Annotated in this window: 57 protein-coding genes (1 of these 57 running past the window's edge); 38 read left to right on the forward strand and 19 right to left on the reverse strand. The window is 60.9% G+C overall.

Annotated features, from left to right (window positions below; translation table 11 throughout):
• Positions 1-4 precede the first annotated feature (4 nt).
• The 5 genes from LB569_RS09005 to LB569_RS09025 are packed head-to-tail and all read right to left on the reverse strand — an operon-like array spanning position 5 to position 4,892.
• The gene (locus LB569_RS09005) at positions 5-802 is read right to left on the reverse strand and encodes a branched-chain amino acid ABC transporter permease (RefSeq protein ID WP_224691905.1); all 798 of its coding nucleotides are present in this window, start codon (positions 800-802) and stop codon (positions 5-7) included.
• Positions 799-1,848: a branched-chain amino acid ABC transporter permease gene (locus tag LB569_RS09010; RefSeq protein WP_224691906.1), complete on the reverse strand. Its 1,050-nt coding sequence runs from the start codon at positions 1,846-1,848 to the stop codon at positions 799-801. Before LB569_RS09010 ends, LB569_RS09005 begins: the two co-directional genes overlap by 4 nt.
• Positions 1,845-3,185: a metal-dependent hydrolase family protein gene (locus tag LB569_RS09015; RefSeq protein ID WP_224691907.1), complete on the reverse strand. Its 1,341-nt coding sequence runs from the start codon at positions 3,183-3,185 to the stop codon at positions 1,845-1,847. Before LB569_RS09015 ends, LB569_RS09010 begins: the two co-directional genes overlap by 4 nt.
• Positions 3,186-3,237: 52 nt before the next feature.
• A complete protein-coding gene (locus tag LB569_RS09020) occupies positions 3,238-4,017 on the reverse strand; it encodes an alpha/beta fold hydrolase (protein ID WP_224691908.1) in 780 nt (259 codons plus the stop codon).
• The gene (locus LB569_RS09025; protein WP_224691909.1) at positions 4,014-4,892 is read right to left on the reverse strand and encodes a fumarylacetoacetate hydrolase family protein; all 879 of its coding nucleotides are present in this window, start codon (positions 4,890-4,892) and stop codon (positions 4,014-4,016) included. The genes LB569_RS09020 and LB569_RS09025 overlap by 4 nt, the downstream gene beginning before the upstream one ends.
• Before the next feature lie 206 nt (positions 4,893-5,098).
• Here LB569_RS09025 and LB569_RS09030 point away from each other — a divergent pair, with 206 nt between their 5' ends.
• From LB569_RS09030 to LB569_RS09090, 13 genes are all read left to right on the forward strand, one after another.
• On the forward strand, positions 5,099-5,770 hold the full coding sequence (locus LB569_RS09030) for a FadR/GntR family transcriptional regulator (RefSeq protein ID WP_224691910.1): 672 nt from the start codon (positions 5,099-5,101) through the stop codon (positions 5,768-5,770).
• Between the two features lie 517 nt (positions 5,771-6,287).
• On the forward strand, positions 6,288-7,370 hold the full coding sequence (locus LB569_RS09035; RefSeq protein ID WP_224691911.1) for an ABC transporter ATP-binding protein: 1,083 nt from the start codon (positions 6,288-6,290) through the stop codon (positions 7,368-7,370).
• Positions 7,345-8,448 carry an ABC transporter substrate-binding protein gene (locus tag LB569_RS09040; RefSeq protein WP_224691912.1) on the forward strand — a complete coding sequence of 368 codons (1,104 nt, stop codon included), beginning with the start codon at positions 7,345-7,347 and terminating at the stop codon, positions 8,446-8,448. Before LB569_RS09035 ends, LB569_RS09040 begins: the two co-directional genes overlap by 26 nt.
• 52 nt (positions 8,449-8,500) lie before the next feature.
• Entirely contained in the window at positions 8,501-9,772 is a 1,272-nt protein-coding gene (locus LB569_RS09045; protein ID WP_224691913.1) for an ABC transporter permease, read from the forward strand.
• Between the two features lie 2 nt (positions 9,773-9,774).
• A complete protein-coding gene (locus LB569_RS09050) occupies positions 9,775-10,575 on the forward strand; it encodes an ABC transporter permease (protein ID WP_224691914.1) in 801 nt (266 codons plus the stop codon).
• Between the two features lie 4 nt (positions 10,576-10,579).
• On the forward strand, positions 10,580-11,938 hold the full coding sequence (locus LB569_RS09055) for an NAD(P)/FAD-dependent oxidoreductase (protein WP_224691915.1): 1,359 nt from the start codon (positions 10,580-10,582) through the stop codon (positions 11,936-11,938).
• A 12-nt stretch (positions 11,939-11,950) separates the two neighbouring features.
• Positions 11,951-12,757, forward strand: coding sequence for an IclR family transcriptional regulator (locus LB569_RS09060; RefSeq protein WP_224691916.1), 807 nt, complete (start codon positions 11,951-11,953; stop codon positions 12,755-12,757).
• A 259-nt stretch (positions 12,758-13,016) separates the two neighbouring features.
• Positions 13,017-14,507 (forward strand): aldehyde dehydrogenase, encoded by a 1,491-nt coding sequence (locus tag LB569_RS09065; RefSeq protein WP_224691917.1) that lies wholly within the window; start codon positions 13,017-13,019, stop codon positions 14,505-14,507.
• 77 nt (positions 14,508-14,584) lie between these two features.
• Positions 14,585-16,630, forward strand: a complete 2,046-nt coding sequence (locus LB569_RS09070; protein ID WP_224691918.1) for an FAD-dependent oxidoreductase — start codon at positions 14,585-14,587, stop codon at positions 16,628-16,630.
• 21 nt (positions 16,631-16,651) lie between these two features.
• A complete protein-coding gene (locus tag LB569_RS09075) occupies positions 16,652-17,959 on the forward strand; it encodes an aspartate aminotransferase family protein (RefSeq protein ID WP_224691919.1) in 1,308 nt (435 codons plus the stop codon).
• Between the two features lie 40 nt (positions 17,960-17,999).
• A complete protein-coding gene (locus LB569_RS09080; protein ID WP_224691920.1) occupies positions 18,000-18,386 on the forward strand; it encodes a RidA family protein in 387 nt (128 codons plus the stop codon).
• Between the two features lie 12 nt (positions 18,387-18,398).
• Positions 18,399-19,274: a 3-keto-5-aminohexanoate cleavage protein gene (locus LB569_RS09085; RefSeq protein WP_224691921.1), complete on the forward strand. Its 876-nt coding sequence runs from the start codon at positions 18,399-18,401 to the stop codon at positions 19,272-19,274.
• Positions 19,275-19,316: 42 nt separating this feature from the next.
• Positions 19,317-21,071 (forward strand): serine hydrolase, encoded by a 1,755-nt coding sequence (locus tag LB569_RS09090; protein WP_224691922.1) that lies wholly within the window; start codon positions 19,317-19,319, stop codon positions 21,069-21,071.
• Positions 21,072-21,337: 266 nt separating this feature from the next.
• On the opposite strand, the gene LB569_RS09095 is transcribed toward LB569_RS09090, so the two are convergent.
• Genes LB569_RS09095 through LB569_RS09150 form a run of 12 tightly spaced genes read right to left on the reverse strand, consistent with a single transcriptional unit; the run spans position 21,338 to position 33,570 of the window.
• Positions 21,338-22,093, reverse strand: coding sequence for an HAD-IA family hydrolase (locus LB569_RS09095; RefSeq protein ID WP_224691923.1), 756 nt, complete (start codon positions 22,091-22,093; stop codon positions 21,338-21,340).
• 14 nt (positions 22,094-22,107) lie between these two features.
• Positions 22,108-22,794: a phosphoglycolate phosphatase gene (gph, locus tag LB569_RS09100; RefSeq protein ID WP_224691924.1), complete on the reverse strand. Its 687-nt coding sequence runs from the start codon at positions 22,792-22,794 to the stop codon at positions 22,108-22,110.
• A gap of 10 nt (positions 22,795-22,804) precedes the next feature.
• Complete coding sequence (rpe, locus tag LB569_RS09105) at positions 22,805-23,476, reverse strand: ribulose-phosphate 3-epimerase (RefSeq protein ID WP_224691925.1); 672 nt, start codon at positions 23,474-23,476, stop codon at positions 22,805-22,807.
• Positions 23,473-24,396, reverse strand: coding sequence for a CbbX protein (gene cbbX, locus LB569_RS09110; RefSeq protein WP_224691926.1), 924 nt, complete (start codon positions 24,394-24,396; stop codon positions 23,473-23,475). The genes rpe and cbbX overlap by 4 nt, the downstream gene beginning before the upstream one ends.
• Before the next feature lie 18 nt (positions 24,397-24,414).
• A complete protein-coding gene (locus tag LB569_RS09115; protein WP_224691927.1) occupies positions 24,415-24,804 on the reverse strand; it encodes a ribulose bisphosphate carboxylase small subunit in 390 nt (129 codons plus the stop codon).
• A 12-nt stretch (positions 24,805-24,816) separates the two neighbouring features.
• On the reverse strand, positions 24,817-26,280 hold the full coding sequence (locus LB569_RS09120) for a form I ribulose bisphosphate carboxylase large subunit (RefSeq protein ID WP_224691928.1): 1,464 nt from the start codon (positions 26,278-26,280) through the stop codon (positions 24,817-24,819).
• A gap of 28 nt (positions 26,281-26,308) precedes the next feature.
• Positions 26,309-27,388, reverse strand: coding sequence for a class II fructose-bisphosphate aldolase (gene fba, locus LB569_RS09125; RefSeq protein ID WP_224691929.1), 1,080 nt, complete (start codon positions 27,386-27,388; stop codon positions 26,309-26,311).
• Position 27,389: 1 nt separating this feature from the next.
• A complete protein-coding gene (locus LB569_RS09130) occupies positions 27,390-28,607 on the reverse strand; it encodes a phosphoglycerate kinase (protein WP_224691930.1) in 1,218 nt (405 codons plus the stop codon).
• On the reverse strand, positions 28,604-29,611 hold the full coding sequence (gap, locus tag LB569_RS09135; protein ID WP_224691931.1) for a type I glyceraldehyde-3-phosphate dehydrogenase: 1,008 nt from the start codon (positions 29,609-29,611) through the stop codon (positions 28,604-28,606). The genes LB569_RS09130 and gap overlap by 4 nt, the downstream gene beginning before the upstream one ends.
• A 4-nt stretch (positions 29,612-29,615) precedes the next feature.
• Positions 29,616-31,628, reverse strand: coding sequence for a transketolase (gene tkt, locus LB569_RS09140; protein WP_224691932.1), 2,013 nt, complete (start codon positions 31,626-31,628; stop codon positions 29,616-29,618).
• Between the two features lie 10 nt (positions 31,629-31,638).
• Complete coding sequence (locus LB569_RS09145; RefSeq protein ID WP_224691933.1) at positions 31,639-32,511, reverse strand: phosphoribulokinase; 873 nt, start codon at positions 32,509-32,511, stop codon at positions 31,639-31,641.
• Positions 32,512-32,526: 15 nt separating this feature from the next.
• Positions 32,527-33,570 carry a class 1 fructose-bisphosphatase gene (locus LB569_RS09150; RefSeq protein WP_224691934.1) on the reverse strand — a complete coding sequence of 348 codons (1,044 nt, stop codon included), beginning with the start codon at positions 33,568-33,570 and terminating at the stop codon, positions 32,527-32,529.
• A 117-nt stretch (positions 33,571-33,687) separates the two neighbouring features.
• Between LB569_RS09150 and LB569_RS09155 the strand changes: the two genes are divergently transcribed.
• The 22 genes from LB569_RS09155 to LB569_RS09260 all read left to right on the forward strand — a co-directional run bounded on the left by LB569_RS09155 (position 33,688) and on the right by LB569_RS09260 (position 52,830).
• On the forward strand, positions 33,688-34,623 hold the full coding sequence (locus tag LB569_RS09155) for a LysR family transcriptional regulator (protein ID WP_224691935.1): 936 nt from the start codon (positions 33,688-33,690) through the stop codon (positions 34,621-34,623).
• Positions 34,624-34,733: 110 nt separating this feature from the next.
• A complete protein-coding gene (locus tag LB569_RS09160) occupies positions 34,734-36,179 on the forward strand; it encodes a sigma-54 dependent transcriptional regulator (RefSeq protein ID WP_224691936.1) in 1,446 nt (481 codons plus the stop codon).
• Positions 36,180-36,323: 144 nt separating this feature from the next.
• A complete protein-coding gene (locus LB569_RS09165) occupies positions 36,324-36,566 on the forward strand; it encodes a hypothetical protein (RefSeq protein ID WP_224691937.1) in 243 nt (80 codons plus the stop codon).
• Positions 36,567-36,795: 229 nt separating this feature from the next.
• Positions 36,796-37,758 carry a hydrogenase gene (locus tag LB569_RS09170; RefSeq protein ID WP_013896581.1) on the forward strand — a complete coding sequence of 321 codons (963 nt, stop codon included), beginning with the start codon at positions 36,796-36,798 and terminating at the stop codon, positions 37,756-37,758.
• A gap of 46 nt (positions 37,759-37,804) precedes the next feature.
• Positions 37,805-39,403, forward strand: a complete 1,599-nt coding sequence (locus LB569_RS09175) for a nickel-dependent hydrogenase large subunit (RefSeq protein ID WP_224691938.1) — start codon at positions 37,805-37,807, stop codon at positions 39,401-39,403.
• A gap of 93 nt (positions 39,404-39,496) precedes the next feature.
• Positions 39,497-39,811: a hypothetical protein gene (locus LB569_RS09180; RefSeq protein WP_224691939.1), complete on the forward strand. Its 315-nt coding sequence runs from the start codon at positions 39,497-39,499 to the stop codon at positions 39,809-39,811.
• A 41-nt stretch (positions 39,812-39,852) separates the two neighbouring features.
• Positions 39,853-40,173 carry a hypothetical protein gene (locus LB569_RS09185; RefSeq protein ID WP_224691940.1) on the forward strand — a complete coding sequence of 107 codons (321 nt, stop codon included), beginning with the start codon at positions 39,853-39,855 and terminating at the stop codon, positions 40,171-40,173.
• A 10-nt stretch (positions 40,174-40,183) separates the two neighbouring features.
• A complete protein-coding gene (locus LB569_RS09190; protein ID WP_224691941.1) occupies positions 40,184-40,660 on the forward strand; it encodes a hydrogenase maturation protease in 477 nt (158 codons plus the stop codon).
• Positions 40,657-40,971, forward strand: coding sequence for a hypothetical protein (locus tag LB569_RS09195; protein ID WP_224691942.1), 315 nt, complete (start codon positions 40,657-40,659; stop codon positions 40,969-40,971). Before LB569_RS09190 ends, LB569_RS09195 begins: the two co-directional genes overlap by 4 nt.
• Before the next feature lie 104 nt (positions 40,972-41,075).
• Positions 41,076-42,098 carry a hypothetical protein gene (locus LB569_RS09200; protein ID WP_224691943.1) on the forward strand — a complete coding sequence of 341 codons (1,023 nt, stop codon included), beginning with the start codon at positions 41,076-41,078 and terminating at the stop codon, positions 42,096-42,098.
• A gap of 23 nt (positions 42,099-42,121) precedes the next feature.
• A complete protein-coding gene (locus LB569_RS09205; protein WP_224691944.1) occupies positions 42,122-42,334 on the forward strand; it encodes a hypothetical protein in 213 nt (70 codons plus the stop codon).
• Positions 42,335-42,344: 10 nt separating this feature from the next.
• The gene (locus LB569_RS09210) at positions 42,345-42,569 is read left to right on the forward strand and encodes a hypothetical protein (protein ID WP_013896573.1); all 225 of its coding nucleotides are present in this window, start codon (positions 42,345-42,347) and stop codon (positions 42,567-42,569) included.
• Positions 42,526-43,443 carry a NifU family protein gene (locus LB569_RS09215; RefSeq protein WP_318013107.1) on the forward strand — a complete coding sequence of 306 codons (918 nt, stop codon included), beginning with the start codon at positions 42,526-42,528 and terminating at the stop codon, positions 43,441-43,443. Before LB569_RS09210 ends, LB569_RS09215 begins: the two co-directional genes overlap by 44 nt.
• A complete protein-coding gene (locus tag LB569_RS09220) occupies positions 43,440-44,630 on the forward strand; it encodes an NHL repeat-containing protein (protein WP_224691945.1) in 1,191 nt (396 codons plus the stop codon). Before LB569_RS09215 ends, LB569_RS09220 begins: the two co-directional genes overlap by 4 nt.
• Positions 44,627-47,050, forward strand: a complete 2,424-nt coding sequence (hypF, locus tag LB569_RS09225; RefSeq protein ID WP_224691946.1) for a carbamoyltransferase HypF — start codon at positions 44,627-44,629, stop codon at positions 47,048-47,050. Before LB569_RS09220 ends, hypF begins: the two co-directional genes overlap by 4 nt.
• A 2-nt stretch (positions 47,051-47,052) precedes the next feature.
• Positions 47,053-47,334, forward strand: coding sequence for a HypC/HybG/HupF family hydrogenase formation chaperone (locus LB569_RS09230; RefSeq protein ID WP_095774167.1), 282 nt, complete (start codon positions 47,053-47,055; stop codon positions 47,332-47,334).
• A 13-nt stretch (positions 47,335-47,347) separates the two neighbouring features.
• Entirely contained in the window at positions 47,348-48,037 is a 690-nt protein-coding gene (locus LB569_RS09235) for an SIS domain-containing protein (RefSeq protein ID WP_224691947.1), read from the forward strand.
• Positions 48,034-49,191, forward strand: coding sequence for a hydrogenase formation protein HypD (hypD, locus tag LB569_RS09240; protein ID WP_224691948.1), 1,158 nt, complete (start codon positions 48,034-48,036; stop codon positions 49,189-49,191). Before LB569_RS09235 ends, hypD begins: the two co-directional genes overlap by 4 nt.
• A complete protein-coding gene (gene hypE, locus LB569_RS09245) occupies positions 49,188-50,255 on the forward strand; it encodes a hydrogenase expression/formation protein HypE (protein WP_224691949.1) in 1,068 nt (355 codons plus the stop codon). The genes hypD and hypE overlap by 4 nt, the downstream gene beginning before the upstream one ends.
• Positions 50,256-50,264: 9 nt before the next feature.
• On the forward strand, positions 50,265-50,603 hold the full coding sequence (locus LB569_RS09250; protein WP_224691950.1) for a hydrogenase maturation nickel metallochaperone HypA: 339 nt from the start codon (positions 50,265-50,267) through the stop codon (positions 50,601-50,603).
• Positions 50,603-51,658 (forward strand): hydrogenase nickel incorporation protein HypB, encoded by a 1,056-nt coding sequence (hypB, locus tag LB569_RS09255; protein WP_224691951.1) that lies wholly within the window; start codon positions 50,603-50,605, stop codon positions 51,656-51,658. Before LB569_RS09250 ends, hypB begins: the two co-directional genes overlap by 1 nt.
• Before the next feature lie 98 nt (positions 51,659-51,756).
• A complete protein-coding gene (locus tag LB569_RS09260) occupies positions 51,757-52,830 on the forward strand; it encodes a HoxN/HupN/NixA family nickel/cobalt transporter (RefSeq protein WP_411970208.1) in 1,074 nt (357 codons plus the stop codon).
• Between the two features lie 109 nt (positions 52,831-52,939).
• Here LB569_RS09260 and LB569_RS09265 read toward each other — a convergent pair whose 3' ends face one another.
• Positions 52,940-54,424: an alkaline phosphatase family protein gene (locus tag LB569_RS09265; protein ID WP_224691953.1), complete on the reverse strand. Its 1,485-nt coding sequence runs from the start codon at positions 54,422-54,424 to the stop codon at positions 52,940-52,942.
• Positions 54,414-55,232 (reverse strand): DeoR/GlpR family DNA-binding transcription regulator, encoded by an 819-nt coding sequence (locus LB569_RS09270; RefSeq protein WP_224691954.1) that lies wholly within the window; start codon positions 55,230-55,232, stop codon positions 54,414-54,416. Before LB569_RS09270 ends, LB569_RS09265 begins: the two co-directional genes overlap by 11 nt.
• Positions 55,233-55,521: 289 nt before the next feature.
• On the opposite strand from LB569_RS09270, the gene LB569_RS09275 reads away from it, so the two are divergent.
• The 3 genes in view from LB569_RS09275 to LB569_RS09285 are tightly spaced (at most 1 nt apart) and all read left to right on the forward strand, a layout consistent with a single transcriptional unit that may run on beyond the window.
• The gene (locus LB569_RS09275) at positions 55,522-56,619 is read left to right on the forward strand and encodes an ABC transporter substrate-binding protein (protein ID WP_411970197.1); all 1,098 of its coding nucleotides are present in this window, start codon (positions 55,522-55,524) and stop codon (positions 56,617-56,619) included.
• Between the two features lies 1 nt (position 56,620).
• Positions 56,621-57,544 carry an ABC transporter permease gene (locus LB569_RS09280; protein WP_224691955.1) on the forward strand — a complete coding sequence of 308 codons (924 nt, stop codon included), beginning with the start codon at positions 56,621-56,623 and terminating at the stop codon, positions 57,542-57,544.
• Positions 57,541-57,671: the 5' portion of an ABC transporter permease gene (locus tag LB569_RS09285; protein WP_224691956.1), read on the forward strand. Its footprint extends 679 nt past the window's final position; 131 of the gene's 810 nt are visible here — the first part of the coding sequence; the start codon lies at positions 57,541-57,543; the stop codon falls past the right edge of the window. Before LB569_RS09280 ends, LB569_RS09285 begins: the two co-directional genes overlap by 4 nt.

A 57,671-nucleotide genomic window follows, 5' to 3' on the forward strand; every position in this document is an offset into this window, starting at 1 on the left:
ATGATCAGCACGTCGATCGCGGCATCGACGCCGATGGTGCCGGGCGAGACGCGGCCGTTGAACCAGACCAGCAGCACGCCGGCCAGTCCGGCGATAACGCCGGCAGCAGCCAGGCGAAGACCTTGTGCGCGGTGACGTGATAGCCAAGCGCGCGCATGCGGCGCGGGTTGTCGCGGATCGCCTGCAAGGTCATGCCGAAGGTCGAGCGCGAGCCGTAGAGCACGGCTGCGTAGGACAACACCGCCAGGCCGAGGCAGAGATAGTAGAAAGGCTTCGCGTCGCGCCAACTGAGGCCCCAGAATGCCGGCGCGCGAATGCCGGCATAGCCGGAATGGCCGTTGAAGATGGCGTAGTTCTGCTGGGCGAAATAATAGGTCGCGGTGGCGATCGCCAGCGTGATCATGATTGTGTAGATGCCCTCGGTGCGCACCGAGATCCAGCCGATCAGCGCCGACGCCAATGCCGCCGCAAGAACCGCGAAGGGCACCGCCAGCCACCACGGCCAGCCGAAGCCAAGTACGTTGGAATTGTTGTTGCCGAGGATGGCGATGGCATAGGCTGATATGCCGGCGACCGTGATCTGCGCCAGGCTGACCATGCCGCCATAGCCGGCGAGCAGCATCAGCGACAGCCCGAGCATGCCGAAGACCAGGGAATACCCCCCGATCTGGGTCAGAAAGAAATCCGACGCCACCAGCGGATAGAGCACCAGTGCTACGGTCAGGATGATGTGACCGGCACCCAGCCTCTCCAGCCAGTTCTGCTGCGGCGTCACGCTGCTGGTGGCGATGGCGAGGCTCATCGCGCCTTCCCCATGATGCCTTGCGGCCTGACCGCCAGCGTTACCACCATGATGACGAAGGTGAGCACGATGCCGTAGGTCGGGAAGTAGACGAGGCCGATCTGTTCGGCCAGCCCAATCAGCAGCGCGCCGATGGCAGCTCCCGTGATCGAGCCCATGCCGCCGACGATGACCACGACCAGCGAGGCCAGGAGATAACGGACATCCTCGCCGGGCGCGACCGAAAGCGCTGAACCGCCGACGACACCGGCAAAGCCGGCAAGGCCGGCGCCAACCGCAAAGACGATGGCGAAGACCGCATGCACGTTGACGCCGGACGCCTGCAGCATGGCGCGGTCGTCGACGCCGGCGCGGATCATCATGCCGACGCGCGTCCGGTGCAGCATCAGCCAGAGGCCGACACCGATGACGATGGCCGCCGCCAGCACGACGACGCGGTAGAGCGGATAGGTGAGGAACACCGAGACGCCATTGGAGCGCACCGCGGTGATGATCGGCAAGGTCAAGGCGCCGTCGAGCCATTCCGGCGTGGCGATCTGATAGGTGCCGCCGGCCCACACCGCCAGCATCAGGTCGGCGGCGACGATCGAGATGCCGATCGAGACCAGGGTCTGGCGTAGGTCGTCGCCTTCGAGGCGGCGGAACACGAAAACCTGCATGACGACGCCGACGATGGCCAGTGCGGCAAAACCAGCGGCGACGCCGAGCAGCCAGTAGCCTGTGCGGTTGGTGACCTCGTAGCCGATATAGGCGCCGAGCAGATAAAGCGAGCCGTGCGCCAGATTGACGTTGCGCATCAGGCCGAAGATCAGGGTGAAGCCGCTGGCGACGAGGAAATACAGGCCGGCCAGCGTGATTCCGTTGAGGACGGCGCTGACGAAGGCCTTCTTCGAGATCAGGATCGCGTTCAGCCAATCCGGCCAGACGGCGAAGACCAGCCACGCCATGACAGCGGCGGCAAGCAGGCCGACGAGGCCCCAGGCCTGCCCGCGTGTCGTGCCGCCACCCGAGAGCGATGACGAGGATGGCTGGTCGAGCAGGCTCATGCAGTCAGCCGCCGACGCTGCTCGTTCATGCGCGGCGCCTTGTGGAACTTGCCGTCCTTCATGATGGCGAGGATGCGGTTCTTGTCCTGCAGGATGCGCACGTCGGAGATCGGATCGCCGTCGATCAGCAGGAGGTCGGCGAGGTAACCCTCCTTGATCATGCCGAGTTCGTCGCCCATGTTCATGATCTGGCCGCCATATTTGGTGCCGGCCTGGATGGCCTCCATCGGCGAGAAGCCGAGCATCTCGACGAAGGTCTGAATGTCCTTGGCGTTGGTGCCTTGCGGCGTCCACGCAAAGCCGTAGTCGCCACCGATGCAGACGCGGATGCCGCGCCTATGCATCTTCTTCATCGTCTCGATGCACATTTCCAGCTCGCGCTCATATTCGAGCGAAAGCGGTGAGCCGGGCTTGATGCCCCACTGCTCGGCATGGCGCGCGGTGTTGATCAGCCAGGCGATGCCGGGCGCGACGAAATGGTTGTCCTTGACCGCCTCGAGCATGTCGAGTGCTTCTTCGTCGGCGAAGGACGCGTGGTAGATGTTCTGGATGCCGTGGCGAACGCACTGCTTGACTGAGCCGGACGAGCGCGCATGCGCCGACAGCACCTTGTTGCGGCAGCGCGCCTCGGAGGCGGCCATGGCGACCTCCTCTTCCGACATCGGCGTTTCCTCGGCGCCCATGCCGGTGATGCTCTCGCCGGACAAATTGAGCTTGATGGAATCGACGCCGTACTTGATCAGCTGGCGCACGGTGCGGCGGATTTCCTCGGGGCCGGAGACGACGATGCCGAGATTGAGGCCTTCATGGGGGATATGGGAGGGCGAGGAATCGCCAAGCCCTCCGACCGTGGTGATTTCCGGCCCCGCCGCAAGATAGCGCGGCCCTGGGAAGCGGCCCTGGTTGATGAATTTTTTCGCAACGACGTCGAGACGCGGCTTGGCGGCGGCAGCACCGCGGCCGGCGGTGAAGCCGGCGTCGAGCACCAGCTTGGCCATCTCCATGGTGACCAGCATATGTTCTTCGATTTCCATCATCTGGATGGGGTCGATGCCGGGGGCGTTGTTCCAGGACAGATGCAGATGTGCGTCGATCATGCCCGGCATCAGCGTCGCGCCCATGCCGTCGATCACCGTTGCGCCCCCTGTTGCGCCACCGCTGTAGGAGGAGGACGAAGCCGAGCCGAAGCGCGACGAGCCCTTGGTGATCTGCTTGATGCGGTTGCCCTGCACCAGCACCTCACCGGTGTACGGATATTCACCCGTGGCGTCGAGCACGCGCACATTGGTGAACAGCGTGCTGCCCGAGCCGTTTGCGTTCCAGTTGTCGTCTGCCATCACAAGCCTCCCAACTTGCCGAGCGCGTAGTTCTACGCCCGATCAGAAATCCTTACCTATCAACCCGTCTCAAAAAGTCGGCGAGCTTCGAGCTGCTTTCGCGCGGGCTTTCGACCGTGGCCCAATGCCCGCACCGATCAAGCGACGAGAATATGGCTCCCTTGATCCTGTCGGCAAGCGCCTGGCCGACACCCGCCGGATTGACCGTGTCGGCATCGCCGGTGACGAGCAGTGTCGGCGCCGAGATCCGCCGCGCGTCGACTGCGGTCGCCTTGGCCAGCGCCTCGCAGGTGCGGGCATAGGATTCAGGGTCCTGGCGCGTGATCGATTCCCGCACGAAGGCGACAGCGGCCGGCGAAGTCTCCCTGGTGTGCGCCGAGATCGCGTTGGCGACGATCTGGTCGGCGATATCGGCAATGCCGCCCGAGCGCGCCAGCCGTGCCCGGTTGGCGAGGCCTTGCCTCGTCGCCTCGGCCGGTTCCGCCAGCGCGCCAAAGAGCGTCAGCGAGGTGACCAGCGCGGGCTGCGTTGCGGCGATCTGCTGACACACGATGGTGCCCATCGAATGACCGACGAAATGCGCGGATGCGACCCCCATGCCGGCCATGGCGCGGATGACTGCCTCACTCATCCCCTCGATGGTGAGCTGCTCGATCGGGCACGGCGAGCGGCCGGAGCCCGGCAGGTCGAGCCGGATGACGCGATAGCCGGAAAGTGCTGCCATCTGCGGCTGGAACATGTTCGACGTGCCGCCGAGACCATGGATCATCACCACGGCCGTGCCTTCGCCGACAACCTCCGCGACGACTTGGCCAACCGTCACTGTCGTCATTGCACGTGCTCCGCAAAGCGGTTTTCCAGCGTGCCGATGCCGTCGATCTCGATGCGCACGACGTCACCGGCCTTGAGATATTTGGGCGGATCAAAGCCGATGCCGACGCCGACCGGCGTGCCAGTTGCGATAATGTCTCCGGGTTTCAGCGTGATGCCTTGCGACAGCGTCGCGATGATGGTCGGGATGTCGAAGATGAGCAGCGAAATCCGGGAATCCTGGCGCAGGTCTTCATTGACGAAGCAGCGGATGCCGGCGGTGGCCAGGTCGAGTTCATCCCTGGTCACCGCCCATGGCCCCATCGGACAGAACGTGTCCTGCGACTTGCCGATTAGCCACTGGCTGTATTTGCCTTGCAGGTCACGCGCGGTGACGTCGTTGACGATCGTGTAGCCCCAGACATGGTCGAGTGCGTTTTCCCTGGAGATACCGCGCCCGCCCTTGCCGATGATGACGGCGAGTTCCGCCTCGTAGTCAATGGCCGTCGAGACGGAGGAATCGATCAGCACATTGGCATGGTTGGCGACCACCGATTCCGGCACTTTTGAAAAGATGATCGGATGTTTCGGGATCGCTCCGGCGCCAGCACTGGAATCGAAACCGCTGCGGGCGAACTCATGCGCATGCTCGTGATAGTTCTTGCCGACGCAGAAGATGTTGCGGCGCGGTTGCGGGATCGGCGCTTCGATCTCGACCTGCGCCAGCGGGATCGGCGACAGGGTGCGCGGCACGCCGGCGCCATTGCGCTCGATCAAGGCCAGGATGCCGTTCTTCGCCTGATCGACGGTGAAATCGAAGGGTGCCACGGTCCGGGCATCAAGATCGACAAGACCCACGCGACGTTCGCCGGCGATCGAAAAAGTCGCGACCCGCATTCGATTCCTCCCTGAACCTTTTATGAACCAATACTGGCCCTTTCACTACACGCTAGCGCTGATTGGTCCATGCGGCAAGAGGGTTTCGTCCGTCAACCCGACGAAATGCCGTGATGTTGAGCCTGAATCGCAACTGGGCACTGGACCAGACGGCAATCGGTTGATAATATTGGTTCAACATTGGATCAGATAAAAGACCTTACCGAATGCCGAAACTCGTCGCCAACGATATTGCCACTATGCTCAAGAAGCGGATTTCCTCCGGCGAGTGGCTTGAGGACGGCCGTATGCCGCCCGAGCGTGACCTCGCGGTCGAATTCGGCGTCGCGCGCAATACCGTGCGCCGCGCCGTCGGCTTCCTGGAGGGTGACGGAACAGTCGTGCGGCATGTCGGGCGGGGCACCTTTCTGACGGCGACCAACCCGGCGTCGATCGCATCGATGGTCGCGCGGATGGAGGGCACCAGCCCCGCCGACATGATGGAAATCAGGCAGTTGCTCGAGCCGGCAGCGGCTGCCTTTGCCGCGACCAACGCCAGCGCGACCGAGCTCAACGCGGTGCGCGAAGCGCACCAGACTGCCTGGGACGCCAGGGACATGCCGGATTTCGAACACTGGGACGCCGAATTTCATCACCGGGTGTTCGCGTGCTGCCGCAATGACTTCCTGAAAGAAATCCACAATCTCATGCGCGCCATTCGCAACCAGTCACCCTGGTTCGAAATGAAGAAGCGTTCGTTCTCGGAAGAACGGCGCCAAGCCTACTGCGACGAGCACCAAGTGATTCTGGATTGCCTGATTCACCGCGATCCGGAAGGGGCGAAAAACGCGATGCAAGCGCATCTGAGAACCGTCGAACGCAATCTTCTGGGAAGGTAGAGTAACAAGCCGAGGTTCGCCGCGATCAAGTTGATTGCGGTCCCCTATACATAGCTTCTCTCCAGGTAGACGCCGACGGGTATCGGTCCCCGCCTGCCAGGCTCACGCTGCCGGCAAAGTCACTTCGCGGGGCAAGCTGTTTCATTCAAAGCGATCTTGGGTGCGGGCTGCAGGTAGGTCCCTCCTGCATAGAATTTGAACAGCAGCCTGATCGTCCGCGGACGGCCGACGGTCAACGAGCTTCCAAGACAATCGCCCACGCAGAATCTGACCCCGTTTTTTTCGGGCTGCAAAGAGCGCGAATTTCCGTCGAGAAAGTGGCTTACAGGCCGGCCCCTGCGCGAGGACTCATCCTGCGTCGAAAATGCTGCGATGCACAATGCGACTGCAATAGCTTCAAGAGATCAGAATTTGAGCAAAGGGATTGACGTCGATAAGAACGGATGCTTCTGTTCTCGATATTCAATAATGGTTCTCAATAATCGAGAACAAGGGAATGGGAGAAGGGCCTTCAGCCATGGTTCACCACCCGATGCATGTCGGCATGACCGGCATATCCAAAACCTATGATGGCCACAGCTTCGTGGTTCGCGATCTCGACCTTGAGATCGCGAAGGGCGAATTCCTGACGCTTCTGGGTCCTTCTGGATCGGGCAAGACGACGACGCTGATGATGCTCGCCGGCTTCGAATATCCGTCAGGCGGTGAAATCACGCTCGACGGGCGACCGATCCAGGACAAGCCGCCCGAAAAGCGGAACATCGGCATGGTGTTCCAGAACTATGCCCTCTTCCCGCATATGACGGTCGCTGAGAATGTTGGTTATTCGTTGCGGGTGCGCGGCTCCTCCAGGCAGCAGATCGCCACGCGCGTCGGCGAAGCGCTGGCGATGGTCCAACTTTCGGACCTGGCGCAACGCAAGCCCACGGCCTTGTCGGGCGGTCAGCAACAAAGGGTCGCGCTTGCTCGAGCGCTCGTCTTCGAACCCAGCCTGGTGCTGATGGATGAGCCGCTCGGCGCCTTGGACAAGAAGCTGCGCGAAGATTTGCAGCTCGAAATCCGCCGGATCGCCGATCGGCTTGACCTGACGGTGGTCTATGTGACGCACGATCAGCACGAAGCGCTGACGATGTCCGACAGGATCGCCATTTTCAACGACGGCCGCATCCAGCAGATCGGTTCGGCGCAAGATATCTACGGCCATCCCGCTAGCCGCTTCGTGGCGGAGTTCGTCGGCGACAACAACTGCCTTGACGCGAAAGTCGTCTCGATCGAAGGCGACCTGGCGCGCGCAAGGCTCGCCGGCGGCCAGGAAATTTGGGCGCGCAGCAGCGTTCACACGAAGGTTGATCAGCAAGCCACGATCGCCATCAGGCCGGAGAGCGTCCGCATCACCGGGCAGAACCGCGCCGCTACGCTCAGCGGGCAGGTCAGCGACATCATCTACTGCGGCGACCAGTTCCGGATCCACGTCGAACTGCCGGGCGGGGAACGGTTGATTGCGAAGAGCTCATCATCGTTGGGAATCCAGATGGAGATGGGCAGTCCTGTCCTTCTCGACTGGGAGCCCCGCGATGCCTGGGCGCTTGACGGCAGATAACACAACCGAAATCCAGAGAGGACATCACATGCCACGAGCACGTTCATTCAAACAATCGTTCCTTGTCGGGCTTGCCCTGACCGCGGTCAGTTTTCCAGCCCTGGCAGACGGTCTGACCGTCGTTTCCTGGGGTGGAGCTCTGCAGGAAGCACAGACGAAGGCATTTCTCGATCCTTATGCAAAAGCCAACAACATCACCGTCACCCAGGACACCTGGAGCGGCGAACTGGCCAAGCTGCGTGCCATGGTCGATAGCGGCAATGTTGCCTGGGACGTCATCGACGTCGATCCGCAAACAGGGGCGACCGCCTGCGACCAGGGATTGCTTGAGAAGATTGGTGCTGACGCGGCTTTCAAGTCCGCGGGTCTCGTCGATGGCGCCCTTACCGATTGCGCGGTGGGAACGAGCGTCTACGCCACGATCCTGGCGTTTCAGAAGCAGGCGTTCCCGCAGGCCCCTGCCAAATTGACCGACATTTTCGACACCAAGACCTTCCCAGGCAAACGCGGCTTGCGCAAGAGTCCGGTGGACACGCTCGAACTCGCCCTGCTCGCGGACGGTGTTGCGGCGTCGGACGTCTATGCCACGCTGGCAACGCCCGCAGGCGTTGATAGAGCCTTCAAGAAGCTCGACACGATCAAGAAGGACATCGTCTGGTGGGAGGCCGGCGCCCAACCGCCGCAGTTGCTCAAATCCGGCGAGGTGAAGATGGCGCTGGCCTGGAACGGCCGCATAGCTGACGCCAACGCCAAGGAAAATGCCGATCTTGGGATCGCCTGGACCAATCAGATCCGTGGCTTTGACATGTGGGTTATCCCATCCGGGTCGAAGAACCTTGCAGCCGCCAAGCAGTTCGTGGCCTTCAGCGTCAAGCCGGATGTCAACGCCACCTTGAGCAACTACATCGCATACGGTCCAACCGTAAAGGCTGCCGGCGCCCTGGTCGCCAAGGACGTGCTGCCGAACTTGCCGTCTGCCCCGCAAAACAGCGAGGGCGCCTTGGCGCAGGATGGCGCATTTTGGGCCAAAAACGGTGACGCGCTGAACGCCCGCTTCTCCAGCTGGATTTCCCAGTAAGCCAAGTGACGGGAGTTCTGGCGTGACACTACCGTACGGTGACGTGGGCCTGATGATGACGCAGAATGAAACCCCTGCTGCAAAGGCCGCGTCACCCTCGGTGCGTGTCGTTCGTCCGTCGATCAGGAGCGACAACCACCGCAGGGCAGCTCGGGCTGCGCTTCCGGCCGCGCCGCTCCTGATTTTTCTGTTTCTGTTTCTGGTGATCCCGATAGGTTCGATCGTTCATACGGCGATATCTGATGGGGAAATCACCAGAGCCTTGCCGCTGACAACGCAGGCGCTTCAGGCCTGGGACGGAGATGATGTGCCGCTCAGCGCCGTCTACATGACCCTTGGTCAGGAGCTAGAGGCCGCGGGCCATGCTGGGTCAGTCCGCCCGCTCGGCCGTCGGATAGGTTATGAATTGTCGCGTGGGGCAAACATCGTCCTGGGTGCCCAGCGGCTCCTGTCGGAGGATTTCGACCGCGCCGACCCGCAGGCCTGGAAGGCCCAATTGATCAAGGCGGACCCGGCCTGGGGACAGAGCGGTGTGTGGAGCATCATCAAGCACTATAACGGTCGCTACAGCGCCTTCTATTTGCGCTGGGCGACAGGCTTTCCCGTAAAGATCGAAGCCGATGGTCGCTTGTCTCAGGAAACCAGTTATGATTTCCGGTCGATCTATCTAAGGACGATCCTGATCAGCCTTGTTGTGACGGGGCTCACGATCTTGATCGGATACCCAGTCGCCTACGTCATAGCCAATGCCAGTGGGCGCACAGCCGCAGTCCTCCTGTTCTTCATTCTCCTGCCGTTCTGGACCTCGCTGCTCGTGCGAACAATGTCGTGGATCGTCTTCCTTCAGACCAACGGCGTTCTCAACAACACGCTGGCTGGAACGGGAATAATATCAGAGCCGCTGCCCCTCCTTTACACCCGCATGGCGACCATTATCGCGATGATCCAGATTCAGTTGCCGTTCACGGTCTTGCCCATGATCAGCGTGATGCGGGCGATCCCGACGAACCAGGTCAAGGCCGCTCGGAACCTTGGGGCAGGGCCACTCCGGGCCCATGCAACGATTTTTCTGCCGCAGGCGGTTCCAGGCATTGCCGCCGGCGGACTTCTCACCTTCGTTTTGTGCCTTGGCTTTTATTTGACGCCCGCATTGGTGGGTGGACCGTCCGATCAGATGGTGAGCTTCTTCATTGCCAGGTTTACCAATGAGGATCTGAATTGGGGGCTTGCTTCGGCCCTCAGCGTCATACTCATCTTGGGGGCCGGCCTCGTTGCTCTGCCCCTTGCGCGACATGTCGCGCGTCACTCGTCGGATCGGATATGAATATGGGCCGCCGCGTCTACACTGAGTTTCCCGCCTACATTCGTATACCGCTTTACGGATTTGTTGGTATCGCACTTCTCTTGCTGATGCTGCCGCTGGCAGTCGCTCTGCCAATTTCGCTCAATGCCGATCCCTGGTTTACCTACCCATTCCGGGCGTTGTCTCTACGCTGGTTCGTGGAGCTTTTCTCCTCACCTTTGTGGACCGGAGCAATGGTCAACAGTCTGGTGATTGCAATTTCGACCACCGTGGTCGCCACAACTTTGGGTACGCTCACGGCGATCGGGCTCGTCAATCCGCGGTTCCCTTTGCGCACCGCCGTGATGGCGCTTGCAATTTCACCGATGATCGTCCCCGTCGTCGTGCTGGGCCTCGGACTGTTCATCTTCTTTTCGCCGCTCGGCCTCAACTATTCCTACGCCGGTGTCGTTATTGCACACACCATTTTGGCTTCGCCCTTTGTTGTCATCACCGTGACGGCGACGCTGACGCGCTTCGACTTCAACCTGATGCGGGCCGCGGCAGGTCTCGGCGCCGGCCGCGTGACGGCATTTCGAACCGTCATGCTTCCAATTATCGCGCCAGGCGTGGCGGCGGGAGCGATCTTCGCTTTCGCCTCGTCATTCGACGAAGTGGTGATGGTGCTTTTCATTGCCGGACCCCAGCAGCGCACGCTGCCAAAGCAAATGTTCACTGGCCTGCGTGAACAGCTCGATCCAACGATCCTGGCCGCCGCCACGGTGATGATCATACTGACGACTTGCCTGATGGCTATCGCCTACAACGCCAACAAAAATAGGTAAATTGATGCTGCATGTCATGTCGCAGGACCCCAGGACGGCTGCTGCGGCGCAAGCCGGATTGTTCGCCGACGATTATCTAGAAGAGCCCTATTGGTGGTCGGCGGCGCCGTTGCCCGACGTCGACGAGAACACTGGACAGATCAGCCTTGATGGCCGGGCTGATGTGGTCATCGTTGGCGGTGGCATCACGGGCCTGGTCGCAGCGCTGCATCTGGCCCGCGCGGGTTGTGACGTCGCGGTTCTCGATGCGCAGAGGATCGGCGAAGGCGCTGCACGCCGCAATGCCGGTTTCGTTGGCCGCACGCTCAAGCGGTCCGTCGAATGGCTGGCGGCAAAGTCTGGGCGCGACCACGCGGTGCGGGTCTATCGCGAGCTTGATGCGGCTTTGCGCGGTGTTGCGGCCTTCGTCGAGCGTGAGCGCATCAAGTGCCATTACCAGACCTGCGGCCGGTTCATTGCCGCCAATTCGAAAGCCCATTTTCAAGCTTTGATTGGCGAACTCGAACAGACGCGGCAAGCCGTCGGGTTCGACTATTCGGTTGTCGAGAAGCAGGACGTCCGCACGGAAATCGCCTCCGACAGATACCATGGCGGGGCGGTCATCCCCGATCTCGGTTCGATTCACCCCGGGCTTTATCACGCTGGCCTTGTCTCCAAGGTGCTTGAGGCCGGGGTCAGGCTGCATCCTCTCACCAATGTCGTGGGCATCGAGCACGGTGCGAGCGGGAAGATCGTTCATACGTCGAGAGGAAACGTCGTTGCCCCTCATGTCATTGTCGCCACCAATGGCTATACGAGCCGCGATCTGAAGTGGCTTGCACGGCGTGTCATCCCTTTCCGTGGTTTTGTTGTCGCGACCGAGCTGTTGCCCCCCGAAACGATCGACAAGGTGATGCCGCGCCGCCGCACCTATCTCGACACCAGGATGAACATCGATTTCATTCGCCCGGCACCTGATTCAAGCCGCATTCTGTTTGGCGGCATGACTGGCACGGCGAGCCCGACGGCGACGCCGCTTGCAGGCACGCTCCGAGATCGCCTTGTGAGAATCCTCCCTGATCTTGAGGGTGTGCGCCTCAGTCGCGCCTGGACCGGGCACTGCGCGGGTACTTTCGATTTCATGCCCCATATCGGCGTCAAGGACGGCGTACAATTCGCTCTCGGGTACAACTTTGCAGGCATTCCCCTTGGAACACATTTCGGGGAGAAGCTTGCGGCCCGGATTCTTCAACGGGGAGACATGTCTTCGGCCTTCGATGTCGAAAAATTTCCCACGGTGCCATTCTTTAACGGATCGCCGTGGTTCGTGCCCTTGGCTATGCGCTATTTCGACTGGCATGATGATCGAATCGCAAGGGGCTAGAGCGCATACATCATGGCAAAAACTCCGACGGGCAAACCGGCCACTGAAAAGCCGCTTGAGCGCTATGTGCGTATTCTTGAGATCGTCGCCGGCTTCCCCGGCGGTGTCTCGGGAACCTCCGTCGGCGAGATGCTCGATCTGCCGAAAGCCTCGGCCTACAGGCTGATGAAGAGCTTGGCTGATGTTGAACTGATCGAGCAGAGCGGGCCAAGCGCGGCCAATTTCAAGCTTGGGCGACGGTTGGAAAGACTGCTCTTTTCAGGTGCGAGCGACGACTGGTTCAAGGTCGTTGCGCGTCCGACCTTGCAAGAACTTTCAGAAAAAACCGGCCAGGCCTGCTTCATCGCGCGACTGTCGGGCGACAGCGTGCGCAGCCTCGACATGGTCGCGCCCGGCGATCTGGTCAGGGCCTACATCGTCCCGGGGCACGAAATCCCTGCGCACGCCGGCGCCTCGGCCAAGGCAATCCTCGCCTTTCAGGATCCGAACTTCATAGCTTCGGTGCTCGACAAGCCGCTCAAGCGGTTCACGGCTGCCACCAAAGTCGACTTCGCCGCCCTCGTGGAAGAACTGCAACTCGTGCGCAAAACCGGCGTGGCCTATTGTATCGGAGAAGACGTCGACGGATTTGCCGCGATCGCCGCACCGATCAGGATCGATGGGCAGCGCACGCAGCATAGCCTGTGCGTGACGGGCACGATTCAGGGAATTATCGATACCAACCGAGAAACCAACGTCGCGGTGGTCAAGCGGCTGGCGGAGAAACTTTCCAAGCTCCTGGAGAAACAATTCCGGCAAACGTTGCAAAGAACGGCCTGAATCCAGAAAAGTATCGTTCGGTCGGCAGCGTTCGGTAGTAACCGAAGCGCTTGTTTGCACGTTTTACTATAAAATGTGTTTTGCGCGCATTGTTTGCGGGTTATTTCGCAAGGAATATCTCGCGAACGTCGCCGGATGGTGTTCGTCTTCAGGAAAATAATTGCGGAACATTTCGATCTTGTGTTGACAGTCACCAGGCAACAGGTCTAGTTTCTCATTAATTGATTATAGGTATCGATTATCGAGAAAGGCAGATTCCATGAGTGCGATCGACTGGCGGCAGGCCGCGTCAAATCTCAATCTCCGCAAACAGGCATTCATTGGCGGAAAATTCGTCGACGCGGTGTCGGGTGGGGTGTTCGACGCGATCAATCCCGCCAATGGAACAACGCTTGCCCAGATAGCCTCGTGCGACGCTGCGGATGTCGACCTGGCGGTGCGCTCCGCGCGCGGCGCGTTCGAATCTGGCTCCTGGTCGCGGCGCTCGCCCAGCGAACGCAAGAAAGTGCTGCAGCGCTTCGCGGAGCTGATGCATCAGCACGGTGATGAGCTCGCCTTGCTCGAGACGTTGAACATGGGCAAGCCGATCTCGGACGCGCGCTCAATCGACGTTCCGGCTTCGGCCAATACGATCGCCTGGTACGCCGAGGCGATCGACAAGATCTACGACGAGATTGCTCCGACCGGAAGCGGTGCTCTGGGCATGATTACGCGTGAGCCTGTCGGCGTCGTGGCGGCGGTCGTCCCCTGGAACTTTCCTTTGCTGATGGCATGCTGGAAACTTGGGCCAGCGCTCGCAGCAGGCAACTCGGTCATTCTCAAGCCTGCCGAGCAGTCGCCGCTCTCGGCGATCAGGCTTGCCGAACTCGCGGCGGAAGCCGGTATTCCCGATGGCGTGTTCAACGTGGTCACCGGCCTTGGCGAAACCGCGGGCAAGGCGCTTGGCCTGCACATGGATGTCGATGCGGTGACCTTCACTGGTTCGACCGAGGTCGGCAAGCTCTTCATGAGCTATTCCGCCCAGTCGAACATGAAACGCGTGGCACTCGAATGCGGGGGCAAAACCCCGCATATCGTCATGGCCGATTGCGGCAACCTCGACGAAGCCGCGACAGCGGCGGCCTACGGCATCTTCTTCAACCAGGGTGAGGTCTGCAACGCCGGTTCACGTCTTCTCGTGGACGCCAAGATCAAGGACGTCTTTCTCGAGAAGGTGATTGCTGTCGGGAAAACGCTGATCGTTGGCGATCCCCTCGATACAGCCACGAAGCTGGGCGCCATGGTCAGCCAGGTACAAATGGATCGTGTGCTCGACTATATCGATATAGGCGCCAGGGAAGGGGCCGAGCTCAAGGCCGGCGGCAAACGTGTCCTTAGCGAGACCGGCGGCTACTACATCGAGCCGACCGTTTTCGACAATGTCAGCAACAAGATGCGGATTGCGCAAGAGGAGATCTTCGGCCCCGTCCTTGCCACCATCTCCTTTTGCGGGGCGGAGGAGGCCGTCGCGCTCGCCAACGACACCATCTATGGCCTGGCCGCAGCTGTATGGACCGACAACATCGACGTCGCGCTGTCCACCGCTCGCCGGCTGAGAGCGGGCTCGGTCTGGATCAACAACTTTGATGAGAGCAACATTACAATGCCCTTTGGCGGCTACAAGCAGTCGGGCTTCGGACGGGACAAATCGCTGCATGCGATCGACAAATACACCGAGCTGAAGGCAACCTGGATCAAGATCCGCGCCTAGCGGTCGTACTGGCTTCATCCCCTGACCAAGCACGCCCTTCGTCCTTCTTTGAGGCGAAGACACAGAAAGAGCCATGCATGCGCGATCCACGCTTCGATATCCTGTTCGAGCCGGTGCGGATCGGACCTGTTGTCGCTCGCAATCGGTTCTACCAGGCACCTCACTGCAACGGCATGGGCAATTTGCGACCGCAAGCCCATGCCGCCATGCGCGGTATCAAGGCCGAGGGCGGATGGGCGGTGGTCAACACCGAGCATTGTTCGGTTCATCCCTCAGGCGACCTCATGCCGGAGGTTCTGCAGATGCTGTGGGATGACGGCGACATTCCACCGCTCGCTTTGATGGTCGATGCGGTCCACGAGCACGGCTCGCTCGCCGGCGTGCAACTCGCCTATCCCGCCTACTACAACGCCAATCGCATGACCCGCGACGTGCCGCTCGGCCCGATGGACCGACCCGTCAGCGGACACCATCCGGTCCAGGTTCGCGCCATGGACAAGTCCGACATCAAGGCACTGCTGGGATGGTGGAAGGCCGCGGCGCAGCGGGCGCGCAAGGCCGGCTTCGACATTCTCAATGTCGACGGCAATTTCTCCACCATCGCCTTCCAATTCATTTCGCCCCGCAACCAGCGCACCGACGAATATGGCGGCTCGCTGAAAAACCGGGTTCGCCTTCTCAAGGAATTGATCGAGGCAACGCGAGAGGGTGGCGGCGATGCCTGCGCGGTGAGCGTACGTCTGATCATCGATGAAGTGTTTGGCCCCGAAGGACTTCGCGCCGCAGACGAAGGGATAGAGGCCATAGGCTTGCTCGCCGAACTGCCGGACCTGTGGGATCTCGTGGTTGGAACCTGGGCCGACGATGCGCCGACCTCGCGCTTCGCATCGGAGAATGACCACGAGCCGTTCATGACCGGGATCAAGGGCGTCACCACCAAGCCGGTCGTCGGGGTCGGGCGCTTCACCTCGCCCGACACGATGGCAAGCCTGATCCGCCGCGGCGTGCTTGACATGATTGGCGCCGCGCGCCCCTCGATCGCCGATCCCTTCTTGCCGAAGAAGATCGAGGAGGGACGCTACGAAGATATCCGCGAGTGCATTGGCTGCAACATCTGCGTGTCCAGCCATTTTGCCATGACGAACCTGCGCTGCACCCAGAACCCGACCATGGGCGAAGAATGGCGTCGCGGCTGGCATCCCGAACGAATTTCCACCAAATCAAGCGATGCAACCGTGCTCGTGGTTGGCGGTGGGCCAGCGGGTCTCGAATGCGCCCGGGCGCTCGGTCAGCGCGGCTACCAGGTAACCTTGGCCGAGCGTCAAAGCCGTCTCGGTGGCCGCGTGACCCTTGAGGGCGAGCTGCCGGGCCTGCGTGAGTGGCTGAGGGTCCGCGACTGGCGTGTCACTCAGCTCGACAAACTCGCGAATGTCGGGATCTATCTCGAAAGCGATCTTGGATTGGCCGAAATTCTCGAGTTTGACGCCGATGAAGTCGTGCTGGCGACTGGATCGCAATGGCGCGCCGATGGCGTGGGGCGCGCGGCGTTCAAGCCGCTTACTCTGTCGGCCAGCGTGCCCGTGTTCACACCCGACGACATTATGGGCGGCAATATCCCTTCGGGCCGCATTATCGTCTACGACGACGACCACTATTACATGGGCGCCGTGATCGCTGAAAAGCTGGCGCTGATGGGCAATAATGTGACGTTGGTCACGCCAGCGGCCGACATCTCCTCCTTCACGATCAACACGCTTGAAAACATTCGAACAGCAAAGCGGCTCTATGAGCGTGGCGTTGGAATGGTCTCGCACATGGCGCTCACCGGTACGCGTGAAGGCCAGGCCCTCTTCGTCGATGCGCGAACAGGCGCAACGAGCCAGCGAGAGACCGACGCCCTTGTCCTCGTCACGGCGCGGCTACCGCGCAACGAACTGTTTGAAGCGCTGAGCGCCCGTCTTGACAGGGGTGACGCAGGCCGACTGCGCCGCGTCTCGCGCATCGGGGATTGCGAAGCGCCGGCCGCCATCTATGCCGCCGTCTATTCGGGCCACCGTTTTGCTCAAGAATTTGACAACAGCCAGTCGAGCTTGCGTCGCGAGCGGATCAATCTTGCCACGTAGAACCAAGTGATGAGCGACCTCATGTCAGCACCAGCGACGCCAAATTCCGAAAAGCTCTATGCCCGTGCCCGCGAGGTCATGCCTGGCGGGAACACGCGCACGACCGTCTATCGCAAGCCGCATCAAATCTATGCCTGGCGCGGCGATGGCTGCCGGATCACCGATGTCGATTGCCATGTCCGGATCGACGCCTTGGGGAACTTCACCTCTCTGATCCATGGCTATGGCAACCGCCAGATCCTCGAGGCGGCCACACGTCAGCTCGAAGCCGGCACATGTTTCGGCATGCCCACCGAGAGTGAGATCCGGCTGTCGGAAATCCTGTGCGACCGTCTGCCCTCCGTCGAGCAGCTTCGTTACACCAATTCCGGCACTGAAGCGGTGATGAACGCCATCAAGGCGGCGCGCGCCTATACCGGCCGACCGAAGATTGCAAAATGCGAGGGCGCCTACCACGGGACCTACGATCCGGCCGAGACAAGCCAGGACGCCAGCCCCGCCACCTGGGGTGATATCGACAGGCCGGGATCCGTGCCGACCGCCAAGGGGACACCCCAGGGCGTGCTTGACGATGTCGTCGTCATTCCCTTCAACAACACGCCTGTAGCCGAGGCAATCCTTCGCGCCAGCGGCAACAGCCTGGCGGCTGTGCTCGTCGATGTCATGCCCAATCGCGCAGGGCTGGTGCCGGCAAAGCCCGAATATCTGGCGATGCTGCGGCGGGTTACGCGCGAGCTTGGGGCGCTGCTGATCCTCGACGAGGTCATCACCTTTCGCCTTGGCTACAATGGTGCGCAGGGCCGTTTCGACATCGATCCGGATTTCACCACGCTGGGCAAGATTATCGGTGGCGGCTTCGCGATCGGCGCCATCGGCGGCCGCGCGGAGGTGATGTCGGTGTTCGATCCGAGCAAGGGTCCGCCCGCGGTGCCGCATGGCGGCACATTCAGCGCCAATCCCATGTCCATGTCGGCAGGGATAGCCGCTCTGGAGGAATTGACCCCAGCCGCATTCCAGAAGCTCGAGGCGCTCGGTGATCGCTTCGACCAGGGTATTCGTGCCTGCTTCGCCCGACACCGGATCAAGGGGCAGGTTACCGGGCTGGGTTCGCTGCGGCGTGTCCACCTGACGGACGCACCGCTGAGCGACTACCGCTCCACATTCGCCGCAGATGGTGCCGCTCGGGTTTCGGCCCTCGCCAAGGCCTTGTTCGATGAAGGCGTGATCATTGCAGGCAATGGGTTGATGGCGTTCTCCACTGCCATGGAAGATGCCGATATCGACGAAATCGTGCGGGCCTTCGACCGAGCATTGCTGCCTTTCTCGTGATGATGCCGCCAGTATCCAGTTCACAACCAAGGAGCGGAATTTGAAAAGGGCCAAGGTCGACGTGAACAACAAGTGGGGGGCCGCGATCGGCTACTCCCGGGCCGTGCGCGCCGGAAACATCATTGTCGTATCGGGCACTTCCGCCTCTGGACCCGACGGCGTACTTCACCCCGGCGACGCGGAACAACAAACCATCGTGGTTCTGGAGCGTATCGGTGCGGCGCTGCGCGAACTCGACGCCTCCATCGACGATGTCGTCGAGACACGCATTTTCCTGCGCAACATGAGCGACTGGGAAGCCGTCGGCAAAGCCCACGGCTCCGTCTTCGGCGACATTCGACCGGCAACGACGATGGTGCAGGCGGGAGCACTCATCGACGATGGCCTTCTCGTCGAGATTGCCGCCACGGCCATCCTTGCAAGCTGAAAGAGTAGCCTGATGTCGAAGGACACCATCATTACTTGCGCCGTGACCGGTAGTCTGACAAGGCCGCAAGACAACGCAAATCTGCCGGTCACGCCGGAACAAATCGCCGCCTCGGCGCTTGAGGCCGCCGATGCGGGTGCGTCCATCCTGCATCTTCACGTTCGCCATCCCGACGGTCGGCCGTCGATGGAACTCGATCACTACCGCGAGCTCGTTCGTCTGATCCGCGCCAAGAATACGGAGGTGATCCTGAATATCACCACCGGACCTGGTGGCCGGTTCCAGCCCGGCGAGGAGGACCCCAAGATTGCCGGCCCGCGGACCAATTTCGTGACCGCCGAACGTCGCGTCGAGCATATCCGCGACCTGCGGCCTGACATCTGCACCTTGGATCTCAACACGATGACGTTCGGCAGCGAGGTCGTCATCAACACGCCCCCCAATGTCAAGAAGATGGCGCAGATCATCTATGACTGTGGGGTCCGGCCCGAGTTCGAGCTGTTCGACAGCGGAGACATCAATCTCCTCAACGACTTTCTCGCAACCGGCGTGTTTCGCGGTCCCCCGCTCGCAAGCCTTGTGCTTGGTGTGAAATACGGCTTCGCGACGACGCCGGAGACCATGATGTTCGCCCGCAACATGCTGCCCCGGGAAGCGATCTGGACAGGCTTTGGCATCGGCCGCGCCGCTTACCCGATGTTGATGCAATCCTACCTGCTCGGGGGCCATGTACGGATCGGCATGGAGGACACGATCCGCATGTCGAAGACTGAGCCTGTGAAGAGCAATGCCGAACTGGTCGAGAAAGCGAAATGGCTTCTGGAAAAGCTCGGCGCCACGATCGCCAGCCCAGCTTCAGCGCGATCTCAGCTCGCATTGAAGGCGTAGAAATGCTGAAAACGATGCCAATAGTGAATTGGAGAATCTGAAATGAGAGCGAAATTTTTTGTGGCACTTGGGATCGCCTCGTTGGCCATTACCGGCGCTGCCAGTGATCTAAAGGCGTCACCAATTTCGGCTCAAGACGTGAAGTCCAGCGCAACGCTGCAGCTGCGCTCCAACGACGACTTTGTTTCCTCAAAGGATGCTTCGGACGCCACCAAGCCGTTCAGCGGCCATCTGACTTTTGCCGGGGCAAGTATGGTGAGCAGCGACAAGCTTGCGCCGGTAAACGGCAAGGACCTGCATGCATTTCCTGCTTTCGAAATCAGCTTCACGACGGTCGGAAGCACCCTCGTACCCTCTTCACAAGAAATCCTGGGTGGCTTCGAACCCACAGGCGCCGGGACCTATTGGCAGATACTTGTGCAGCCCGGAAAAGTTTGGTCGGAACCGCATGATCCGCCGGGCTGGACGCGCGCATCGTTCCCATTTGCACTTATGAACCCCGTGGAAGGCGGCGAGAGCCATAACGGCGTCGCTCTATTTATGTACAAGGATGCGGATATCACGCCCTTGCATATTCAAATAACCACCGGAACCACGCCCTTCCAGGCAGGCGCGGTTTTCAAGGCAACAGCGACATCTGTTTCGACGGTCAAACCGATTTCGACACAGGACGTTCATGCCATTGAACAGGCTTTCAGGGTGCGAGAAGCCGGCCGTCTGCCGGTAAAATCATGGGACAACCTGCCGGTCAGCCTAACCACAGCTCAAAGCGCTGAGTTCGGCGGCCGTATGCGTGACGACTGGAAAGTTGTGACCGCAGTCTTTGTTGACGGCACCATTTATATGAAGAGGTGCCAAACGTCGGAAGGTGCGCTTCCCTACTGCGACAGACAACGTTTCGGCGTATGGTCTGCGACGAAATCCGCGGTTGCGCGCATGGCCATGCTTCGGATGGCAGCCAAATACGGGGACCAAATCTTCACGATGAAGATTGGCGATCTCGTGCCTGAAGCGAAACGCTTTCCCGCTTGGGACAACGTGACCCTAGGCAGCGCCCTTAATATGGCGACCGGTGTGGGAAACGGGGCAGGGAAGCCTGAAGCGAACATCGGTGACGAGCCTTATGATGACTCCTACATGGCATTTTACAACGACGGCGATTTCGCATCGAAACTGGGCAAGGCGCTCGCACGTCCAAGATCCTATGGCTGGGGTATCGACAAGTTTGTTCGCTATAGAGACGAGGATTACTTCGTCCTTGTCGCAGCCCTGGACAGCATGCTTAAGCAGAAGGAAGGCGCCGACAAGGATATCGTGTCGATGCTACGACGGGAGGTGTATGAAAACATCGGGATCTACGACCTGCCTGTAGCAACCACGTTTGGCGTAAAAAGGCAGCCGCTTGCGTTCGAGGGGCTGTATGCGACCGTTGACGATCTCGTCAAGATCGCCGGGCTCTTTCAAAACAATGGCGCAGTTTCAGGGGACCAAGTTCTTAGCCAACAGAAGACCCAAGAGGGTTTGACGAACCATCACAAGTGGGGCCTGGACACAGGGCGACCAAACGGTCTGGGCCAAAGATACTTTAGTTCTTTTTGGATTGATGACTTCGCCTTTGATGGATGCAGCGGAAATTTTGCACGGTTCATGGGCTATGGCGGACAGGTGGTCGCAATGCTCCCAAACAACCTGATCGCCGTGCGACTTTCATCGGCGCCGACGGACGACGAGAGCGTGAGCGATTTTTCCGGCCTGGCTCAGGCCTCCAATGGAATCAAGAAAGTCTGCAGCAACTGACAGAGTGGCGAACATGTGAGGTTGCTCAACGTTCGTCCGATCTTGGATGTGCTCCTCTGCACCGGCTATCCATAAGGGTGGGTGCCGGTGCCCGGCAGGAGCCGATGACCGCGGGTCACACAGCGAGGACGAGCGGACTGGTGATCGGTCTGGCACCGGTCGCACTCGCCCGAGGGCATGAAACCCGCAACAAGGGTGCGACTTGCGCGGTCGCCAACATAACTTGGGTGGCCGGGTGGCGGCCTGCTCGACAACGTTGGCGATGTTCAAGCGTCCGTTCGCCGCCCGCCGGACCTCCCGGCACGCCGCAGTAAGCGACTCACCTCGAGCGGCTGGTTCAACATCGAGGTATAAGGGTTGAACTCAGCCGATGACCATGGCGTTGCCAGATTGCGTAGGATGAGATCGGCGCCGCTGAAATCCTCGTGAGACGTAAACAGGCTGGCTGTGATGACTGTGCGCATGCCGACCCCACGAGCAGCCATAAGTCCGTTCCTGGAATCCTCGATGCAAAGACACTCGCTACCCTCCAGACCAAGGTCCGAAAGCACCAGCCGATAGACTTCAGGATCGGGTTTTTTGGCGCGCACATCCTCGCCCGTACGGATGCTGGAAAACAGGTCCAAGGACCCTGGGCCGAGCGTCTCATGAAGGAGCGACACCACATTCGCCTTACTGGTGGTGGTCCCGATCGCAAGCATCAGCCCCTCATTCGTGGCATGCTCGATCAGCTCCACCACGCCAGGCCTCAAGCTGATCAGACCCTGCTTGAGCTTGAGGTTATAGATTTCTGTCTTTCGTGCGTGCAGAAGATCTGCGTCGACGTTTTGCCGCACCCTCTTTGCATACGAAACAATGCGCTCGCGCCCACCCGTGGTGCCGAGCAACTCGGTGTACAGACTATGGTCCCAGACCCAATCAAGCCCGTGCTCGGCAAAAGTCTGGTTGAACGACTGACGGTGCAGTTCCTCGGTCTCCGCGAGCGTGCCGTCAACGTCGAAGACAAGCGCTCGAAGAGCCATTGCACAGCCTTTTCTTACCTCAGGAAAACCGATTCCAGTTGGTCGAGCACGTCGATAACGCCATCAGCGCCCAGAGCTTCGGCCGCCAGTTCGGTATATCCGCCGCGCACTATGATGCAGCGCATGCCCGCGGCCCTGGCGGCTCCGACGTCTGCCAAACTATCTCCCACCATAACTGCCTGAGCGCTGCTGCAACCGCATGCGTGACAGGCAGCCAGAAGCATGTCGGGAGCAGGTTTTTTCGGATGGCCGGCATCGCCGCCGATGACGACATCGAGCTCATCCGACAAGCCGAAGTGCGCCAGGACAATGCGTGAGAACCCTTCCGGCTTGTTGGTGACGACGCCGGTCCGCATCCCAGCCTTGCGAGCTGCGGTCAGCGCGCTGCCTGCGCCGGGGCGCAACGTCGTCAATCGGGTGAGGTGACGTCCATAGATTTCATTCATCTGCTCGCGGCTTGCGCTCTGATCTTCCAAGCCAAGCGCGTGCGAATGAGCCGCGAAGGCTCGTTCGATCAGTTTCTCGACCCCATGGCCGATCATGCCACGCACTGCCTCGAGTGAGTGCGGCGCCAAGCCGTAGCGCGCCATCAGCTCATTGACGGCTGCGGCCATATCAGGGGCCGAATCGACAAGCGTTCCATCAAGGTCGAAGAAGACCGCCCGCGGGGGCAGGTCCGCGAATGCTGGGTTCGCGTTCATGGCGCCCGTCTCACGAAGCCGCATCGGCTGATTGGCGAATGGCCGCGATGTTGGCGCTGTATGCCGCGGCCGTCCCGCCTTTGAAGATGGCCGAGCCCGCAACCAACACATTGGCACCGGCCGATGCGAGCAGGGGTGCGGTTTGCGAAGTCACCCCGCCGTCGATTTCGATATCGATCGGTCGATCACCGATCATCGCCTTCACGCGCTTCACCTTCTCGACCACCGATGGAATGAAGGCCTGGCCGCCGAACCCTGGGTTGACCGTCATCAGGAGGACGAGATCCAGACGATCCAGTACGTATTCGATAACGGTCTCCGGCGTCGACGGATTGAGCGAAACGCCGGCTTTCTTGCCAAGGTCGCGGATGGTCTGGAGCGATCGGTCGAGATGCACTCCAGCTTCTGCGTGGACCGTTATGATGTCGCAACCCGCATCGGCGAAGGCGGCGAGATAGGGGTCGGCTGGCGTGATCATCAGGTGACAATCGAAGACCTTGTCCGTTCGGTTGCGGATTGCCTTGATCACGGCAGGACCGAAGGTAATGTTGGGCACGAAGTGGCCGTCCATCACGTCGAGGTGGATCCAGTCCGCACCTGCTGCGGCGACGGCCTCGACTTCTTCGCCGAGACGCGAGAAGTCGGCCGAGAGGACCGATGGGGCAATGATCGTCTGCTTCACGTCGTGGGACCTTCCGCGGCTGTTGGCGTCAAGAACACTCGGCTGGCCCTGATGTCATCGGCGCGGATGGTCGACATCTCCTGCACTGTGACGGGGCCGACCGATGTTTCGAAAAGACGATTGGCGTGACGCAGCCGGGCGCGGTCCAACGCATTGCGGATCGAGCGCGCATTGGCGAAGTGGGGCTGCGTGCGCCTCATGCGAATGTAAGCGGCCATCATCTGCGTCGCTTCATCGTCGAGCACATAATTCTGCTTGGCCAGCATCGTCTCGGCTATGGAGAGCAGCTCTGCGTCCTCGTAGTCCGGGAAGTCGATGTGGTGCGCGATGCGCGATCGGAATCCCGGGTTGGACTGATAGAAGCGCTCCATCCGGTCCCCGTAACCGGCGAGGATGACGACGAGGTCGTCCCGCTGGTTCTCCATCACCTGCAGGAGGATTTCTATGGCTTCCTGGCCATAGTCGCGCTCGTTGTCGGGACGGTAGAGATAGTAGGCTTCGTCGATGAACAAGACGCCCCCCATCGCCTTCTTCAGCACCTCCTTCGTCTTCGGCGCGGTATGGCCGATATACTGGCCGACGAGATCGTCGCGCGTTACCGAGACGAGGTGCCCCTTGCGCACATACCCAAGTCGATGCAGCAGATTTGCCATCCTGAGCGCCACCGTCGTCTTGCCGGTGCCTGGATTGCCCGTAAAGCTCATATGCAGCGTCGGCGTATGGGTCGACAGGCCCAGGCGGCTGCGCGCGCGCTCGACCAGCAGGAGCGCCGCCGTCTCGCGGATACGCTGCTTGACCGGCTTGAGACCGGTCAGGTCGCGATCAAGCTCCGCCAGGATCTCTGCCACCCCCGATTCACGGAAGTCGGCGGCCAGGTCCACGGTCGGCGTTGCCGTTTCGAATGTCTGCACGGCAGTCATGGATGTGGTCTCCAGGCGTTAAAGTGCAGCCTTCATCGAATAGCGCTGAACACGGCTGTCCGTCTCGGTGCGGGTGAGGACGAACCTGGGCTCGACCTTGGGCCGATTGACGATGAAGGACAGCATCACCGTCTCGAAACCACGCGAGGAATCGAAGGCGTTGAGGCGGATATAGCTGTCCGGTTGCGCAACGCGGCAGGCACGGACCTCCATCATCACGCCGGCCGCGTCCTTGAGGTCGAACATTGGGTTGCCCCACATCTCCCAGAATATGTTCCGCGGATGCGGGTCGTCAGTGTATTCAACGCCGATCGACCATTCCTTGCGCAGGCAATATTCGACCTGCGCGGAAATCTGCTCGTCCGAGAGGTCCGGCAGAAAGGAAAAAGTGCCCTGTGTGATGCGCATGGATCAAGCTCCTTAAACGGCGACGGCAGGGGTGGGGACGAAGTCCGAGGTGTCCGTAGACTGATAGTTGAAGCTGATATTGCCCCATACATCGAGGGCCGCTTCAAGGGGTTTGCACCATCTGGCGGCAGCGCGAAGTATCTCCGGGCCCTCAGCGGCAATGTCGCGGCCCTCGTTGCGGGCAAGCACCATGGCTTCCAGCGCAACGCGGTTTGCGGTTGCGCCCGCCTGAATCCCCATCGGATGGCCGATCGTGCCGCCGCCGAACTGCAGCACGACGTCGTCACCGAACAAGTCAAGCAGCTGATGCATCTGCCCGGCATGGATGCCGCCGGAGGCCACGGGCATGACTTTCAACGTGTCGGCCCAGTCCTGCTCGAAGAAGATGCCGCGCGGAAGGTCCACCTCGTTCTTGAGTTCGCGACAGACATTGTAATAGCCCTGGACCGTCATGGGATCGCCTTCGAGCTTGCCGACGGCCGTGCCGGCATGGATGTGGTCAACGCCGGCAAGCCGCATCCACTTGGCGATGACGCGAAACGAGATGCCGTGGTTCTTCTGGCGGGTGTAGGTCCCATGTCCAGCGCGATGCAGATGCAGGATCATGTCGTTGCGCCGGCACCATTCCGAGATCGACTGGATTGCGGTGTAGCCGATGATCAGGTCGATCATCACGATGCATGAGCCCAGTTCCTTGGCGAACTCGGCACGCCGGTAGATCTCCTCCATCGTGCCGGCCGTGATGTTGAGGTAGTGCCCCTTGATCTCGCCGGTTTCGGCGGCCGCGCGATTGACGGCCTCCATGCAGTAGAGGAACCGGTCGCGCCAATGCATGAAGGGTTGCGAGTTGATGTTCTCGTCGTCCTTCATGAAGTCGAGGCCACCCTTCAGACCCTCGTAAACCACGCGGCCGTAATTCTTGCCTGAGAGCCCCAGTTTCGGCTTGGTGGTCGCCCCCAGCAGCGGTCGCCCGAACTTGTCCAGCCGCTCGCGCTCGGCCACAATGCCGGTCGGCGGTCCCTTGAAGGTCTTCACATAGGCGACGGGCAACCGCATGTCTTCCAGCCGCGCCGCCATGAGCGGCTTGAACGAAAACACGTTGCCGATGATGGAGGCCGTCAGGTTGGCGATCGAGCCCGGCTCGAACAGGATCAGGTCGTAGGCGACGTAGCAGAAATATTCGCCCGGCCGCCCCGGCACCGGATCGACCCGATAGGCCTTTGCCCGGTACTGGTCAGCCGCCGTCAGCCTGTCGGTCCAGACCACCGTCCAGGTTGCCGTCGAGGATTCGCCCGCGACGGCGGCCGCGGCCTCGATCGGATCGACGCCATCCTGGGGCGTGATGCGAAAAAGCGCGATCAGATCGGTGTCCTTGGGCACGTAGTCGCCGTTCCAGTACCCCATCTGCGCGTATTTGAGCACGCCGGCGCGATAGCGTTCCTTGCCTCTGAGCTCTGTCGGTTGCACGGTCATCATTGAGATCCTTCCGTCAAAAATGGGTGGTTCAGGCAGCCCTGCTGGCCGCCACTTGCGTGTCGAGCAGGCCCGTTGCGTAGCGCCTGGCCATCTCGTCCAAGGGCATCACCTTGATCCGGCTGGCATTGCCTGCGCAGCCAAAGGCCTCGAAACGTTCGCGGCACAGGTCGCGCATGGCATCCATGGCAGGCTTGAGGAATTTGCGAGGGTCAAACTCAGCGCGATTGCTGACCGCGACCTTGCGGAATTGGGCGGCCATGGCCATGCGGCAATCGGTGTCGATGTTGATCTTGCGCACGCCGTGGCGGATGCCGCGCACGATCTCTTCCACCGGCACGCCGAAGGTCTGCGGCATCTCTCCACCATAGCTGTTGATGATGTCCTGCAGTTCTTGCGGCACCGAGGAAGAGCCGTGCATCACCAGATGCGTGTTTGGCAGTTTCTGGTGGATGGCCTCGATGACATGCATGGCGAGGATGTCGCCGTCAGGGCGGCGCGAAAACTTGTAGGCGCCGTGGCTTGTGCCACAGGCGATCGCCAGCGCGTCGACCTTCGTCTGCGTGACGAAATCGACCGCCTGGTCAGGATCGGTCAAGAGTTGATCGTGGGAAAGCACGCCCTCCGCGCCGTGCCCGTCCTCGGCCTCGCCGTGGCCGCTTTCCAGCGACCCAAGCACACCGAGCTCGCCTTCCACCGAGGCGCCGACCGCATGCGCCATCTCGGCGACACTTGCCGTCATCTCCACATTGTAGTCATAGCTCGCCGGCGTCTTGCCGTCGGCCAGGAGCGAGCCGTCCATCATGACCGACGTGAAGCCGTGGCGGATCGCGGTCAGGCAGGTGGCTTCGTTATTGCCGTGGTCCTGATGGACGCAAAGCGGAATGTCGGGATAGATTTCTGCCAGGGCATCCATCATCTTCGACAGCATGATGTCATGGGCGTAAGCGCGGGCGCCGCGCGAGGCCTGGATGATAACCGGTGCGTCGCAGGCCTTTGCCGCCTGCATGATGGCGAGACCTTGCTCCATGTTGTTGATGTTGAAGGCTGGAACGCCGTAGTCACGTTCAGCGGCGTGGTCGAGCAGCTGTCGAAGTGTAATCTTGGCCATGTCAGACGGTCTCCGAGTGTTCGACTCTTTTGCGCAGCACTTCGATGCCAGGTAAGCGGCAGCCTTCGAGCCATTCGAGGAAGGCGCCACCGGCGGTCGAAAGGTAGGTGATCTGGTCGGCAACGCCTGCCAAAGACAGTGCGGCCGCCGTGTCGCCGCCGCCCGCGATGGTGGCGAGTTGACCGGCCTTTGACAGTGCCGCTGCATGGCGCGCCACAGCGAACGTGGCCTCTCCAAATGGCCGCATCTCGAATGCGCCCAGTGGCCCATTCCACAACAGGGTGCGGCAGGCGTTCAGGACATGCTTGATCTCCGCAACGGTCCTGGGACCAACGTCGAGCGCCATTGCCTCGTCAGGGATAGCTGCCACGGGGACGGTTGTGGCCAAAGCCTCTGCCTCGAACATCCTGGCCACGGTAACGTCGCTGGGCAGAAGAATACGACAACCGTTGGCGGCGGCAGCCTCCATGATATCGCGAGCGATCGAAACACAGTCCGGCTCGTGGACTGACCGCCCCACACGGTATCCGCTTGCAGCCAGAAATGTGTTGGCCATGCCGCCGCCGATGATCAGGTGATCCATCCTGCCGATCAGGTTCTTCAATACCCTTATCTTGGAAGAGACCTTGGAACCTCCCACCAGAGCTGCCACCGGCTTTTCCGGCGCGTCGAGGGCGGCAGTCAATGCGGCGACTTCGGCAAGCAGGGACGGGCCGGCGTAAGCGGGCATGATTTCAGCGATTGCATGGGTCGAAGCATGCGCGCGATGAGCGCAGGAAAAGGCGTCGTTGACAAAGAGATCGCCGTTGACCGAAAGCCGCAATGCAAAATTGCGGCTGTTGGCCTCCTCGCCCTTATGAAAACGAAGGTTTTCGAGCAGGAGAACCTTGCCGTCCTGATGATGTTTGGCAGCCTTCTCCGCAGTGGGACCGACACAATCTGGGACGAACACGACTTCGCGGCCGACTTCGGTGGACAGCGTGCCTGTTACCGGTCTCACCGAATAGATGGGATTGGCATCACCGTCTGGTCTGCCAAGATGCGTCATGACGACAACCTTGGCACCGCGCGCCAGGAGATCCCTCACTGTTGGAGCAAAACGTACTATCCTGGTGGCATCGGCTACCATGCCGTTCTTCAGCGGCACGTTGAGGTCGGCGCGAACGAGAACGGTCTTGCCGGCAATTTCAGCGGTGCGGATGTCGGGGAGGGGTTTCAAAGCACGCCCCCAACAGCGACCGCGGTGTCGGCCATGCGGTTGGAGAAGCCCCACTCATTGTCGTACCAGGACAGTACCGAAACGAAGTTGCCGTCCATGACCTTGGTCTGGTCGAGCGCCAGGATCGACGAGCGCGGATCGTGGTTGAAGTCGATCGAGACATTCGGGTGATGGGTGACGCCGAGAATGCCCTTGAGCTTGCCGTTGGAAGCAGCGATCACCGCTTCGTTGATTTCCTGCACGGTGGTGGCGCGCTTGGCGATGAACTTGAAGTCGACAACCGAGACGTTGGGGGTCGGCACGCGGATCGAGATGCCGTCGAGCTTGCCCTTGAGATCGGGCAGCACCAGGCCGATCGCCTTGGCCGCGCCGGTCGAGGTCGGGATCTGCGACAGTGCCGCAGCGCGGGCGCGGTAGAGATCCTTGTGCATGGTGTCCAGCGTCGGCTGGTCGCCGGTGTAGGAGTGGATCGTCGTCATCATGCCCTTTTCGATGCCGACGGTCTCGTGCAGCACGGCGGCCAGCGGCGCCAGGCAGTTGGTGGTGCAGGACGCATTCGAGATGACGATGTGGTCCTTGGTCAGCTGGTCGTGGTTGATGCCGTAGACGACGGTGAGGTCGGCACCTTCGGCGGGCGCCGAGACGACGACGCGCTTGGCGCCGGCGGTCAGATGCGCGGCAGCCTTGTCGCGGGCTGTGAAGATGCCGGTGCATTCGAGCGCGATGTCGATGCCGAGTTCCTTCCACGGCAGCTGCGCCGGGTCCTTGATCGCGGTGACCTTGAAGGTCTCCTTGCCGACGGTGATCTGGTCGCCGGAGACCGAGACTTCGTGCGGGAAGCGGCCGTGCACGCTGTCATAGCGCAGCAGATGCGCGTTGGTCTCAACCGGGCCGAGATCGTTGACGGCGACGACGTCGATGTCCCTGCGGCCGGATTCATGGATGGCGCGCAGGATGTTGCGGCCGATGCGGCCAAATCCGTTGATGGCAACTCTGACGGGCAAGGCTTCAATCCTTCTGAACAACTGCACAGGCGGAATCGGCAATAGCCTCGGCCGTGATCCCGAAATGCCTGTAAAGCTCTGCCGCCGGTGCGCTGGCGCCAAAGCCGGTCATTCCGACGAAAGCGCCGCCGTCACCAATCCAGCGGTCCCAACCAAGGCGCGCGGCGGCCTCGACGGCTATGCGCGGAGCTGTTCCCAGAACCTCGGCGCGATAGGCTTCGTCTTGTTCTTCAAAGAGTTCCCAGCAGGGCATGGAGACCAAGGCAACCCGCATATGATAGCGCTCCAGGAGCAAGTCGGCGGCCGCGCGGGCGATCTCGACTTCCGAACCCGTGGCAATCAGCGTCAGATCGCGCCGGCCGACGGGCTTGCGCATGAGGTAAGCCCCTTTGGCCGAGCGACTGGCTTCGGGAGCCTTCGTGCGCAACATCGGCAGGGTCTGCCTCGACAAGACCAGCACGCTCGGCCGGTGCTTTGACCTCAGCGCCAGCTCCCAGCATTCGGCTGTCTCGATGATGTCGGCTGGACGGAAGACATTGAGGTTGGGCGTGGCACGCAGCATCGCCAGATGTTCGACAGGCTGGTGTGTGGGCCCATCCTCGCCAAGTCCGATGGAATCGTGGGTCATCACATAGATGACGCGCTGGCCCATCAGTGCCGAGAGCCGCATTGCGCCGCGCGCATAATCGGCAAAGCACAGGAATGTCCCGCCATAAGGCACAAGCCCGCCATGCAGCGCCATGCCGTTCATGGCCGCCGCCATGGCGTGCTCGCGGATGCCATAGTGGATGTATCGGCCGGAGAAGTCGCCCGGTGAAACGCGAGCCATGCCCTTGGTGATGGTCAAGTTGGAATGCGTAAGATCCGCCGATCCACCGACGGTCTGCTGCGTCGCCTCGTTGATGACGCCGAGAGCCAATTCAGAGGCCTTGCGGGTCGCGACGTTGGTCGCCTTGTCGAAATGTTGCTGGCGGAATGCCTCCAGCGCCTCGAACAGGGCTTCGGGAAGGTCGCCAGCCATGGCACTTTCGAATTCATGGCGGCGCGGCGACGCGGCAAGCCTCGCCTCCCAACCCGCGCGCGCGTTTTGGCCGCGTGCTGGTGCTGTGCGCCAGGCGCGCAAAACGTCGCCGGGGATCTCGAAGGGTGGATGATCCCAACCGAGGTTTGCTCGCGTCGCGGCGATTTCGGCCTCGCCAAGCGGCGCGCCATGGGTTTTTTCCGAGCCGCCCAGGTTCGGCGCGCCCTTTCCGATTGTGGTCCGGCAGGCGATCAACGTCGGCCGGTCAGACGTCCGTGCCTGCTCCAGCGCCGCCGCGATTGCCTCCAGGTCGTGGCCGTCGATCGAAAGCACGTTCCAGCCGGCGGCCTGGAAGCGCATCGGTTGGTCCATCGACGTCGCCAGCGAGGTCGGACCGTCGATCGAGATGCGATTGTCGTCCCACAGCACGATCAATCTCGAAAGGCCAAGATGGCCGGCAAGATCAATCGCCTCGTGGCTCATCCCCTCCTGCAGGCAGCCATCGCCGGCGATTGCATATGTGTAGTGGTCGACGAGGCCGGCACCAAACCGGGCGGCAAGCATGCGCTCGGCCAATGCCATGCCGACCGCCGTCGCAATGCCCTGGCCAAGCGGACCCGTCGTGGTTTCGATGCCAAGTGCATGGCCATATTCGGGATGCCCGGCAGTGCGGCTGCCAAGCTGTCGGAAGCGCTGCAACTCCTCGATCGGCATGTCTTCGTAGCCGAGCAGATAGTGCAGCGCATATTGCAACATCGAGCCATGGCCCGCCGATAAAACGAAACGGTCGCGATCGGGCCAGTCGGGACGCGACGGGTCGATTTGCAGGAAGCGATTGAACAGTATGGTGGCAACATCGGCCATGCCCATCGGCATGCCGGGATGGCCGGAGTTTGCCTTTTGAACCGCATCCATGGCGAGCGCCCTGATGGCGTTTGCCATCAGCTGTTCATCGGCCCTGGCGGGGACGGGCGTGTCGATCGCGATCTGGTTCATCTCAGCTTCCTCAGTTGGCGCGGCGCTTGCGTTCGATCAGTTGCATGATCAGCGGTGTGAGGATCAGCTGCATGGCCAGGTCGAGCTTGTTGCCCGGCACGACGATCGAGTTGGCGCGCGACATGAACGAGTTGTGGATCATTGAAAGCAGGTAGGGGAAATCGATGCCGCGCGGGTTGGCGAAGCGGATGATCAGCATCGATTCGTCAGGTGTCGGGATCCAGCGAGCGACGAATGGATTTGAGGTATCGACGATCGGCACGCGCTGGAAATTGATGTCTGTCTTCGAGAACTGCGGCACGATGTGGCGCACATAATCGGGCATGCGCCGAAGGATCACGTCCACCACAGCTTCCGTCGAGTAGCCGCGCGTTGAGCGGTCGCGGTGGATCTTCTGGATCCATTCAAGGTTGATGACCGGCACGACGCCAATCTTGAGATCAGCGTGTTTGGCCAGATCGACCCTGTCGGTGACGGCACAACCATGCAGGCCCTCATAGAACAGCAGGTCACTAGGGGCGAAGTCGCGCCACGGGGTGAAGGTGCCGAGATCGCAGCCATAAAGGCTGGCCTCCGCCTCATCGTGAACATAGGTCCGGGTGCGCCCGGCACCCCTGAGCCCATAGTTTTCAAAGACCTCCTGGAGCGCGTCGAGTTCGTTGGCCTCGGCGTTGAAATGGGTGAAGTAGGGATTGCCACCCTTTTCGTCCTCGGCAACCTTCACCTTCATCGCCGCGCGATCGTAGCGGTGGAATGCATCGCCCTCGATATAGGCGGCATCGACGTTTTCGCGCCGGAAGATCTGCTCAAAGATGCGCTTGACCGAGGTGGTGCCCGCACCTGAGGAGCCGGTGATCGAAATGATGGGGTGCTTGGCCGACATCTTGTGCTTCCCTGATCAAGCCCGAAACAGGCCACGATTGCCAAACAGCGGTGAACGCTCGGCTATTGCACTTGGCTCGGTGTGATAGCGGGCGACGCGCTCGACCTCCCTGGCGGAGCCGAAGACAAACGGGACGCGTTGGTGAAGGCCGGTCGGAACGATGTCGAGGATGCTGCAAAGCGCATTGGTTGCGCGTCCACCGGCCTGCTCCACCAGCATCGCAATGGGATTGGCCTCGTAGACGAGCCTCAGCCGGCCGCTTGCATAACCGGCACGGCTATCGCCGGGATAAAGAAAGACGCCACCGCGCATCAGGATGCGATAGACATCGGCTACCAGCGAGGCGATCCAGCGCATGTTGAAGTTCTTGCCGCGCGGACCTTCCTCACCTTTCAGGCAATCATCCACATAGAGCCGCACGGCTTCTTCCCAATGGCGATAATTGGAAGCGTTGATGGCGAACTCCTGGGTGCGTTCGGCCACAGCCACGCTCTCATGGGTCTGCACGAAGGTGCCAAGTTCTGGCGACAAGACGAAGGCGTGCGTGCCGTGGCCAAGCGTCAAAACCAGAACCAGCTGCGGTCCGTAGACGAAAAAGCCTGCCGCGAGCTGGCTGCTGCCTGGCTGGAGAAAAAAGGCGGCCGGGTCGATGCCGGGCGCGCCAGTCGCTGGGAGAAGCGAGAATATGGTACCGATCGATACGTTGACGTCGATGTTGGACGAGCCGTCCAAAGGGTCGATGGCCACCCCAATGCGGCTCTCGGGGTCGAGTGCGACCGGCGCGATCCGCTCTTCGGAGGCGACACACCGCACCGGCGCACGACGCATGGCGTCCAGGAAGATCTGATCGGCATAAAGGTCGAGGTGCCTTTGGGTATCGCCGTCCGCATTGACCGTTGCGTTGGTGCCGCCAAAGGCGGACCCCAGAGAGCCAGAGCGGATGGCCTTGTTGATCGCAAGCGCCGCACCAGCCAGCGCCGCCACCGTTGCGAGAACGTCGCCATCATGCCCTTGCCGTGCGTGCGACGCCAAAAAGGCCTCGAGTGTCGGATTGTTCATTTTCCCCTCCCGATCCCGCGATAGCGCCGCAGATCTGATGACGGTTGGAACAGCCCGGTACGGGTTAGTAAACTTTAATCTATTTACGGCGGCGATAAGTTCTGCTTACTTCAGCAGATGCGCAACATCACGCTCCGTCACCTCCGCGTCATCTCGGCCATCCATAGCGAGGGTAAAATCATCAATGCTGCCAAGGCGTTGGGACTTACCGGACCGGCGGTGACGTTACAGCTTCAACAGGTTGAAGAAGAGGCCGGAATTCAGCTTTTCGAGCGCGCTCCGCTAGGCATGCGTCCGACTGACGCAGGTTTGGCGTTCATCGAAGCGGCACACGCCATCGATGAGAGATTGCGGCTGCTCCACGAGGAGATTGATGCCGTCAAGGGTATCAGGAAGGGGCATTTGATCGTCGGCGCGGTTTCCACGGCGAAGTATTTTGCTCCGCAGATCATTGCTGGCTTCAAGAAGGAGTTTCCCGATATCGAATTGAAGCTGGTAATCGGCAACCGGGCCGAAACCATTGCAAAGCTGAAGGGCCATGTTCTTGATATTGCGCTGATGGGACGACCGCCCCCGGACCTGCCGGTGGAGGCCAAAGTGTTCGGCGACCACCCGCTGATCATCGCTGCCGCCCCCGATCATCCGCTGGCCCGGGCGCGCGACATTACCAAAGCCAGGATCGCGAAGGAGCATTTCATCGTGCGCGAACCGGGTTCGGGCACCCGCATGTCTTTCGAACGGTTTCTTGGCGACGTCCCTGGGCGATTGGAGCAACCGGGAACGGAGATGGATTCCAACGAAACGATCAAGCAGGCCGTGATGGCTGGACTGGGCGTTGCCTTCATCTCCGCCCACACCATAGCCTTCGAGGTCCAGGGCGGACGATTGTCGGTGCTCGATGTGGTCGGAATGCCAATTCGGCGCCAATGGTTTTCCGTGGTGCGCAGCGACCGCGTCGTGACGCCGGCCATTGGGGCGTTCTGCGCCTTCCTGGCGCGCAAGGGAGCCGCTTTCCTGCCCGTCTCGGCAAAACTCTATCCGGAGATCCGCTAGGCCTATATCGGTGCTTAACTCTCGACGTTTGGCAAGAAGCAGCCATTCATGACAATTGAAGCCGTCCCGCCCTTTTGCTAACAAGGTGCGCAAAATGGAAACCTGCTTATATGGATGAACCGGGTACCGTCGTTATCGTCTCGCGGCAGGGCAGCGACTGGACGTGGCCGCTCAATGTCCTGGCCGAGCGCTACGCGTACCGGGTCATCCTGGCGCACTCCTTTTCTGAAGCCTTGACCACCATGGCTACCATCCACGTTGATCTGGCCATTGCGGAGGATCATGAGGGGGAAGATGCTGGTCTCACCTTTCTCACTGGCCTGCGGGTGTCTCATCCCGACATCACCCGCATATATGTGACGTCGAAATCGGACTGCATTTCGGAGCCGGCTTTGTCCCAGGCGGCAATCTATCAGTTTCTGCTGAAGCCGGTTGATGCGTCGCAATTGGGCCTGGTTGTCGAAAGAGCGCTGGAGACCCGCGAACTTGCACGCCGCCATCGCATCCTGTCTCGAGAGTTCAAAATCTCAGGCGACGGGCTGATCTTCGGTGAGCGGAAGAATGCCGTCTTCAGAACGGAAAGCCAGCGTTTCGAAAAGCTCGTCTACGTCAGCGAGAAAATGGCTGAATTGTGCGAACTGGCGCGGCAAGCGGCCAAGACCGAGTTGCCGATCCTCATCGAAGGCGAGACGGGGACGGGCAAGGAACTGCTCGCCAGGGCCATCCACTACAACTCAACGCGCCGTGCAAGTCCCCTGCTCGTCCAGAACTGTGGAGGCGTGCCGGACGAACTACTGCAATCGGAATTGTTTGGACACAAGCGTGGATCCTTTACCGGAGCTATTTCGGACCGGCTGGGTCTGTTTCGCGCCGCCGACGGCGGGACGGTTTTCCTGGATGAGATTTCCGAAGTGTCGCCGTCGTTTCAGGTGAGCTTGTTGCGATTTCTCCAGGAGGGCGAGGTCAAGCCTCTTGGCTCGGACAGGGTCACACACTGTGATGTCCGCATTATCGTGGCATCCAATCGGCGCCTGAAAACACTCGTCGCGCGCGGCGAGTTCCGGCAGGATCTCTATTTCCGCCTCAAAGGCTTCGAGTTCGAAGTGCCCGCGCTGAGAGAACGTCCCGAAGACATCGGACCCCTGGCGGAGTTTTTTGCGGCAAAACATGCCGATGCCATTGGCCGCAAGATCCTGGGAATCACGGCCAACGCCATCGAAAAGCTTTCAGGCGGCGAATTTCCAGGAAATGTCCGGGAGCTGGAAAACGAAATCCGCCGCATGGTGGCTCTCGCCAAGGACGGTGAGTATCTAACGACCCGCAACATGTCGGCGACGCTTCTGGCCGCGCCACCACGGCGCAGTGCCGAAGCGGTTGCCTTTCTGCCTGACGGCGTGACGTTGAAGGACCAGGTGGAAAGCCTCGAAAGGCAGATCGTCAGCAGGGCGCTCGTTCGCAATCATTGGAATCAAAGCCGCACGGCAAACGAACTTGGGCTGTCGCGGGTCGGCCTGGCCAACAAGATCAAACGCTACAGCTTGAACGAACACGGCTAGCCGCTCCTGTTTTTGGCAATCGGTGATGCGCGATGTTGTCAGCCAGGCTTGGCATGGCGGGCAGGTGGCTCTTCGAACGCGGGTGGCAAATCGGTCATGTCAGCCCTATGTTGAGTTTTGAGCGCGGACGTTTAGGAGAGCGCCATGAGCAAAGCCGATGAACCCTCATCACAGCCGCAAACGGAGATAATCCCGTTTCCGCAGTCCCGGGTCCCGACTTCAAGCCGTCACAAGCCGACCAAATATCTTGGGTTGGGGGCAATGGCAAAAACGATCGGCGCGCCTGAACGGCAGACGACGGGCCACTGGTGCAGTCGCTGCCAAGGTATCTGGTATGGCTATCTGCTCGAAGTCACCTGTCCGGCCTGTGGCAATCGTCACGGCTAAGAACGGGTCGTGACGACCCTTGGCTTCGTTCACAACCTAGTTTCCAACAGCAAAGTTACTTTGCAGCCGGTGCGCGGGCCGATAGGGCGGCCCAATCCGCGCCAAGGCACGGCAAGTTATTGATAATAAAAGGTTTCCTGGACAACGTTTCCGGCTGGCACGGCGCTTGCTTCACATTAGTCGGAGGCGTGCATACGGCAATGCTTCGTTACAGGCTGTGGAGGAGAGAATGGCCAATCTTTTGTGGCTCCAGGGTGGAGCATGCTCCGGCAACACGATGTCGTTTCTCAATGCCGAGGAACCGAGCGCGTGCGATCTGGTTACCGACTTTGGCATCAATGTGCTGTGGCATCCCTCGCTCGGGCTCGAGCTCGGCGAGAACCTGCAAAAGATGCTGAAGGCGCTGACCGCAGGCACGCTGGCGCTGGACATTTTCGTGTTCGAAGGCACCGTGGTGAACGCCCCCAACGGGACCGGCGAATGGAACCGCTTTGCAGGCCGTCCCATGCGCGACTGGGTGAGGGACCTGTGCAAGGTCGCCAACTTTGTCGTCGCCGTTGGCGATTGTGCGACGTGGGGCGGCATCCCCGCGACCGCGCCGAACCCGTCCGAAAGCGAAGGCCTGCAATTCCTCAAGCGTGGCCATGGCGGCTTCCTGGGCAAGGATTTCAAATCCAAGGCCGGTCTGCCAGTGATCAACATTCCGGGTTGCCCGGCTCACCCCGACTGGATCACGCAAATCGTGGTCGCGGTCGCCACCGGCCGCGGCGGTGATCTCACCTTGGACGAATTCCAGCGTCCGAAGACCTTTTTCACGTCCTTCACGCAAACGGGCTGCACCCGCAACATGCACTTCGCCTACAAGGTTTCTGCGACCGAGTTTGGTCAGCGCAAAGGCTGCCTGTTCTACGACCTGGGCTGCCGCGGGCCGATGACGCATTCGCCGTGCAACCGAATTCTGTGGAACCGGCAATCGTCCAAGACGCGAGCGGGGATGCCGTGCATGGGCTGCACCGAGCCTGAATTTCCTTTCTTCGATCTGGCTCCGGGGACCGTGTTCAAGACGCAGACCGTCATGGGTGTGCCAAAGGACATGCCGAGCGGGGTCGACAAGACCGGTTACATCAAGCTGACCGCCGCCGCCAAGGCTGCTTCGCCACGCTGGGCTGAAGAAGACATCTTCGTCGTCTGAAGTCACCGATTGCCAGATTCTATTTTTCAGGGAGGTCCGGAAGACCATGTCAGCCGCTGTTCAAACACTTGATATTTCTCCTGTTGGCCGCGTCGAGGGCGATCTCGACGTGCGCGTCGACATCCAAAATGGCGTTGTCGTCAACGCCTGGACGCAAGCCGAACTGTTCCGCGGGTTCGAGATTATCCTGCGCGACAAGGATCCGCAGGCGGGTCTGGTCGTCACGCCGCGCGCCTGCGGTATCTGCGGCGCTTCGCACCTGACCTGCGCGGCCTGGGCGCTCGATACGGCCTGGAAAGCCGAGGTCCCCCGCAACGCCATCCTTGCGCGCAATCTCGGGCAGATCGTGGAAAGCCTGCAGAGCTTGCCAAGACACCACTACGGCCTGTTCATGATCGACTACACCCACAAGAACTATTCGCATTCGAAATACTACGAGGAGGCGGTCAAGCGCTGGTCGCCATACACCGGCACCAACTATGAACTTGGCGTGACGATCTCTGGACGACCCGTTGAAATCTATGCCCTGCTGGGCGGCCAGTGGCCGCATTCGAGCTACATGGTGCCTGGCGGCGTGATGTGTGCGCCCACGCTTACTGACGTAACCCGGGCATGGTCTATTCTCGAGCACTTCCGCCGCAACTGGATGGAGCCGGTTTGGCTGGGCTGCTCCTTCGAACGTTACGAGCAGATTCGCTCCTATGACGATTTCATGGCCTGGCTTGACGAGCGCCCGGAGCACGCGAACTCGGATCTGGGCATGTTCTGGCGCATGAGCATGGACGTCGGTGTCGACAAATATGGTAAAGGTCATGGAAAGTACGTTTCGTGGGGCTACTTGCCGCATGAGGACAAGTACAACCGGCCGACGATCGAAAACCGCAACGCGTCAGTGCTTATGAAAAGCGGCGTCTACGACGGCGCGGCCGATACCCACAAGCTGATGGACCAGGTCCACACAAGAGAGGACGTCTTGCATGCCTGGTACGACGAGCCGAGCGGAAAGCATCCGTTCGAGCGCACGACAAAGGCCGTCGGCAAGAATCCCGTCGAATACGAAAATCAGTACTCATGGTCGACCGCGGTGCGCCACGACAACAACGGTCGGCTTGAAGCTGGACCTCTGGCCCGCCAGCTGATCGCAGGTGGTAGCCACGGAGAAAGCTGGCAGCATTACGACCCGCTTGTTCTTGACATGTACAAGAAACTTGGCGGGGCCAGTGTCATGCTGCGCCACTTCGCCCGCATGCACGAAGGCGTCAAGCTCTACCGTCAGGCCGAGCATGCGCTGCGCGAGTTTCGCCTTAACGACCCGTGGTACGTCAAGCCGACAGAGAAGGACGGTCGCGGCTGGGGAGCCACCGAAGCCATCCGCGGTGCGCTTTGTCATTGGATCGAGGTGCAAAACGGCAAGATCAAGAACTACCAGATCATCGCGCCGACCACTTGGAATGTCGGGCCAAGATCGGACGGCGGCGAGCTTGGCCCGATCGAGCAGGCCCTGATCGGCACGCCGATCGCGGATCCAAGCGATCCCGTCGAAGTCGGCCACGTCTGCCGCTCGTATGATTCCTGTCTTGTCTGTACCGTGCACGCCCATGATGCCAGCACCGGGACAGAACTCGCACGCTTCCGTACGGCTTGATCCGACGCAACGCGTCGAGCGCCCTCAGCCTCGATCGTCCGGCCGCGTGCCGGGCGATCGGATCTGCTGCACACGAACCCGGGAGCGCAGGCAATGAATAGCGAGCAACAGCATGCTTTGCTGCGCAAAATGGCCCAATTGATGCAAGGCGGGCTAAAGACGCAGACCGAACCTTTTCCCGAAACGGAAAGGGAGTTTGCCGCGATTTTGACCGAACTGCGTCAGCTCAAGGCCGACGACATAGAGGGCAAGATGGTCATCAGCGGCTTCGTGGATCAACCCTACGGGCCCGACAAGCAGCGCTGCATGGAATGCATGTATTACCTCGTCCACCGCGAATGGTGCGACCTCCCGGAACTGGCCGTGCCGGTCGATGCCGATTGGTGGTGCAGGCTTTGGCGCATCTAGGCCCTTGCAGTGACCTTAGGCCCGCGCGGTAGGAGGAACCGGTGGAAAACGCGATCAACGACGAGAGTGTGGCGGGCCGAATTCGCTCTTTGCTTGCCGGCGGCTTGAAGACCGAGGTTTTTCCACGTGCCGACGACCAGGACAGCGTGGCCGAAATCCTTGGCCGGTTGCGCCGGGCTGGCGGCGACATTACGGCTGGATTGGTGATTGCGGGCTTCACCCTCCAGCCGGTGGAGCACGGCGGCATCGAACAAGCCTGCGAGACCTGCATGTACTATCTGGTCCACCGGCGCTTCTGCGAGCTTCCCGAACTTGCCGTTCCCGTTGAACCGCAGTGGTCCTGCCGGCTGTGGCGCATATGACTGTACCGCTATGATCATCGTCATCGGCTGCGGAAATCTGAACCGCCAAGACGATGGGGTGGGCATAGAGGTCATACGCGCATTGCGGCAACGCAACCTCGAAGGACCGGATGTCAAATTGCTGGATGCGGGTACGGACGGCATGTCGGTCATGTTTGCCGCGCGCGGTTGCACGTCCTTGATCGTGGTCGATGCGTCAAAAACCGGGGTCACGCCAGGCGCCATACACGAGGTGCCGGGCGCTGTGCTCGAGCGTCCCTATGTCCCCGGTCTCAACCTTCATGACTTCCGCTGGGAAGCGGCCCTCTATGCGGGACGGCAAATTTTTCGTGAAGAGTTTCCCACGGACGTGACGGTCTTTTTGATCGAGGCCGCCGAACTTGGCTTTGGCATAGGGTTGTCGCACGATGTCGCCGCGTCGGCTGAGCAGGTTTCACGCCGCGTCGAGGCGCTCATCAGCGAAAGGTTGGCCACGGTGTCCGCATGAACGCGCCCGCCTCCAGTGTCCAGATCCGGCGCGGCGGGCTCTATTTGTCTTCGGCAATATGCGACCGATACTTCACCGGCCTGGAGAGCGTCATTCTGCTGCGGCGCAACAACGACCTTATCATCCTGCCTGTTCGCCACGCCGCATCTGGCGGCTATCTGCTCAAGCGTCGCAACGGGGCAGGGGACCGCGTGGTCTTTGCGCCAGATTTCTTCCGGGAGCAGGGGATGGATGATGAATCGGCGTGCGAATTTTTCGCTCGTTGGGAGGCGGAGCAGGCCGCCCTCGTTGCCAAAGACCTGTTTTTGTAAACTAAGTTATCAGTTGGTAATTTAAGTAGACAGGTTTGGAAAACTCGGCTAGCTTTTTGCCAAGATAATAAGCTGCGCCAAAGCAGCCGTGGAGGGAAGCCCAGTTGCAAAGCACTCGCGCCGAGGATGAGGTGCGCGCAGCAATTGCTGCGGCAGAAGACGAATCGGCGACCCCCGCCGAGCGTGCCGAGATGCTCATGGAAATCGCCATGGGACTCCAGCAGCGCCCCAAGAGCGCCGAGCAGATCCTGGCGGCAGTCGACCTCTACGATCGCGCGCTCAGCGTCTGCCCGCAGGACGAACGCCTGCTTTCGGCCCGTATCTTTGCCCGCAAGGGCACGGCTCTTTTGATCCTCCCCGACGAGGGAACAGCAGCGCTGCAACAAGCGCGCGCCGCCTTCGAGGCCGCCATGCCATCGCTGGTCGACTTCGGTCGGCCAGAAGAACTGGCAGAGGCAGAAATGAACCTCGGTCTTGCGATCCAGAATCTGGCCGGCCAGCACAAGGCCCGCATCACCGACGCGATTTCGGCCTATCAGCGGGCGCTGCGCACGTTCGACAAGGCACACTTCCCAAAGGAATTCGCCATCCTGCAGAACAATCTGGCGACGGCGTTTCTTTCCATTCCGTTCACCGATGCCAGATCAAAAATGCGCGAGGCGCTGGCCGTGCAGGCATTCGAAGAAGGTTTGAAGATCGTCAATCTGATCGATCATCCCGCCGAATACGCCATGTTGCAGAACAACCTCGGCAATGCTCTGCAATACGCGTCCTCAAGCCATACGCTGGAAAACAATTTGCGCGCGCTCGACGCCTATGACGAAGCTCTGAAAGTTCGTCTCCGGGACACGATGCCGCTCGAATATGCCAACACGGTCGCCAACAAGGCGAATTGCCTGTGGAATCTTCCCGACGACCCGGAACGGCCCGAGAACGGCAATCGCGCCAACGTACGCGCGGCCCGGGAGTATTATCGCGAGAGCCGGGAGATTTTCAGCGCCAGCGGACAGGCCGAGAAGGCCCGCACCGTTGCCGAGGCCCTCGAGCAGATCGAACGTGAACTGCTCTCGGCAACCCCTGACGACAGCAATCAACAAGGTGGCGTGGAACACCGACATCTCAACTGAACCGAACTCAAGGAGTCTATGACGTGGCAGGAGTTGAACTGACGGCAGCTGGCGCGGTGCTTGCGCTCATTATCGGACTGGTCTGCTCCGGCATCGGCGGAGCGATCGGTGGCATCGCCGTTGGCGGCAAATCTTTGGGCAACGAACTTGCCGCCATGATGGGCAGTTTTTACGGACCGATCGCTGGCGTGCCGGGACTGGTCGCCGGATTGATCATTCTGGCGCTGATCGGCTGAGGGGCAAATCATGTTGGAAATGGCAAAAAGCTCGATCACACTCTTCTTTCGGGGAAAGCTCTTCTCCGAACCCGGCAAGGTCTATCGCCAGACAGCGATAGGGGCGACCATAACCGCCCTGCTTGTCATTGCCCTGGCCAAGGCCGGCCTGCCGTTGGCAGCCGCAGCCGGGCTCGCCTGCCTCATTGGCGGTGCCTTGCAGCCGTATCTGTTCAAAAACCTCAAGTACCGTTGATATGAACGCCATCGATCAGATCCCGACCAAACGCGAGGATCTCGCCGGTCTTGCCGGCGACATCGAGCGTGTCGAGGCGATCTTTTCGAGTTGGGACGAGACGCAACGCAACGCGGTGGAGGCATACCGCCGCGCTATAGAGGACCTGCATGGTGAGGCTTTGCGACGCCTGGTGCGGGGATTGAAAGATGAGCCGGCCGCGCTCGCTGCGATGAAGCATGCGGTTACCGACGAGGTCGTCTATGCGGTGCTGCGCCGTCACAATATCCTCAAGCCCAGCCTCAGTGAGCGGGTAGAGGCGGCGCTGGACGGGGTGCGCCCGATGCTTGCCTCGCATGGCGGCAATGTCGAGTTGGTCAACGTCCGGCCGCCGGCGATCGAGGTGCGGTTCGTCGGCGCCTGCGACGGCTGTCCGGCCTCGGCCCTCACGTTCCACGCGGGCGTAAAAAAAGCAATTGAGGAAGCCTGTCCCGAGATCACTGATATCGTTCAGATCAAGGGCATGAGCAACGCTGCCGACAATGATAGTGTCCGCTTCGTCAGCCCGTTCGCGCTCGGCGCCGTCGGCGGCTGGCATTTGGTGTGCCGCCTCGATGAGATCCCGCAGGGTGGCATCAGTGCCGTCGTGGTCGGCGGGCAAAATGTCATCCTGTCGCGTCAGGAGGGGGTGGTTTCCTGCTTCCAGAATGCCTGCGCGCACCTTGGCATGGAGCTGGACGGCGGCAGCATCGAGGATGGCATCATCACCTGTCCATATCATGGCTTCCGGTATGATCTTTCCAGCGGTGAGTGCCTGACCGCGCCCGAAGTGGCGCTTCAGTCGCATGCCGTGCGCGTCATCGGCAATCGCGTCGAGGTGAGGCTGTCGTCATGATGCGCATCTCCCTGGCCCCCGATTACCGCCGACCTCTGCCTGGCAGCGTAACACAACAGCTGCTCGATCCGCGCGGTGCGCGAACCGTTCTCGGTGACCAGATCGCTGGTGACGGACTTCCTGATCCCATCAGGCCGCAACCAAATTCGCTGTTTGGGCCGCGCGGCGTGTGCTTTGCACCGGACGGTGGGCCGTTTTTCGTTGCCGATACCGGCCATCATCGGCTGATGATCTGGAACACGGTGCCGCAAACAGACAATGCAGACGCGGACCTGCTGATCGGCCAGCCCGATTTTTTCTCCGAAGGTCGCAACGCACATGGGCCGCTTGGTCCAGCCACGTTGAATATGCCGACGGGAGTATCGACCGATGGCAAGGTGCTTGCCGTTGCCGATGCATGGAACCACCGTGTGCTGATCTGGCGCACACTGCCCGAGCACTCCAACCAGCCGGCGGACCTGGTGCTCGGGCAGGCGGATTTTTCGAACGGTGCCGCCAACCGTGGCGCGGCAACCGCGGCGGCCGATACGCTGAACTGGTGTTATGGCGTCACAATCGCCGATGGCCGAGTGTTTGTTGCCGATACCGGAAACCGTCGGGTGCTGATCTGGAACTCCATCCCCCAACGTAACGGCCAGCCCGCCGATCTGGTGCTCGGCCAGGTTGATGCAACGACCCGTGACGACAATGCCTCTGGGGTAGGCGGTGCTGTCGGCATGCGCTGGCCGCACAGCGTGGTTGTCGACAACAACAAGATTCTGGTGGCGGACGCCGGCAACAACCGCATCATGGTCTGGAATTCCATGCCCAATGCCGATGGCGCTCCCTGCAGCTTCGTGCTGGGTCAATCCGGCTTCGACGGCAATGATCACAACCGGGCCTCCTATCATCCAAACAATCGCGCACTCAACATGCCCTACGGCATGACGATCCGTGACGGCACCCTCGTTTGCGCCGACACCGCCAATTCCCGGTTGATCGGCTACCCCCTCGACGATTTGCGCATGGATAGTGCCGCTTGCGGTCTCGCCGCCCAGGCCGGCTTTGCCGACAAGGGCGACAATCGCTGGCGTTTTGCTGCCCGTGACAGCGTCTGCTGGCCGTTCGCATTGGCTGCATCGGGCAATACGCTGGCGATCGCCGACACGGGCAACAATCGCGTCCTGTTGTGGGAGGCGGCGTCATGAACACGCCGCTGCGGATGGCCGACGCGACGAGCAGTGTCGAGATCAGGGTTCGCGGCCGTGTGCAAGGCGTCGGCTTCCGCCCGACAGTCTGGCGGATCGCCAGCCGGCTGGGCCTCGACGGCGACGTGCTCAACGACAGCCAAGGCGTGTTGATCCGCGTGCGCGGCGTCTCCTCGACCATTGCCGCACTTGTCGAAGAGTTGCGGACCTCGCCACCGCCGCTGGCCGAAATCACGGCCATCGAGACCAGCCCTTGTGAGGGCGAATTGGAATCCGGTTTCGTCATCGTCGACAGCGAGACGGGTGCTCGTGCCCGCACCGAAATATCGCCCGATGCCGCCATGTGTAGCGCCTGTGCCGCCGAAACGCTTGACCCGTTCGTACGGCGCTTCCGCTATCCCTTCACCAACTGCACCCATTGCGGGCCAAGATTGAGCATCGTTGGCGGCGTGCCTTACGACCGCGCCACCACGACCATGGCGCCGTTTCCGCTATGCCAGGCTTGCGGCGCCGAATATCGCGACCCCGCCGACCGCCGCTTTCATGCCGAGGCGACGGCCTGTCATGTCTGCGGTCCCGCAGCAAGACTGATCCGCTTTGATGGCCGCGCTCTTTCCTTCGAGCAGCATTCGATGCTCGACGACGTGGACGCGGCATTGAGCCTGATCCAGAAAGGCGAGATCGTGGCCATCAAGGCACTTGGCGGCTACCAGCTTGCTTGCGACGCCACACGGCCCGAAACGGCGGCTTTGCTAAGGCAACGCAAACGCCGCGACGCAAAACCCTTCGCGCTGATGGCGCGCGACCTCGATGTCGTTCGTCGCTACGCAACGCTCAGCGAGGCGGAAGCGGCGGCCCTTGAAAGCCGCGAGGCGCCCATTGTTCTGCTTGCCGCCACCGGACCGGAAGACCTGCCCGACGAGATCGCTCCCGGCCTCAAGACCCTTGGCTTCATGCTGCCTTCAACCCCTTTGCATCTGCTGTTGCTGCGGCGCATGGGCCGGCCGGTGGTCATGACCAGCGGCAACCTGTCCGACGAACCGCAGCTTATCGATGACGTCGAAGCGGCAGCGAAACTGTCGGCGATTGCGCCCTTCGCTTTGACCCACAATCGCGATATCGCCAACCGCATAGACGACTCCCTTGTGCGGCACATGGGCGGGAGATTGCGCGTGCTGCGCCGCGCACGCGGTTATGCGCCGGCGTCGATCCAGCTTCCGCCAGGCTTCGAGCCGGCGCCTGAAATTCTGGCTTATGGCGCCGAATTGAAAGCGACCTTCTGTCTGATCAAGGACGGCCGTGCGGTGCTGTCGCAGCACCAGGGCGATCTCGAAGACGCACTGACCTATGACGACTATCGCAAGAACCTCGTCCTTTTTCGCGGTCTTTTCGATCACCGCCCGGCAGCCCTGGCCGCGGACCTGCATCCTGAATATCTGTCGGCGAAACTGGCGCGCGCCACCGCGGTGTCCGAAAACCTGCCGCTCGTGGAGGTTCAGCACCATCATGCCCATGCCGCTGCCTGCCTGGCTGAAAACGGACGCCCGTTGAACGCCGATCCTGTCCTGGCCATCGTGCTCGACGGGCTCGGATACGGGTCCGATGGTGCGATCTGGGGTGGCGAGTTCCTGCTTGCGGACTATCGCCGCTTTGAACGGCTTGGCACCTTCAAGCCAGTCGCCATGCCAGGGGGGGCGCAAGCCATACGCGAGCCGTGGCGCAACCTCCATGCGCATGTGACGGCCGAGATGGGATGGCCGGCCTTCGCCATGAATTTCGGCGAACTCGACCTGTTTGCCGCGCTCACCGCCAAGCCGTTGGCGAGTGTAGATGCCATGATCAAGGCGTCGGTCAATTCGCCCAACGCATCATCGTGCGGCCGCCTGTTTGATGCAGTCGCTGCGGCCCTTGGCATCTGTTTTGACCGTCAGGCCTACGAGGGCGAGGCGGCCGCGCGGCTGGAAGCGATCGTGTCGGCAGGCATACTTGAAGAAGAGGGCGATGCTCTCGCCTATCCGTTGCCGATCCCAAACCTGCAAGGTTCAGGCTTGCCGTACATGGAGCCGCTCGGCATGTGGAACGCGGTATTCGGCGATCTGATCCTGAAGACGCCAGCCTCCGTTATCGCTGCCCGCTTCCACAAGGGTCTGGCGAAGTCGATCGCCGCCATGGCGCTGAAGCTGGCGCGCCGCGACGAGGAGGACGCCCCGGCACGCTTCGATACAGTCGCGCTCTCGGGCGGCTGCTTCCACAACAAGGTGCTGTTCGAGCAGGTCGTGAGCCGGCTTGAGAAGCTGGATTTCGTGGTCCTCACCCATTCCCGCGTGCCCGCCAACGATGGCGGCGTGGCGTTCGGCCAGGCCGCGATCGCGGCAGCCCATCTCATCGACGCCGGCAGGGTCCGACAGAAAGCGAGCTGACAATGTGTCTTGGCATCCCTGGAAAGATCCTCAAGATCGACGATCATGAAAAGAAGTTGGCCACCGTCGATGTCAGCGGCGTCAGGCGACAAATCAACATCGCCTGCATCGTCAACGAACACCATTCGGTCGACGATTGCGTCGGCGACTGGGTGCTGATCCATGTCGGCTTCGCCATGAGCCGCATCGACGAACATGAAGCAGCCGAAACCCTGAAAATCCTCACCGAACTTGGCGAAGCGCAAGCCGAGATGGAGTCCATGCGGCTGTCGGCGGTCCATTAGGAGGACATGAAAAATGTCCAGCGAAAGCGAACTGAAAGGGCTTTATCCGTTCCTGCACGGCAAGGCCCAGGATCCCGAAAAGATGAAGGCGGCGCTGCTGCATTCGGTTGCCGAGAAGGCCCGCGACTCGCGTGAAACCAATGAGCGTTTCTTTGCCGATCAGGCTGGCATCCTCGTCGCCGCCGCGCATGCGCTGGCGGATGTCTACCGCAACAACGGCCAGCTGTTTTCCATGGGCAATGGCGGCTCGAGCTGCGATGCGTCCCATGTCGCCGTCGAGTTCGTCCATCCCGTGACCGCCGGCCGGCCGGCGCTTGCCGCCACCAATCTCGTCGCCGATCTGGCGATGATTTCGGCAGTCGGCAACGATCTCGGCTTCGACCATGTCTTCGTGCGCCAGCTGCTGGCGCACGCCCGCAAGGGCGATGCGCTGATCGGCATCTCGACCAGCGGCAATTCGCAAAACCTGGTCGCGGCTTTCGCCAAGGCCAAGGAGATGGGCGTTCACACGATCGGGCTCGCCGGCGGCGATGGCGGGCGCATGAAATCGTCAGGCACGGTCGACCATTTGCTCGTCGTGCCGTCCACCTCGATCCACCGCATCCAGGAATGCCACGTCGCCGCCTATCATATCCTGTGGGACCTCGTGCACACGCTGCTCGCCGACGAACGCGGCTCCGCCGCAAAAGGAAGCGCCCAATGAAATACACCGACGAATTCCGCGACGCGGAAAAGGCGAAAGTGCTGGTCAAGGAAATCGACAAGCTTGTCGCGACCATCGAGATCGCAAGGAGCCGCCCGATCAACATCATGGAGGTCTGCGGCGGCCACACCCATTCGATCTTCCGCTACGGGCTGGAAGGCATGCTGCCCGACGCCATCGAACTGGTGCACGGGCCGGGTTGTCCGGTCTGCGTGCTGCCGATGGGCAGGGTCGACGATTGCGTGTCGATCGCCGAGCGGCCGGAAGTGATCTTCACCACCTTCGGCGACGCCATGCGCGTGCCAGGCTCGAAGAAGAGCCTGCAGCAGGCAAAGGCCGATGGCGCCGATGTGCGCATGGTCTATTCGCCGATGGACGCGCTGTCGCTGGCCCGCAAGAACCCGGATCGAGAGGTGGTGTTCTTCGGCCTCGGCTTCGAGACCACCATGCCGTCGACAGCACTGACCGTGCTGCAAGCCGAAGCCGACGGCATCAAGAACTTTTCGGTGTTTTGCAATCACATCACCATCGTGCCGACCATCAAGGCGATCCTCGACAGCCCGGATCTGCATCTCGACGGCTTCCTGGGACCGGGCCATGTCTCGATGGTCATCGGCACCGCCCCTTACGAATTCATCGCTGACTTCTACAAGCGGCCCATGGTCGTCGCCGGCTTCGAACCTCTCGATGTCCTGCAATCCATCTGGATGGTGCTCAAGCAGATCAAGGACGGCCGCGCCGAGATCGAAAACCAGTATGCCCGTATCGTTCCCGAAGCCGGCAACAACGCAGCACTCACTGCCGTGGGCAAGGTCTACGAGCTGCGTGAATTCTTCGAATGGCGGGGACTGGGCTCCATTGACCATTCGGGCGTCAAGGTGCGTGACGAGTACGCCAGCTTCGATGCCGAGCGCAAGTTCGCCATCCCTGGCGTCAAGATAGCCGACCCTAAATCCTGCCAGTGCGGTGAGGTCCTGAAGGGCGTCATCAAGCCGTGGCAGTGCAAGGTATTCGGCACCGCCTGCACCCCGGAGGTGCCGCTCGGTGCCCTCATGGTTTCATCCGAGGGTGCTTGCGCTGCCTATTACCAATATGGGGGCGTCAAGAAGCATACCACGGTCCGCTCCGGCAGCCAGCCGGTGACCGTGTCATGAACATGCGGCCACCCCCACCCAAACGCGTGCTGGGACGGGTTTTCATCCCCACCGTCACGCTTGCCCATGGCGGCGGCGGCAAGGCAATGAAAGACCTCATCGACGATGTCTTCATCAGCGCGTTCGCCGGCGCGGCTCCCGAGGTGCTGGAAGACCAGGCGCGCTTCGATCTCGCAATGTTGGCAACGCATGGCGACAGGCTTGCCTTCACCACCGATTCCTTCGTCGTCGACCCGCTGTTCTTTCCCGGCGGTGATATCGGCAAGCTTGCTGTCTACGGCACCGTCAATGACCTGGCGGTCGGCGGCGCCAAGCCGCTCTATCTGTCCTGCGCCGTCGTCATCGAGGAAGGCATGCAGGTCGAGGTGCTGCGCCGTATCGCGCTCTCGATGGCGCAAGCGGCACGCGAAGCCGGCGTCACCATCGTGACGGGCGACACCAAGGTCGTTCAGCGCGGCGCATGCGACAAGATCTTTATAACCACCACCGGAATTGGGGTGATCCGGCCGGGACTTGAGCTCGGCATCGATCATGTAAGGCCAGGTGACGCTATCCTGGTCAACGGCCTGCTGGGTGATCATGGCGCCGCGATCCTGTGCGCGCGTGGCGACATGGCGCTGGAAGCCTCGATCGAGAGCGATTGTGCGCCTCTGCATGGGCTGATCGAGTTGCTGCTGGCCGCAGCGCCCGGCACGCGCTGTATCCGTGATGCGACGCGCGGCGGCATCGCCACGGTGCTCAATGAGATCGCCGACGCCTCCGCAGTGTCGATCGAGATCAACGAGGCGGCAACGCCGCTGCGCGATGAAGTGCGCGGCTTTTGCGAGATCCTCGGTCTCGACCCGCTCTATCTCGCCAATGAAGGCAAGATTGTCATTGCGGTGCCGGCGCAAGAAAGTGAAGCCGCACTTGCCGCATTGCTCGCGCATCCGCACGGCCAGGGGTCTGCAATCATCGGCCATGCCGGCCTCGGCGAGCCGGGACGCGTTACCATGCAGACCTTGTTTGGCGGCCGGCGCATCGTCGACATGCTGGTCGGTGAACAATTGCCGCGCATTTGTTGAGGAAAGCCCGTGCACGAATTCGGCATCACCCGCAACATCGTCTCCATCGTCGAGGAAGCGGCGAAAGGGCGCCGCGTCAGGCGCGTGACACTTGATGTGGGACAGTTTTGCGGGGTCGTTCCGGATGCCATCCTGTTTTGCTTCGACATTGTCGCCAAGGGCACGTTGCTCGATGGCGCCCGGCTGGACATCCGCAAAATTGGCGGGCGCGCAAGCTGCCGGACTTGCAGCGCAACGTTCGAGACGGTCACCCTCTATCAGGCTTGCGCCTGCGGCTCGCTTGCCATCGACCGGCTGGCCGGCGAGGAACTGAAAATCCGGGAAATGGAAATCGAGGAGGCTGCCTGATGTGCGGAACCTGTGGCTGCGGCGCCAAGGCCGAAACGCGAATCCTCAACCTGCAAACCGGCAAGGAAACGGCTCTCGGCGATGCGCAAAGTGATATCCATGCCCATGATTGCGGCACGGCGCATGGGCATGGCCACGATCATGTCCACAGCCACGCTCATCCGCACGACCATGGCGACGGACATAGCCACGATCACCAGCATCCGCACACTCATGGCCACGAGCACGCGCACGACCATGCGATGGAGCAGGCGCGCGAGCATCGCCACCATAACGATCATTCCCATGGCGACGGCGAGTTGCATGGTGACGATCATTCGCATGACCATGCTCACCAAGGTCATGATCGTGCGGACGGCCATCATCACCAAGGTCACGAGCATAGTCACGGTCGCACCGCGGTGGTCGAACTCGAAATGCAGATCCTGGCCAAGAACGACGCGCTTGCCGCCAGCAATCGCGGCTGGTTCGCCGGTCGCGAGATCCTGGCGCTGAACCTTGTTTCTTCGCCCGGCTCCGGCAAGACAACGCTGCTTGAGCGCACCATCCGCGATCTCAAGGACCGGATGGTGATCTCGGTCATCGAAGGTGACCAGGCAACCGCCAATGACGGCGAGCGCATCCGCGCCGCCGGAGCTGCCGCTATCCAGGTCAACACCGGCGCCGGCTGCCATCTTGAAGCCGATATGGTGGCCAAGGGGCTGGTCGAACTGAAGCCGGCCTTCGGTTCCGTGGTGATGATCGAGAATGTCGGCAATCTTGTCTGCCCGGCGATGTTTGATCTCGGCGAACACGCCAAGGTGGTCATACTCTCGGTGACCGAGGGCGATGACAAGCCGCTGAAGTATCCGCACATGTTCCGAGCTGCCAAGGTCATGGTCATCAACAAGATCGATCTTCTGGCGCATGTCGATTTCGACGTTGACAGCGCCATCGCCAACGCGCGCCGGATCAATCCCGAGATCATTACGCTTTGCGTCTCGGCAAAATCGGGGGAGGGGCTCGGGGGCTGGTATGAATGGCTTGACCATGAAGCTGCGCAGGTGCGGCTCTAAGCTCTTTATTGGAACAGTCGTCGTGCAGACTTTGCCGGGCCATCGACGGATGGGGAGGAGTGAAAATGACGGAAGCAGCCGCGCTCACGGCCTCGGAGATGCACCAGGAACCGACTGCGCGGCGTCTCCCCAATCCATTTGACGACCGGCCGGTCCGCGTCAGAACCAAGACGGTGATGATCTACGTCTTGCTGGTTGGCGCCAATATAGGCGCGTGGGCGTGGGCTTGGGTGGCCTTCTGCGACCGTCCGGCACTGCTCGGCACCGCATTGCTCGCCTACATGCTTGGTCTCAGACACGCATTCGACGCCGACCATATCGCGGCCATCGACAATGTCGTGCGCAAGCTGATGCAGGAAGGCAAGGCGCCCTTCGCGACCGGCTTTTTCTTTTCGCTTGGTCACTCAAGCATCGTCATCCTGGCCTCGATTGCCATCGCCGCGTCGGCCACGCTGATGCAAGGCAGACTGGAGACGTTTCATAAATGGGGGGGGGTGATCGGGACCAGCGTCTCGGCCCTGTTCCTGCTGGTGGTCGGCATCGCCAATCTTTTCATCCTCAAGGGCATATGGGCGGCTTTCATCCGGGCGCGCCGCGGCGAAAAGATCGTCGATGAAGATCTCGACGCCCTGCTTGCCGGGCGTGGCTTGATCGCCCGCATTTTCCGGCCGCTGTTCGGCATCGTCACCCGGTCCTGGCACATGTATCCGATCGGCTTCCTCTTCGGTCTCGGCTTCGACACTGCTACCGAAATCGGCCTGCTTGGCATTTCGGCAACCCAGGCAACGCAGGGCATTTCATTTTGGTCGATTCTTGTCTTTCCAGCTCTCTTCACTGCCGGGATGTCCATCATGGACACAACCGATAGTGTGCTGATGACCGGCGCCTACCGCTGGGCGTTCGTCAATCCGATGCGAAAGCTCTGGTATAATCTTACCATCACCATTGCCTCAGCAGCGATCGCGATCTTCATTGGCGGCATTGAGGCGCTCGGGATCCTTGCAGACAAGCTTGGTTTGCAAGGCGGCCTTTGGGGCGTGGTTGAAGGAATCGATGGGAACCTTGCCACTTTCGGCTATGGAATTGTCGGCATCTTCGTGGTCAGTTGGGTGGTCTCTGTGATCGTGTACCGAGCGAAAGGCTACGGAAGATTGAGGCTCGAAAATACCTAGGCCCTACCATTGCGGTCCACGGCGACTGAGCGTGTCGGCAATCTTGTTGAGAGCCTTTTCCGTCTTGCAGATGGCATGTTTGCCGTCTCCTTCAGCGCGAGCTGGTTCTTTAGCAGCCCTCAATTCCGCCTTCGCTGACATGGAAGTGCCCCTGCCGCTTGATGCCTGCCAGGAGCGTGTTTTTGCAGCCACCGGCAGAGAGAATCTCCGCGCTTGCTAGTTCCTCACTCTCTGGCGCATCCCCGCACACCTCAGCCAGCACGCGGCCTGTCATCGTTTTCGGCGCGTCGATGCCCAGCAGTGACAGGATCGTGGGGGCAATGTCCGTGATGGAGCTCGGAATATCCGAGACCCGGCCCTGCGCCAATCCCGCACCGTAGCCCGCGAGAACGGCAGTGAACTCCCCACGATGCAGCCCCCCATGCGTGCCGCCGCCCACCCGCAGATCGTAGTCGCCGGGGTCATAAAACACCGGATCGAGATACCCAGCCTGATCGCCGGCAGGCATTTTCCCGAGGTGAATGAACAGGTGAGGGGCCCGCTCGCCGCCCGCACCTAGCAGTTCCAGCGCGAGACTGCCATCCACCATGCCATTGGTACTGCCTGGTTCGCGAGCGGGGCTGAACGCGCCGCCGAACCATATCTGTGCCATCATGAAGTCCCGTATGTCATGTAGTAGGGCCGGGTCGTCCTGTTTGAGCCACAGGCCCACGGCGCGGCCCGGTCGAACAAGCACCTGCGTTGCATCGTCGTTGAACGATGCCGCCGCCTTGAACCCGACCTGACAAAGAGCGTCGGCGACGTTGACTGTGCCGCCAATCGTCACATGGCCATGATCGGAAACGATAAACAACGTGATGTTGTCGCGCTCCGGCTGGGCGTCCCGCCAAGCCCGCAGCTCTCCAATCACATCATCGCAGCCCCGCATCTTTTCGAGTAGCTGGCTCGATTGGAGGCCGTGCAAGTGACTAACGCTATCGACTTCGGTGCACCAAAGAATGGTGGTGGCGGGCTTGTCGTAGGGCCATATTTCGCGCTCGAATACCCGGAATGCCGTCATTGGGCCATCGGCGGAGATGCCCCCGGCCGGGATTTTCAGGGAATGATGAGCGCGGGCGGCAAACGAATGCGGGTAGCCAATCTGCGGATGGCGGACATTGAACCCGGTTTGTCCGCGCTGCTGGCCCTTCCAGTTCAGCGCGGGCAGCGCGCCAGGGCCACTCGACGTGACGACCGCAAACGGCCGTCCCGCTTGGTGTAGAACTTCCGAGATCGAGGGCGCTTTCACCAGGTCGCCCGCCAGCCGTTCATCCGCCGCCCACCAATCATGCGTGGTTTCCGTGAACACTTGATCGGGGCTGGTCCCCCGGACATAGAACTGGTTCCCGGCAATGCCGTTCACCTGCGCAGTTGCGCCAGTGGCCAAAGCCGTGAGCGCCCCCCGCGTTTCGCTGGGGAACACCGTGCTATGACGGCGGTTCCAAGTTCCATCCTTGGCCAGCGCCACAAGATGGGGCATTGTGCTTTCAGTGACCAGATCGGGGCGCAGGCCGTCAATTCCCAGCACCACGACATGGCGCGCGTCATTGGCCATTCGTGTTTTCTTCCATGTTGTTCGTTTCGTTGTTTTGCGGATAAACAACGCGCACACCTGCATCCTTGAACGCATCCGCAAAGGCGGCGGGCGGTGGCTTATCGGTGACGATGGTTCCAATGTCCGCCAGGGACACCGAGACATACGCGCCTGACGCGCCGAATTTGCTATGGTCAGCAACGAAGATGCGGCGGCGGCTGCGCTCAAACAGCAGCCGCTTGAAGCGTTGCAGGTACTTGCTTGACTCAACCAAACCATGCACCGGGTCAACGCCGTAGGCTGCGATGACGGCCGTGTCGAAAATGCACTCGGAAATGGCTTCTAGCACCTGTTCGCCCATAAGCGCGCCATTGGCATAGTCGTATTCGCCCCCGGTGACCGTGACCCGGTGCTTGATGCCGCTTTGCAGCACTTCCGCGATGGCGGGCATGTTCGTCATGACCGATACAGCAGGGCCATCGTTCAACGCCTTGGCGACGGCCAGCGCTGTGCTGCCGTGGGTAATGAATATCCAACCGTCCCGCGCCACAGTTTGCGCTGCCAGCTTTCCAATCACGGCCTTTTCTGCACTCAGGCTGGCCAGCCGCGACGACAGCGGCGCAGCTCGCGAAACCGGAATTGCGCCTCCATGCACCCGCGTCAACAAGCCGTCTTTTTCGAGAATGATCAGATCGCGGCGGATGGTTTCCATCGTCACTGAAAAGCGCTCTGCCATTGCGGCAATTCCGATACCTTCGCCGGCGCGAAGCAAATCAGCAATGGCTTGCAGGCGGCCTGCTGCCGGTAGTTTCCTCACAAAATTCCTCATTTTCCATGATGCGGACGGCTGCGCTTCAAAGCCTATATGTGGCCTTTTTTGGAATAATTGCCTTTCAAATACCTGTCAACGGCTCTTTCATCCAGTTTCCGCGCGCGTGCATTTGAAAGTGTCCGCCATTCCTTCATCGTCCCTTGCTATTCCAATCCAAAACACGTTTTTTCTGGCGTGGATTTTTCTGGGGTTGCCAATTAATCACAGATAATGTCACATTTCTGTAAAGAGCAGCCGTTACCGGCAAGGCTGCATTTATTGCTGGTTGCCGCGAGAGGAAAACGGAATGATTAGGAAACGGATGAGTGCCTATCTGACTGCGGGTGTCGCTTGCCTTGCCGTGCCATTCGGCGCACATGCCGACAACATGGATGATCTTGTCGCGGCCGCAAAGGCCGAGGGGCAATTGACGGTTATTGCCCTCGGGCATGATTGGTGCGGCTATGGCGCGCTGGTTCAAAGCTTTAAAGACAAATACGGCCTCACCGTAAACGAACTCAGCCCAACAGGAGGCTCCGGTGAAGAACTGACAACGATCAAGGCAAATATAGGCAACAACGGCTCGCAAGCGCCGGATGTCATTGATGTGGGCCTTGTTTTCGGCCCCATCGCGCAGAAAGAGGATTTGCTGCAACCGTACAAGGTGCAGACGTGGGAAGAAATCCCGGCCACCGCCAAAGACCCGGAAGGGCACTGGTACGGCGACTATTACGGCGTGCTTTCTTTCGTCGTGAATAAGGACGTTATCTCAAAGTCTCCAGCTGATTGGGCTGACCTTCTCGACCCCGCCTATCGCAAGAGCGTTTCACTGCCTGCTGACCCGCGAACCGCCAACAATTCCATCCTAAGCGTCTATGCGGCGGGCCTGGCAACCGGCGCGCAGCCGGGCGCGGCAGCAGCCCGCGCTGGGCTGGAGTTCTACCGTCAATTAAAGGACTCCGGCAATCTCGTTTCCGGTTTCGGCTCTGCCGCATCCATCGCCAAGGGCGAAACGCCCATTACCACACGCTGGGATTCCAACGGCATCACCTATGCCGAAAATTTCAGGGGCAATCCGCCGCTGGACACCATTGTCCCAAAAAGCGTTACCGTGGCTGGCGTCTATGCCCAAGCCATCAGCAAGTATGCGCCGCATCCGCATGCCGCCAAGCTATGGATGGAGTACCTTTATTCTGACGAGGGACAACTCGGCTACCTCAAGGGCCTTTGCCATCCCATCCGCTTTGACGCCATGCGCAAGTCCGGCATAATCACCGACGACATGCTGACAAAGCTCCCGGCGACAGGTGACAACCTAGTATTCCCCGAGCTGTCCCATCTCGTGAAAGCGGGCGAAGTGATTGCCAAGGAATGGACTTCAACCGTGGGCGCTGGCAGCAAGTAAGTTGAAACCTCAGTCCACAGACGGCAAGCTTGGCGCGAGTGGCATTAGCGCCGGCCTTGCACGTACCTCATTCCTCAGATCGATTGACTGGCCAGCACTGCTGGCCACCTCCCCGTTCTTCATCTTTGCCATCGTCATGATGGTGATGCCTACCGCAGCGCTGCTGGGCACGGCCTTTGTCGATAAACAGGGAGGTTTCACACTGGCGAACTTCGCGGAGATCGCGACGCCGGAGGTTGCCAACGCCTTCATGACTTCGGCCAAAATCTCGGCCGCCACGGCCGTTCTTGGAACGGTGCTCGGGCTCATATTGGTCCTGACTGTTGGCCGGGGGATGACCAGCCAGAAGGTGAAGGCCGCCGTCATGAGCTTTTGCGGCGTGGCCTCGCATTTCTCGGGCATTCCCCTCGCTTTCGCCTTCATCGCCACTCTGGGGCGGCTTGGGCTCGTGACAGTGGTTTTGCGCAAGGCCTTCGGGATCGACATTTACGCGGCGGGTTTTGAGCTTGCCAGCTTTTCCGGCTTGACGCTTACCTACCTGTTCTTTCAAGTCCCGATAGCATTCATGATCATCATGCCCGCCGTTGACCGCCTCTCCTCACAGACGCGGGAAGCAGCCGAGATATTGGGTGCTACCACCACCCAATATTGGCGCTTGATCGGCCTGCCCATCCTCTGGCCAACCATTCTAGGGGCGCTGGCATTGTTGTTCGCCAATGCTTTCGGGGGCATCGCAACGGCTTACGCGCTGACCGGAGCGGCCGTGAACATCATCCCGATCTTGCTCTACGCGCAAATTCGCGGCGACGTGCTGCACAACGAGCAGCTTGGCGCGGTTCTGGCCGTGATCATGGTGCTGGTCATGACGGTGGCCATTTCTCTTTATCTGATGCTTCGCGTGCGTGCCGAAGGGTGGATGAAATGAGACTTGTCCTTCGCTATTCACCTTGGGTCATATTTGCTATTGCCGCATTGTTCTTTCTGATACCCCTTTTCAGCACGGTGGAATTTTCATTAAGCATCCGGCGCGGCGTCTATTCGCTTGAGGCTTA

It is taken from the genome of Mesorhizobium sp. BH1-1-4 (assembly GCF_020165665.1).
Taxonomy (GTDB): domain Bacteria; phylum Pseudomonadota; class Alphaproteobacteria; order Rhizobiales; family Rhizobiaceae; genus Mesorhizobium.

Coding starts and splice junctions, on each gene's coding strand:
- LB569_RS09005 (WP_224691905.1), bottom strand. CDS start 802: ATGAGCCTCGCCATCGCCACCAGCAGCGTGACGCCGCAGCAGAACTGG.
- LB569_RS09010 (WP_224691906.1), bottom strand. CDS start 1,848: ATGAGCCTGCTCGACCAGCCATCCTCGTCATCGCTCTCGGGTGGCGGC.
- LB569_RS09015 (WP_224691907.1), bottom strand. CDS start 3,185: ATGGCAGACGACAACTGGAACGCAAACGGCTCGGGCAGCACGCTGTTC.
- LB569_RS09020 (WP_224691908.1), bottom strand. CDS start 4,017: ATGACGACAGTGACGGTTGGCCAAGTCGTCGCGGAGGTTGTCGGCGAA.
- LB569_RS09025 (WP_224691909.1), bottom strand. CDS start 4,892: ATGCGGGTCGCGACTTTTTCGATCGCCGGCGAACGTCGCGTGGGTCTT.
- LB569_RS09030 (WP_224691910.1), top strand. CDS start 5,099: ATGCCGAAACTCGTCGCCAACGATATTGCCACTATGCTCAAGAAGCGG.
- LB569_RS09035 (WP_224691911.1), top strand. CDS start 6,288: ATGGTTCACCACCCGATGCATGTCGGCATGACCGGCATATCCAAAACC.
- LB569_RS09040 (WP_224691912.1), top strand. CDS start 7,345: ATGCCTGGGCGCTTGACGGCAGATAACACAACCGAAATCCAGAGAGGA.
- LB569_RS09045 (WP_224691913.1), top strand. CDS start 8,501: ATGATGACGCAGAATGAAACCCCTGCTGCAAAGGCCGCGTCACCCTCG.
- LB569_RS09050 (WP_224691914.1), top strand. CDS start 9,775: ATGGGCCGCCGCGTCTACACTGAGTTTCCCGCCTACATTCGTATACCG.
- LB569_RS09055 (WP_224691915.1), top strand. CDS start 10,580: ATGCTGCATGTCATGTCGCAGGACCCCAGGACGGCTGCTGCGGCGCAA.
- LB569_RS09060 (WP_224691916.1), top strand. CDS start 11,951: ATGGCAAAAACTCCGACGGGCAAACCGGCCACTGAAAAGCCGCTTGAG.
- LB569_RS09065 (WP_224691917.1), top strand. CDS start 13,017: ATGAGTGCGATCGACTGGCGGCAGGCCGCGTCAAATCTCAATCTCCGC.
- LB569_RS09070 (WP_224691918.1), top strand. CDS start 14,585: ATGCGCGATCCACGCTTCGATATCCTGTTCGAGCCGGTGCGGATCGGA.
- LB569_RS09075 (WP_224691919.1), top strand. CDS start 16,652: ATGTCAGCACCAGCGACGCCAAATTCCGAAAAGCTCTATGCCCGTGCC.
- LB569_RS09085 (WP_224691921.1), top strand. CDS start 18,399: ATGTCGAAGGACACCATCATTACTTGCGCCGTGACCGGTAGTCTGACA.
- LB569_RS09090 (WP_224691922.1), top strand. CDS start 19,317: ATGAGAGCGAAATTTTTTGTGGCACTTGGGATCGCCTCGTTGGCCATT.
- LB569_RS09095 (WP_224691923.1), bottom strand. CDS start 22,093: ATGGCTCTTCGAGCGCTTGTCTTCGACGTTGACGGCACGCTCGCGGAG.
- gph (WP_224691924.1), bottom strand. CDS start 22,794: ATGAACGCGAACCCAGCATTCGCGGACCTGCCCCCGCGGGCGGTCTTC.
- cbbX (WP_224691926.1), bottom strand. CDS start 24,396: ATGACTGCCGTGCAGACATTCGAAACGGCAACGCCGACCGTGGACCTG.
- LB569_RS09115 (WP_224691927.1), bottom strand. CDS start 24,804: ATGCGCATCACACAGGGCACTTTTTCCTTTCTGCCGGACCTCTCGGAC.
- LB569_RS09120 (WP_224691928.1), bottom strand. CDS start 26,280: ATGATGACCGTGCAACCGACAGAGCTCAGAGGCAAGGAACGCTATCGC.
- fba (WP_224691929.1), bottom strand. CDS start 27,388: ATGGCCAAGATTACACTTCGACAGCTGCTCGACCACGCCGCTGAACGT.
- tkt (WP_224691932.1), bottom strand. CDS start 31,628: ATGAACCAGATCGCGATCGACACGCCCGTCCCCGCCAGGGCCGATGAA.
- LB569_RS09145 (WP_224691933.1), bottom strand. CDS start 32,511: ATGTCGGCCAAGCACCCCATCATTTCGATCACCGGCTCCTCAGGTGCG.
- LB569_RS09150 (WP_224691934.1), bottom strand. CDS start 33,570: ATGAACAATCCGACACTCGAGGCCTTTTTGGCGTCGCACGCACGGCAA.
- LB569_RS09155 (WP_224691935.1), top strand. CDS start 33,688: ATGCGCAACATCACGCTCCGTCACCTCCGCGTCATCTCGGCCATCCAT.
- LB569_RS09160 (WP_224691936.1), top strand. CDS start 34,734: ATGGATGAACCGGGTACCGTCGTTATCGTCTCGCGGCAGGGCAGCGAC.
- LB569_RS09165 (WP_224691937.1), top strand. CDS start 36,324: ATGAGCAAAGCCGATGAACCCTCATCACAGCCGCAAACGGAGATAATC.
- LB569_RS09170 (WP_013896581.1), top strand. CDS start 36,796: ATGGCCAATCTTTTGTGGCTCCAGGGTGGAGCATGCTCCGGCAACACG.
- LB569_RS09175 (WP_224691938.1), top strand. CDS start 37,805: ATGTCAGCCGCTGTTCAAACACTTGATATTTCTCCTGTTGGCCGCGTC.
- LB569_RS09180 (WP_224691939.1), top strand. CDS start 39,497: ATGAATAGCGAGCAACAGCATGCTTTGCTGCGCAAAATGGCCCAATTG.
- LB569_RS09190 (WP_224691941.1), top strand. CDS start 40,184: ATGATCATCGTCATCGGCTGCGGAAATCTGAACCGCCAAGACGATGGG.
- LB569_RS09195 (WP_224691942.1), top strand. CDS start 40,657: ATGAACGCGCCCGCCTCCAGTGTCCAGATCCGGCGCGGCGGGCTCTAT.
- LB569_RS09210 (WP_013896573.1), top strand. CDS start 42,345: ATGTTGGAAATGGCAAAAAGCTCGATCACACTCTTCTTTCGGGGAAAG.
- LB569_RS09220 (WP_224691945.1), top strand. CDS start 43,440: ATGATGCGCATCTCCCTGGCCCCCGATTACCGCCGACCTCTGCCTGGC.
- hypF (WP_224691946.1), top strand. CDS start 44,627: ATGAACACGCCGCTGCGGATGGCCGACGCGACGAGCAGTGTCGAGATC.
- LB569_RS09230 (WP_095774167.1), top strand. CDS start 47,053: ATGTGTCTTGGCATCCCTGGAAAGATCCTCAAGATCGACGATCATGAA.
- LB569_RS09235 (WP_224691947.1), top strand. CDS start 47,348: ATGTCCAGCGAAAGCGAACTGAAAGGGCTTTATCCGTTCCTGCACGGC.
- hypD (WP_224691948.1), top strand. CDS start 48,034: ATGAAATACACCGACGAATTCCGCGACGCGGAAAAGGCGAAAGTGCTG.
- hypE (WP_224691949.1), top strand. CDS start 49,188: ATGAACATGCGGCCACCCCCACCCAAACGCGTGCTGGGACGGGTTTTC.
- hypB (WP_224691951.1), top strand. CDS start 50,603: ATGTGCGGAACCTGTGGCTGCGGCGCCAAGGCCGAAACGCGAATCCTC.
- LB569_RS09260 (WP_411970208.1), top strand. CDS start 51,757: ATGCACCAGGAACCGACTGCGCGGCGTCTCCCCAATCCATTTGACGAC.
- LB569_RS09265 (WP_224691953.1), bottom strand. CDS start 54,424: ATGGCCAATGACGCGCGCCATGTCGTGGTGCTGGGAATTGACGGCCTG.
- LB569_RS09270 (WP_224691954.1), bottom strand. CDS start 55,232: ATGAGGAATTTTGTGAGGAAACTACCGGCAGCAGGCCGCCTGCAAGCC.
- LB569_RS09275 (WP_411970197.1), top strand. CDS start 55,522: ATGATTAGGAAACGGATGAGTGCCTATCTGACTGCGGGTGTCGCTTGC.